This is a genomic window from Streptomyces sp. NPDC043876 (assembly GCF_056435825.1).
In genome coordinates this window covers 89,960-146,590 of sequence record NZ_JBWKDV010000009.1, presented here as the reverse complement: position 1 = coordinate 146,590, position 56,631 = coordinate 89,960, and the positions used below count along the sequence as shown (strand labels likewise).

Here is a 56,631-nt window from a genome sequence, read left to right as displayed (position 1 = left end):
GCTGCTGACCGGCCCGCTGGAGCCGACCAACGAGGCGTACGCGCTGGCCAAGATCGCGGGCATCGTCCAGGTGCAGTCGTACCGCAAGCAGTACGGGGCCTCGTACATCTCGGCGATGCCGACGAACCTCTACGGTCCGGGCGACAACTTCGACCTGGAGTCCTCGCACGTCCTGCCCGCGCTGATCCGGCGCTTCCACGAGGCGGCGGCCGCGGGCAAGGACGAGGTCGCGCTGTGGGGTTCGGGCACGCCGCGCCGGGAGTTCCTGCACGTGGACGACCTCGCGGCGGCCTGCGCCGTGCTGCTGGAGTCCTACGACGGCGACGAGCCGGTCAACATCGGCTGCGGCGAGGACCTCACCATCAAGGCCCTCGCCGAGACGGTCGCCGAGGTGACCGGCTTCCGGGGACGCCTCGCCTGGGACACCTCCAAGCCCGACGGGACCCCCCGCAAGCTGCTGGACGTGACCCGGCTGACGTCGCTGGGCTGGAAGCCGGGCATCGGGCTGCGCGAGGGCATCGCGTCCACCTACCGCTGGTGGCTGGAGTCCGGGGCGGGCAACTGATCGCATCCGGCCCTCAGTACGCTCCGCGACCGTCGACGACGGCGCGGAACGTACGGGCCACCACGTCGACGTCGCTGGTGAAGGACCAGTTGTCGACGTACTGCAGGTCGAGCTGAATCGTTTCGTCCCAGGACAGGTCGGAGCGCCCGCTGATCTGCCACAGTCCGGTCATCCCGGGGCGCACGGTGAGCCGGCGCAGTTCGACCTCGTCGTACCGGGCCACCTCCTCCGGCAGCGGCGGGCGCGGGCCGACCAGTGACATGTCCCCGATCAGCACGTTGAACAGCTGCGGGAGTTCGTCGAGCGAGGTCCGGCGCAGCAGCCGGCCGACGCGGGTCACCCGGGGATCGCGGCGCATCTTGAACATGAGGCCGTCGTTCTCGTTGGCCCCGGCGAGTTCGGCCTTCCGCGCATCGGCGTCGACCACCATCGTGCGGAACTTCCACATCACGAAGGGGACGCCGTCGCGGCCGATCCGGCGCTGGCTGTAGAAGGCCGGGCCCGGGGAGCCGAGACGGATCGCCAGGATCAGAGCGAGGAACAGCGGGGACAGCAGCAGCAGTCCGATCCCCGCCCCGGCCCGGTCGAGGACCGACTTCAGTACGGGCTGGACGCCGCGGCTGACCGGAGGCGCGATCCGCAGCACGGCCAGTCCGCCCGCGCTCAGGGTTTCCAGCCGCTTGACGGATATCTCGAAGAGTCCCGGGCAGACGGCCAGTTCGAGGCCCGCGTCGTGCAGGGTCCAGGCGATCCGGCGCAGCCGCTCCCCCGCGATCCGGGCGCCGGGCGCGACGAGCACCAGGTCGGCGTGGTGGCTGCGGACCGCGCCGAGCACGGCCCCGGCGTCGCCACCGGGCACGGCCGGGAGCTCCGCCTCCAGCCGGGCGGCGACCGGGGCGCCGCCGGCGAGCGCGCCGGGACCGACGGGCACGACGCCGACCACGACGTACGGGTGATCGGTCCGCGCGGCGAGGTGGGCGGTGACCTCATCGGCCGTGCCGGGCTCGCCGATGACCAGTACGCGGCTGACGGCCTGGGCCTCCCGCCGGGCGCCGGAGAGGTGCCGGTAGGTGAGCTTGTGGCAGGCGACGGTGATGAGGAGGGCCGGCAGCAGCGCGCCGAGCGCGGCCATCCGGGGGGTGCTCTCACCCGTCACCACACGGGCCACGGCGAGGACACCGATCAGAATCAGCCAGTCGTGAACCACAGGCAGGACGCCGCGCGATTCTCCGAGCAGCCGGGGCGCATAACGGCGGCGCAGCGCTTGCACGGCGACCCAGGCGACGGCCGCGGCGAGCGCGCAGTAGACGGGACGTGCCTGCTCAGCGGCGTCGAAGACCAGGCCGACGGGCACGGCCGCGCCGACGAGGTCCGCGGTCAGCGCGGCGGGCAGGTACCAGCGGGCTTTGTCACCGAGCCGTCGCTCGGGCGCAGCTGTCCCCTGAGCCGTTCTGGCCACTCTTTGCGCAGGAAAATAGACATGCCTCATGGGCCCCCCTGGCACGTGGACTATGACGGTGGCGCATGTCCGTGGCTTCCCCTGGCAACGGACATCGGTCGCACCGGGAAACAGTACGACAAACGCCCGCACGGTAGATGCCGTTCACATGAACGATGCGTCTCGTTGCCCGTTCGTTAGCAGGGGGTACATCCGGTTCCGGATCGACGGCCCCCGCCCTCGCACGCTTTGGTGAACAGTTCGCATTGCGGACGCGTCTCTTCGGACAACGGACCGTTTCTGGCCAACCTTTTGACGCGCCCCTGACATCCCACTCGGTAGATGGCACTCTTCGATCCGTTCTGCGCACCAGCTGTTCTGCCCGGAGGCCCACCCAGCCGTCCGGAACCCCCTTGCAGAAGGAGTCTGCGTTGAGTCCCACCCCCCACCGGCGTGCCACCGCGGCCGGCGCTCTTGTCGCGGCAGCCGCTCTGCTGGCCGTCGGCATCCAGACCGGTTCCGCCTCCGCCGACGCCACCGCGTCGCAGGCCCGCACCGCCGCTCAGCCCAACCCGGGCGCGGCCGCTTACAACCTGTCGGCTTCGGAGCGTGCGACGCTCCTCTCAGAGGCCAACTCGACCACCGCGCAGGCTGCCAAGGCCCTCGGCCTCGGCGACCAGGAGAAGCTGATCGTCCGTGACGTCGTCAAGGACGTCGACGGCACCACCCACACGACCTACGAGCGCACCTACGGCGGCCTGCCGGTGCTCGGCGGTGACCTGACCGTCCACGCCAAGGGCGGCGTCACCAAGAGCGTCACCAAGGCCACCAACGCCGAGATCAAGGTCGACACGACCGCGGCGGTCACTCCGGATGCGGCCGACAAGACGGCCTTCTCCGCCGCCTCTTCGGCGGGCGGCAAGGACGTCAAGGCCGCCAAGGGCGCCAAGAAGGTGGTCTGGGCCGCCGAAGGCGCCCCGGTCCTCGCCTACGAGACCGTCGTCGGCGGTGTCCAGCGCGACGGCACCCCGAGCGAGCTGCACGTGATCACCAACGCCAAGACCGGCGCCAAGATCACCGAGTGGCAGAAGATCGAGTCCGGCGTCGGCAACACCATGTACAGCGGCCAGGTCACCCTGGGCACCTCGCAGTCGGGCAGCAACTACACGCTGACCGACGCGGGCCGCGGCGGCCACAAGACGTACGACCTCAACGGCGGGTCGTCCGGCACCGGCACGCTCTTCACCAACACCACGGACACCTGGGGCAACGGCGCCGCCTCCAACCGCGCGACCGCCGGTGCGGACGCGGCCTACGGCGCCCAGCTGACGTGGGACTACTACAAGAACGTGCACGGCCGCAACGGCCTGCGCAACGACGGCGTGGCCCCCTACAGCCGGGTCCACTACGGCAACGCGTACGTCAACGCGTTCTGGGACGACTCCTGCTTCTGCATGACGTACGGCGACGGAACCAGCAACACGCACCCGCTGACCTCCATCGACGTCGCGGCGCACGAGATGACCCACGGTCTCACCTCGGTCACCGGCAACATGACCTACAGCGGTGAGCCCGGCGGTCTGAACGAGGCGACCTCCGACATCATGGCGGCGGCCGTCGAGTTCAACGCCAACAACGCCAACGACGTCGGCGACTACCTCGTCGGCGAGAAGATCGACATCAACGGCGACGGCACCCCGCTGCGCTACATGGACAAGCCGAGCAAGGACGGCGGGTCCAAGGACTCGTGGTACTCCGGCCTCGGCGGCCTCGACGTGCACTACTCGTCGGGCCCGGCCAACCACGTCTTCTACCTGATGTCCGAGGGCTCCGGCGCCAAGGTCATCAACGGGGTCAGCTACAACTCCCCGACCGCCGACAACCTCCCGGTCACCGCGATAGGCCGCGACGCCGCCGCGAAGATCTGGTTCCGCGCCCTGACGGTCGGCTACTTCAAGTCGAACACCAACTACGCGGCCGCCCGTACGGCGACCCTGCAGGCGGCGGCCGACCTCTACGGCTCCGGCTCGGCCACCTACAACAACGTGGCCCACGCCTGGGCGGGCATCGCCGTCGGATCGCGCCCCGCACCCAGCGGCGTCTCGGTCACCGCGATCCCCAACCAGAACACCCAGATCAACACCGCGGTGAACCTGCAGGTCCAGGCCACCAGCACCAACCCGGGCGCGCTGAGCTACGCGGCGACCGGCCTCCCGGCCGGCCTGTCGATCAACGCCTCCACCGGTCTCATCTCGGGTACGGCGACCACGGCGGGCACGTCCAACGTGACCGTCACGGTGACCGACTCCGCCGCGAAGACGGGTACGACGTCCTTCACCTGGACCGTCGGCACCTCGCAGCAGAACGTCTTCGAGAACACGGCCGACTACACGATCAACGACAACTCGACGGTCGAGTCGCCGATCACCGTGTCCCGGTCGGGCAACGCCCCGAGCACCCTCAAGGTCGACGTGAACATCGTCCACACCTACGTCGGTGACCTCAAGGTCGACCTGGTCGCCCCCGACGGCAGCGTGTACAACCTGCGCAACCGCACCGGCGGCAGCGCGGACAACATCGTCCAGTCCTTCACCGTGAACGCCTCCTCCGAGGTCGCCAACGGTGTCTGGAAGCTCCGCGTCGCCGACCTGGCGAGCGCCGACACCGGTTACATCAACAGCTGGAAGCTCACCTTCTGACCCCAGCCAGGGGCCGATGAGCACCATCTGACATGACGCGGGGCCGCCCGGGAGGAAAACCTCCCGGGCGGCCCTGTCCCATGTCCGGGCCCTTGCCCGCGGGGGCGGATCAGCCCAGGTGGTCCAGGAAGCCGTGCTCGAAGAAGCCCAGGCCGTCGTCGTGGATGATCGAGTCGTCGTCCGTGCGGCTCTGCTCGTCGCGGCCGCCCTGCTCGCGGCGGCCGTCCGCGTCGCCGTCGCGGCGCGCCCGGTGGCTGCGGTCGCCGTCGTCGTCGTAGCGGCCGTGGTGACCGTGGTGGCGGTCGTCGTCCTCGGAGGGCTTGAACAGGACCGAACGGACCCGCACGCCGTTCACCGTGTCCCCCGGGTCCAGGCTCCGCTCCGCCCGGCCGCCGCAGTCGCGGTCCTCGAACAGCAGCGCCAGCGAGCGCGTGTCGTTCTCGACGCGGGTGGCGGCCTGGTCCCAGTCGGTGCCGGTCAGCCGGTAGCAGGTGTCGTTCTCCGGCGGATGGATCTCCTCCCACCCGTCGCCGTCGATCCGGTAGCGCAGTTCACCGAGCGAGTGGTGGTACCCGTCGTCGTCGTTGGCGAACGACTGGCCCGCGGCCGGAAGGACGAGGGCGAGCGCGCCGACGAACGCGGCTGCGGCAGTGGTGCGAAGACGCATGGAGAGTCCGTTTCTCGGGGTTCCGCGGAGACCGGGTGCCGGTGGGCATCCGCGGGCAGCGTAGGAGCGGACGGGACTGCTGAAACGGTTCGCCATGCGCAGTGCGTTCGAAGGTTCACCCGACAGGACCGGCCCGTTGACCCGGACGCGCTCCGGAGCGGACCCGCGCAGGTGCGGGTCCGCTCCGGTCCGGACCCGTTCAGGGTCGTACGGGCGTACGGTCCCCCGCGGCCTGGGCCCCCACCGTCGCGGCGGGCGCCGCCGGGCCCCCGGCCTCGGCCGCGGTCCGCGCGGTGCCCCGCACCAGGACGAACACCAGCGCCGCTCCCGCCAGGCCCATCGCACCCGACACCAGGAAGGTCTCCCGCAGCCCGCTCGCGAAGGCCGCGTCCACCAGCTGCGCCAGCGCCTCGCGCGGGGCGCCCGCCGGAGCCGCGCCGAGCAGCTGCCCGGCCCCGCCCGAGGCCAGCGCGTCGGCCGTCCCGCGCGCCCCCTCGGCGCCGTCGAGGCCGGAGACCAGACCGGCGTGGAAGACCGCGCCGAGGATCGCGATGCCCAGGGCCGTGCCCAGCTGGCGCGCAGTGTTCAGCGCGCCGCCCGCCATGCCCGCCCGGGCCGGGGCCACCGCGCCCATCGCGGCCGCGGCCAGCGCCGGGGTCGCCGTGCCCACGCCGACACCGGTCACCGCGAGCCCGGGGACCAGCGCCGTCCAGCCGTCACCCGCGTCCAGCATCACGGCCTGGAGCAGCGCCCCCGCCCCGATCAGCAGCAGCCCGCCGCCGATGGTGAGCCGGGGGGACATGCCGTGCAGCAGCCGCCCGGCCACCGCAGCGACCAGGAAGGCGGCCAGGCTGAGCGGCACGAGCACCAGCCCGGCACCGACGGGGCTCATCCCCTCGGCGGACTGGAGCCACAGGGAGGTGTACATCAGGTAGGAGAAGGCCGCGCCCGACAGGAGCAGTCCGGCGGCCATGACCGCGACGAAGGCGGGGCTGCGGAAGAGCGAGAGGTCGAGCATGGGGTGGGCGGTGCGCAGTTCCACCGCGACGAAGGCCGCGAAGGAGAGGACGGCGAGGGCGAAGAGGCCGAGGGTGGTGGCCGAGGTCCAGCCGTTCTCGCCGACCCGGATCAGGGCGTAGGTCACGGTGGCGGCGCCGAGGGTGAAGGTGAGCATGCCGGGCAGGTCCATGCCCTTGGCGTGCGGGTTGCGGGACTCCTCGACGGCCTTGAGCGTGACGAGGACGGCGAGGGCGCAGACCGGCAGGTTGATGTAGAAGATCCACTGCCAGCCGAAGTGCTCGGTGAGCAGGCCGCCGATGATCGGTCCGGCCGCGGCGGCCGCGCCGTTGACCGCGCCCCACACGCCGAAGGCGACGCCGCGGTCGCGGCCCTGGTAGGCGGCGCTGAGCAGGGCCATGGTGGTGGCGAACATGGCGGCGCCGCCGATGCCCTGGACGGCCCGGAAGGCGATCAGGGTGCCGGGGCCGTCGGCGAGGCCGCAGGCGAGGGAGGCCGCGGCGAAGACGGCCAGTCCGCCGAGGTAGACCCGGCGGCGGCCGATCCGGTCGGCGAGCGAGCCGGCGCCGAGGAGCAGGGCGGCGAGGGCGAGGGCGTAGATGTCCATCACCCACTGGAGCCCGGCGAAGCCGGTGTGCATGTCGGTGGCCATGTCGGGGAGGGCGACGGTCACGATCGTGACGTCGACCAGCAGCATGAACGCGCCGAGGCAGACCGCGGTCAACGGCAGCCACTTACGCATGGGGACACTCCTTGGGGCGGTTCTGGGGTTCCGGAGGCTCCGGGTCCGGTGGGACCGGGGCCGGCTCTCCGGCGGCCGGGACTCGGGCGCCCGGTGCCCTCACGCTCCCAGCCCCTCCCCGGATCCCCCACCCAGTACGGCCCGCCTGCCGGATATCCGTCATCTGCGGCCCTGCGATGATGGAAAGCATGAAGCCCGCGGAGCTGGACCGCCTCGACCACTCACTGATCCAGGCGCTGATGATCGACGGGCGGGCCCCCTTCAGCCGGCTCGCCGAGGTGCTGGACGTCTCGGACCAGACGGTGGTGCGCCGCTACCGCCGGATGCGCACCACCGGGCTGGTCCGCGTGGTCGGGCTGCCGCTGGGCAGCCGGGTCGGGCTGCTGGAGTCCTGGCTGCGCGTGCAGTGCGCGCCGGACGCGGCGCTCGCGGTGGCGGGGGCGCTGGCGCGGCGGCCGGACATCGCGTGGGTCCAGCTCGCCTCGGGCGGCACCGAGATCCACTGCATGACCAAGGCCAGGAGCCGCCGGGAGCGGGACGGGCTGCTGCTGGACAAGCTGCCGAGCACCCGGCGGGTGACCGGGATCAGCGCCCACACGATCCTGCGGACCTTCATGGGCGGCCCGGAGGCCTGGTTCGGCCTGGACGTGCTGGGCCCGGAGCAGGTGGCCGCGCTCGCCCGGCCCGCCGGGGGGTCGGCGGCGCGGGAGCGGTACACGCTGGACGAGGCGGAGCTGGCCCTGCTGGGGGTGCTGGGCCACGACGGCCGGGCCGGTTATCCGGAGCTGGCGCGGGCCTCGGGGCTCTCGGAGTCCACCGCCCGCCGCCGCCTGGACCGGCTGCGCGAGCTGGACGCGGTCTACTTCGACGTGGAGACCGTGCCGGGCGTGCTCGGGTACGAGGCGGAGGCCACCTTGATGATCACGGTGGCGCCCGCGCGGCTGGCGGAGGCGGGCGCGGCCCTGGCCACGCATCCCGAGGTGCCGTTCGCGGCCGCGGTCACGGGGGCGGCGAACCTGCTGGCGGTGGTGGTGTGCCGGGACACGGAGGCGCTGTACGCGTATCTGACCGAGCGGATCGGAGCGGTGGCGGGCGTGCAGCAGGTGGAGGTGATCCCGACCCTGCGGAACATCAAGCGGGCCGGGATGCTGGTGGAGGGCGGGCGGCTGGTCGATCCGCCGCCCGCCCCCTGAGCCCCGAACCCGGCTCCCCCGAGCCCGGGGACCCGTGTCACCGGCCGCCGCGCGGACCGGTCGCCCGGTCCGCGCCGCCGCTCAGCGCAGCACCACTCCGCCGCCCGGGGCGGCCGCCGGGTCCACCGGTGCGGCGACCAGCCCGAGTTCCGCGGGGGTGGCCAGCAGCGGGTGGGCGGGCAGGATCCGCACGGTGTAGCCGAAGGGTCCCGTCCGGTCCAGGGCGAGCGGGCCCTCGTACAGCCAGCGGCCCTCCAGGTCCGGTCCGGAGGCGGGCTTCAGCGGGAAGACCCGCGCCCCGCCGATGACGTCCTGCGCGTCCACGCGGCCGGCGACCGCCTGCACCTCGACCTCGTCGGGGCCGAGCACGTCGAGCGCCACCTGGACCCGCAGGGTGAGGGTGGCCCCCAGTTCGGCGGCGGCGCCCACCGGACCGGCGGGCCCGTCGGCCAGGGCCTCCACGTGCAGAGCGGCGACCCGCGGCCAGGCGGCCCGTACCCGGCCCTTCCAGGCGGCGAGTTCCCGCGCCGCGTCGGGGGTGAGGGTGCGGTGGGCGAGCGCGGCCGGCGCGTACAGCCGCTCCACGTACTCGCGCACCATGCGCCCCGCGAGCACCTTGGGCCCCAGGGAGACCAGGGTGCGCCGGACCATCTCGATCCACCGCACGGGCAGCGCACCGCGTCCGGCGCGGTCGTAGAAGCGGGGCGCGACCCGGTTCTCGATCAGGTCGTAGAGGGCGTTCGCCTCGACGTCGTCGCGCCGGTCCTCGTCGGTGCCGTAGCCGTCGGCCGTCGGGATGGCCCAGCCGAAGTCCGGCTCGAACCACTCGTCCCACCAGCCGTCCAGGACCGAGAGGTTGAGGCAGCCGTTCAGGGCGGCCTTCATCCCGCTGGTGCCGCAGGCCTCCAGCGGGCGCAGCGGATTGTTCAGCCACACGTCGCAGCCGGGGTAGAGCTTCTGCGCCATGGCCATGCCGTAGTCGGGCAGGAAGACGATGCGGTGGCGCACGCGCGGGTCGTCGGCGAAGCGCACCAGTTCCTGCACGAGCCGCTTGCCGCCGTCGTCGGCCGGGTGCGCCTTGCCCGCGACGACGATCTGCACGGGCCGGTCGGGGTCCAGCAGCAGCCGCCGCAGCCGCTCCGGGTCGCGCAGCATCAGCGTGAGCCGCTTGTAGGAGGGCACCCGGCGCGCGAAGCCGATGGTGAGCACGTCGGGGTCCAGGACGGAGTCCACCCAGCCCAGTTCGGCGTCCCCGGCCCCGCGCTGGCGCCAGGAGGCGCGCAGCCGGTCGCGGACCTCCTGGACGAGCTGCTCGCGCAGCACCCGGCGCAGGTCCCAGACGTCCTGGTCGGCGATGTCGGCGACCGCGTCCCAGCGCTGCGAGCCGCCCACCGACAGGGCGTCCTCGGTGCGCCCGGCGCCGATCTGGCGGGCGCCGAGCCTGACGACCTCGGGGGCCACCCAGGTCGGCGCGTGCACGCCGTTGGTGATGGAGGCGATGGGGACGTCGGCGGGGTCGAATCCCGGCCAGAGTCCGGCGAACATGCCGCGGCTGACGGCGCCGTGCAGGGTGGAGACGCCGTTGGCGCGCTGGGCGAGGCGCAGACCCATGACGGCCATGTTGAAGACCCCGGGGTCGCCGCCCGGGTAGCTCTCGGCGCCCAGTTCGAGGATCCGGTCCACGGGTACGCCGGTCAGTTCGCCGCCGTCGGCGAAGTGGCGGGCGACCAGGCCCCGCTCGAAGCGGTCGATGCCCGCGGGGACCGGGGTGTGGGTGGTGAACACGGTGCCCGCCCGGACCGCCTCGACGGCCGCGTCGAAGGCCAGGCCCTCCCCCTCCAGTTCCCTTATGCGTTCGAGCCCGAGGAAGCCGGCGTGCCCCTCGTTGGTGTGGAACACCTCGGGGTCCGGATGGCCGGTGAGCGCGCAGTACGTCCGTACGGCGCGGACGCCGCCGATGCCGAGCAGCATCTCCTGGAGCAGCCGGTGCTCGCTGCCGCCGCCGTAGAGGCGGTCGGTCACCTCGCGCGCGGCGGTGTCGTTGTCCTCGACGTCGGAGTCGAGGAGCAGCAGCGGCACCCGGCCGACCCGGACCTGCCAGATGTGTGCGTGCAGGGAGCGGCCGCCCGGCAGGGTGAGGCTGACGCGGGCGGGGGCGTCGTCGGGGCCGCGCAGCAGGGAGACGGGCAGTTCGTTGGGGTCCAGGACCGGGTAGTGCTCCTGCTGCCAGCCGTCGCGGGAGAGGGACTGGCGGAAGTAGCCGTGGCGGTAGAGGAGACCGACGCCGATCAGCGGGACGCCGAGGTCGCTCGCGGCCTTGAGGTGGTCCCCGGCGAGGATGCCGAGGCCGCCGGAGTACTGCGGCAGCGCCGCGGTGATCCCGAACTCCGGGGAGAAGTAGGCGATGGCGGCGGGCAGCTCGGCGATGTTCTCGCGGCCCTGGTACCACCGGTCGCCGCGGACGTAGTCATCGAGGTCGGCGCAGACGGCGTGGAGCCGCCGCAGGAACCGGCGGTCCCGCGCCAGTTCCTCCAGCCGGGCGGCCGGGACGTCCCCCAGCAGCCGGACGGGATCACCCCCGGCGGCGAGCCAGCCCTCGGGGTCGACGGATTGGAAGAGTTCCCGGGTCTCCCCGTGCCACGACCAGCGCAGGTTGCGCGCGAGATCGGCGAGCGGCAGGAGGGGTTCCGGCAGGACAGGGCGCACGGTGAATCGACGGATAGCCTTCACGAGTCCACCTTCGCAGGGGCATACGCACCGGAGCGGCCGCACCACGCTGTGCATCCGCGTATCACCCCCGGAAGGCTAGCGCCGCGCCCGCCGCGGGGCCATGGCGCCTCGGTCCGGCCGGGCAAGTCCGGGCCAGGCGGGCGGCCTGACGGAGGATCGGCCGGATCCGGCCGTCCGACGGCCGCGCTCGCGCCTACGTACGAGTAGTTAACCCGGCGTGCTGCATGGGTGGGCGTTGAGTGGGCAGGGCTCCCGAGGTACGGCGTCGCGCACAACGCTCGTACAGCGCACGGCACACCCCCCGCCCCACCCTCCCGCCACCCGAGTGAACGCGGACAGGAGCGGCCATGCCCGCAGCCCAGCCGTCCACTGAGCGGCTAGAAACAGAGCGAACAGAGCGTGCACAACCAGCCGGGAGGTCATCGGCTGGCCCGTTGTCACCGAGCCCCGCGAACTGCCCCCAGGTGATCCCATCATGATCGGTCGCATTCCCGTGCTGGACGTCCGCCCCGCCGTCGACTGCGGCGCCAGACCCGCCAAGGCGGTCGTGGACGAGGTTTTCGAAGTGTCCGCCACCGTGTTCCGCGAGGGGCACGACGCGCTCGCGGCCCACGTGGTGCTGCGAGATCCGAGCGGCCGTCCGCGGCCGCCCGTGCCCCTGCGCGAACTGGCGCCCGGTACCGACCGGTGGGGCGCCCGGGTGTCCGCCGACACCGAAGGGCGGTGGACGTACGTCGTCGAGGCCTGGAGCGATCCGGTCGCGACCTGGCGCGCGCACGCCCGGATCAAGGTGCCGGCCGGGATCGACGCCGAGCTGATGCTGCTGGAGGGCGCCGAGCTGTACGAGCGGGTCGCCGCCAGGATTCCGAAGCGGGACGGGCGCGAGGCGGTGCTGGCCGCCGCCGACGCGCTGCGCGACGAGGACCGCCCGGCGCAGGCGCGGCTGGCCGTGGCCCTGGCCCCGGAGGTCGACGCGGCGCTGGCCCGCAAGCCCTTCCGGGAGCTGGTGAGCGCCTCGAAGCCGATGGCCGTGCGCGTCGAGCGCAAGCGGGCCCTCTTCGGCTCCTGGTACGAGCTGTTCCCGCGCTCGGAGGGCGCGGTGCTGGAGCCGGGCCGGGCCCCGGTCAGCGGCACCTTCGCGACCGCCGCCGAGCGGCTGCCGGCGGTCGCCGCCATGGGCTTCGACGTGGTGTACCTGCCGCCGATCCACCCGATCGGGAGCACCTACCGCAAGGGCCCCAACAACACCCTGTCCGCCGGGAGTTGGGACCCGGGCGTGCCGTGGGCCATCGGTTCGACCGAGGGCGGGCACGACGCGGTCCACCCCGAGCTCGGCGCGATCGAGGACTTCGACCGCTTCGTCGCCCGGGCCCGCGAGCTGCGCCTGGAGGTCGCCCTCGACTTCGCCCTCCAGTGCTCGCCGGACCACCCGTGGGTGGAGAAGCACCCGGAGTGGTTCCGCCACCGCGCGGACGGGACGGTGGCCTACGCCGAGAACCCGCCCAAGAAGTACCAGGACATCTACCCGATCCACTTCGACACCGACATGGGCGGGATCGTCGAGGAGACCCTGCGCATCCTGCGGTACTGGATGGACCACGGGGTGCGCATCTTCCGGGTCGACAATCCGCACACCAAACCGGTGGTCTTCTGGGAGAAGGTGATCGGCGCGGTCAACAAGAGCGACCCGGACGTGATCTTCCTGGCCGAGGCGTTCACCCGGCCCGCCATGATGCGCGCGCTCGCGTCGATCGGTTTCCAGCAGTCGTACACCTATTTCACCTGGCGCAACACGAAGCGGGAACTCACCGAATACGTCACCGAGCTCGCGGGCGATTCGGCCGCCTGCATGCGGCCCAATTTCTTCGTGAACACGCCGGACATCCTGCACGCGTACCTCCAGACCGGCGGCCGCGCCGCCTTCGAGGTCAGGGCCGTGCTGGCCGCGACCCTCTCGCCCACCTGGGGGGTCTACGCCGGATACGAGCTGTGCGAGAACACCCCCGTGAAGGAGGGCAGCGAGGAGTACCTCGATTCCGAGAAGTACGAGCTGCGTCCGCGCGACTGGGCGGCCGCCGAGCGCGAGGGCCGCAGCATCGCGCCGCTGATCACCACGCTGAACCGGATCCGCCGCCGCAATCCCGCGCTCCAGCAGTTGCGCGACATCCATTTCCACGAGACCGACAACGAACAGGTGATCGCCTACTCGAAGCACAGCGGAACCCATTCCGTACTGGTGGTCGTCAACCTCGATCCGCACCACACCCAGGAGGCGACGGTCTCGTTGGACATGCCGGTACTCGGCCTCGACTGGCACGGGTCCCTCGCGGTGCGCGACGAGCTCACCGGCGATACCTATCACTGGGGCAGGGCGAACTACGTGCGTCTGGAACCGGGCCGTACGCCCGCGCACGTGCTCACCGCTCTGCGACCGTCCCCGCTCACCGGAGGGTCACCCACCTCATGATGATCAACGACCCCGTCCACGACCTCTTCGAGGACACCCCCGCCAAGGACCGCGATCCCGACTGGTTCAAGCGCGCGGTGTTCTACGAGGTCCTCGTCCGCTCCTTCCACGACAGCAACGGCGACGGCGTGGGGGACCTCAAGGGCCTCACCGCGAAGCTGGACTACCTCCAGTGGCTCGGCGTCGACTGCCTGTGGCTGCCCCCCTTCTTCGCCTCCCCGCTGCGCGACGGCGGCTACGACGTCTCGGACTACACCTCGGTGCTGCCCGAGTTCGGCGACCTCGCCGACTTCGTGGAGTTCGTCGACGCCGCCCACCAGCGCGGCATGCGCGTGATCATCGACTTCGTGATGAACCACACGAGCGACCAGCACGAGTGGTTCCAGCAGTCACGCAAGGACCCCGACGGCCCGTACGGCGACTACTACATGTGGGCCGACAACGACAAGCAGTACCAGGACGCCCGCATCATCTTCGTCGACACCGAGTCCTCGAACTGGACCTACGACCCGGTCCGCAAGCAGTACTTCTGGCACCGCTTCTTCTCCCACCAGCCGGACCTCAACTACGAGAACCCGGCCGTCGTGGAGGAGATCGTCTCGGCCCTGCGGTTCTGGCTGGACCTCGGCATCGACGGGTTCCGGCTCGACGCGGTCCCCTACCTCTACGCCGAGGAGGGCACCAACTGCGAGAACCTCCCGCGCACCCACGCCCTGCTCAAGCGGGTCCGGGCGGAGATCGACGCGCACTACCCGGACACCGTGCTGCTCGCCGAGGCCAACCAGTGGCCGGAGGACGTCGTCGACTACTTCGGCGACTACGCCAAGGGCGGGGACGAATGCCACATGGCCTTCCACTTCCCCGTGATGCCGCGCATCTTCATGGCGGTCCGCCGGGAGTCCCGCTACCCGGTCTCCGAAATCCTCGCCAAGACCCCCGAGATCCCGGCGAGCTGCCAGTGGGGCATCTTCCTGCGCAACCACGACGAGCTGACGCTCGAAATGGTCACGGACGAAGAGCGCGACTACATGTACGCCGAGTACGCCAAGGACCCGCGGATGCGGGCCAACATCGGCATCCGGCGCCGGCTCGCGCCGCTGCTCGACAACGACCGGCACCAGATCGAGCTGTTCACGGCCCTGCTGCTGTCCCTGCCCGGCTCGCCGATCCTCTACTACGGCGACGAGATCGGCATGGGCGACAACATCTGGCTCGGTGACCGCGACGGCGTCCGCACGCCCATGCAGTGGACCCCGGACCGCAACGCCGGTTTCTCCTCGTGCGATCCGGGCAGGCTCAACCTGCCGGTCATCATGGACCCGGTCTACGGGTACCAGGTCACCAACGTCGAGGCCGCGATGTCCTCGCCCTCCTCGCTGCTGCACTGGACCCGGCGGCTGATCGAGATCCGCAAGGCGAACCCCGCCTTCGGCCTCGGCTCGTACACCGAACTCCCGTCGTCCAACCCCGCGGTGCTGGCGTTCCTCCGCGAGGCGCCCTCCACCGAGGGCGAGGCGGACGACCTGGTGCTGTGCGTGCACAACTTCTCGCGGTTCGCGCAGCCGACGGAGCTGGACCTGCGGTCCTTCAACGGACGGGTGCCGGTGGAACTCACCGGTGACGTCCGGTTCCCGCCGATCGGTGAGTGGCCGTACCTGCTGACGCTGGCGGGACACGGTTTCTACTGGTTCCGGCTGCGGGGCGAGCAGTAGCGCCGAGGCTTCGCCCCGCGCCCACCCGGGGCGGCGAATGGGTCAATCGCCGCCCTGTACGGACCATCCGACCCGACACTCACACACACCGCCGGACAGCAACTGCCGCCATCCGGGACACTCTGCGCAACTGTGACGGCCCGGGGAAAGGACGCGACGCCATGTCGGAGGCTGCATCCACCCGGAGTCAGGTCAGCCGGTCGGGCCGCACGGCGGCCGACCTCAGAGGGGCGCCGGACCGGCTCGGTCCGCTCGAACCGATGCTGCGGGCCTGGCTGCCACGGCAGCGCTGGTTCGCGGGCAAGGGGCGCGCGATCAGCGTCCTGCGACCGGTCTCGGCGGCCGAGCTGCTCCCCCCGGGCTCCTCGCCCGGGCTGCTGCACCTGCTGCTCGACGTGGACGGCGACTGCTACCAGCTGCTGCTCGGGATCCGTCCCGAGCTGCCGCCCGCACTCGCCCCCGCGCTGATCGGCCGCCCCGAGGAGGGGCCGTACGCCGGCCAGGCCGTCTACGAGGGCCTCGGCGACCCGCGGCTCGCGGCCCTGCTGCTGGAACGATTGCGCGCCCCCGGCCTGCTGGGACCGCTCCGCTTCGACCGGGATCCGGGGGTCGTCGTCCCGGCGGGGCTGACGGCCCGGCCGCTGTCCGGGGAGCAGACCAACTCCTCGCTGATCTACGGGGACGCCTACATCCTCAAGGTGTTCCGGCGGGTCGGCCCCGGGGTCAATCCCGACCTGGAGCTGCCCAGAGCCCTGGCCGCCGCCGGCTGCGCCCGGGTCCCGGCGCCGGTCGCCTGGTACGAGGCGGTCCTGCCCGGCTCCGAGCCGCTGACCCTGGGCGTCCTGCAGCCCTACCTGCGGGGCTCCGACGACGGCTGGCAGCTCGCGCTGCGCCGGCTCGGCGCGGGCGCCGACTTCACCGCCGAGGCGCACGCCCTGGGCCGGGCCACCGCCGAGGTGCACAGCGCGCTCGCCGAGGCGCTGCCGACCGTCGCGCTGGGCCCCGAGCAGACGGCCCGGCTCGCCGCCGGGATGACCGCGCGGCTGGCCGCCACCGCGCGCGAGGTGACGGCACTGCGCCCGTACGAGGCGGGGCTGCGCGGTGCCTTCGACGCGCTGGCCGCCTCGCGCGGCGCCGGAGTGTCCGCCCAGCGCATCCACGGCGACCTCCACCTGGGGCAGACCCTGCGCACCCTGGACGGCAGCTGGTCCCTGATCGACTTCGAGGGGGAACCGGCCCGGCCGCTGGCCGACCGGCGCCGCCCCGAACCGGCCGTCCGCGACATCGCCGGGATACTGCGCTCCTTCGACTACGCGGCCCGCTCCCACCGGCCGTTCGCCCCCGCCTGGGCGGACGCCTGCCGGGCCGCCTTCTGCGAGGGGTACGCCCGCACCACCGGCCGCGACCCGCGCGAGGACCCCGTCCTGCTGCGCGCCTACGAGACCGACAAGGCGGTGTACGAGGCCCGCTACGAGTTCCGGCACCGCCCCGACTGGCTGCACGTCCCGATGGCCGCCGTCCGGCGGCTGTCCGGACGCGAGCGCCCGGCCCACCGGCTGCCGCTCCCGCCGCCGGTCACCGACACCCTCCCGCTCTCCCCACCCCACCCCCGCGAGCAGCCCCCTAGGAGGCCGCACACGTGAGCGCCGCCCGACAGCCGTCGCCGACGTCCCGCCCGACCACCGCCCCCGCCGCGCCCGTGGAGGCGGCGGAGAAACCGCGCCCGCCCCGCGCCCGGCGGACCGAGCCGCCCCACGGGGTCCGGCCCGCCCCGGCACTGGGTGCGGACGACCGGTCCCGGCTGCTGGAGGGCCGCCACCACGATCCGCACGCGCTGCTGGGCGCCCGTACCCAGCAGGGCGGGGTCGCCTTCCGCGCGCTGCGCCCGTACGCCAGGGCGGTCACCGTCATCGCCAAGGGGCTGCGGGCCGAACTCCGCGACGAGGGCGACGGGTTGTTCTCCGGCCTGCTGCCGCTGACCACGGTGCCCGACTACCGGCTGCTCGTCCGCTACGACAGCGACGAGGTGGAGGTGGACGACCCCTACCGCTTCCTGCCCACGCTCGGCGAACTGGACCTGCACCTGATCGGCGAGGGCCGGCACGAGGAGCTGTGGACGGCGCTCGGCGCGGAGCCGATGGAGCACCAGGGGGTGGCGGGGACCCGGTTCACGGTGTGGGCGCCGAACGCCCAGGGCGTGCGGCTCACCGGTGACTTCTCGTACTGGGACTCGGCGGCGTACCCGATGCGCTCGCTGGGCTCGACCGGGGTGTGGGAGCTGTTCCTGCCCGGCGTGGGCGAGGGCGCGCTGTACAAGTTCGACATCACGCGCCCGGACGGCAGCCACACCGTGCGCGCCGACCCGATGGCGCGCCGGGCCGAGGTGCCGCCCGCGACCGCGTCGATCGTGACCGCCTCGCACTACGCCTGGCAGGACACGGAGTGGATGGCGACCCGCGGCCTGCGGCCCGTCCACCAGGCGCCCTTCTCGGTGTACGAGGTGCACCTGGCCTCCTGGCGGCCGGGCCTCGGCTACGCGCAGCTGGCGGAGCAGCTCCCGGCGTACGTGAAGGAGCTGGGCTTCACCCACGTCGAGCTGATGCCGGTCGCCGAGCACCCCTTCGGCGGTTCCTGGGGCTACCAGGTCACCGGCTACTACGCGCCGACGTCGCGGATGGGCACGCCCGACGAGTTCCGCGCCCTGGTCGACGCCCTGCACCGGGCCGGGATCGGGGTGATCGTCGACTGGGTGCCCGCGCACTTCCCGCGCGACGAGTGGGCCCTCGCCGAGTTCGACGGCCGGCCGCTGTACGAGCACCACGACCCGCGGCGGGCCGCGCACCCGGACTGGGGGACGCTGGAGTTCGACTACGGGCGCAAGGAGGTCCGCAACTTCCTCGTGGCGAACGCCGTCTACTGGTGCCAGGAGTTCCACATCGACGGGCTGCGCGTGGACGCGGTGGCCTCGATGCTCTACCTGGACTACTCGCGCGGCGAGGGCGAGTGGACGCCGAACGAGCACGGCGGGCGCGAGAACCACGACGCGGTCGCGCTGCTCCAGGAGATGAACGCGACGGTCTACCGGCGCTGCCCCGGCGTGGTCACGATCGCCGAGGAGTCCACCGCCTGGGAGGGCGTGACGCGGCCGACGGACGCGGGCGGGCTCGGCTTCGGGCTGAAGTGGAACATGGGCTGGATGCACGACACCCTGCGCTACATCGCGAAGGAGCCGGTGCACCGCAAGTACCACCACAACGACATGACCTTCGGGATGATCTACGCGTACAGCGAGAACTACGTGCTGCCGATCTCGCACGACGAGGTGGTGCACGGCAAGGGCTCGCTGGTGGGCAAGATGCCCGGCGACTGGTGGCAGCAGCGCGCCTGCCACCGGGCCTACCTGGGCTTCATGTGGGCCCACCCCGGCAAGCAGCTGCTCTTCATGGGGCAGGAGTTCGCGCAGGGCGCGGAGTGGTCGGAGGCGCACGGCCCGGACTGGTGGCTGCTGGACCCCTCCTACTCCGCGGCCGGCGACCACCAGGGGGTGCGCGCGCTGGTGGGCGAGCTGAACCGGACCTACGCGGCGGCGCCCGCGCTGTGGGAGCGGGACACGGTGCCGGAGGGGTTCGCCTGGGTGGAGGCGGACGCGGCGGAGGACAACGTCATCGCGTTCCTGCGCTTCGCGCTGGACGGCTCGCCGCTGCTGTGCGTCTCGAACTTCTCGCCGGTGGTCCGGCACGACTACCGGATCGGCGTGCCGGAGGAGGTGGCCGAGTGGCACGAGGTGCTGAACACGGACGCGGAGCGGTTCGGCGGCAGCGGGGTGCGCCACCCGCGGCCGCTGCGGCCGGAGCCGGTGCCCGCGCAGGGGCGGGCGGCGAGCCTGCGGATGACGCTGCCGCCGCTGTCGACGGTGTGGTTCAGGCCGGCGCCGCCGTCCGGGTCGTGAGGTTCGGGCGGTGAGGCTCGGGCGGTGAGGCTCAGGCGGTGACCGGTCGGGGCGCCGGGTCGAGGACGTCCTCCAGGTCCTGGAGCAGGCGTCGCTTGGCCCGGGCCCCGACCAGCGTCTTGACCGGTTCGCCGTCGCGCAGGACGAGCAGGGTGGGCATGGACAGCACGCCGTAGCGGACCATCGTCTCCGGGTTGGCGTCCGCGTCGATCTGCACCACCTTCAGGCGGTGCGCCTCCTCGGCGGCGACGGCGGACAGCACGGGCGCCAGCTGGCGGCACGGTCCGCACCAGTCGGCGGTGAACTCGACCAGGACGGGGCGCCCGCGCTCGGCGAGCACCTCCGCCCCGAAGGTCGCGTCGGTGACCTCGTCCACTCCGTGGGCACGGTGCATCTTCTTCTCCCCTGTGGGTTGTATCTCTGGTCTCTGGTCTCTGGGCTCAGTCGCGGACGGTGGTCTCGCAGCGCGGGGTGGCCGCCTCGCCGGCGGCCTCCTCGGCGCTCGCGAGCTGCCGCGCGACCTGGTCGCGCACGTCGGCGAGCTTGCCGATCAGGCCGTCCAGCTCGGCGAGCTTGCGGCGGTAGACGGCGAGGGAGGCGGGACAGGCGTCCCCGGCCGGGTGGCCCGCCCGCAGGCAGTCCACGAAGGGCCGGGTCTCCTCCAGCTCGAAGCCGAAGTCCTGGAGCACCCGGATCTCGCGGAGCAGCCGCAGGTCGTCCTCGTCGTACGAGCGGTATCCGTTGCCGCTCCGCCGGGCGGGCAGCAGCCCCCGGTCCTCGTAGTAGCGCAGGGCCCGGGTGGTGGTCCCCGCCCGCTCCGCCAGTTCGCCGATTCGCATGGCCCGACCGTAATCCTTGACGCCGACGTCAAGGCAAGGACTGGGCGCGCGGAGGGCGCCGGCCGGCTACCGGCCGTGCTCGTCGACGGCGTCCAGGGCCGCAGCCCACGGGTACGGGCGCTTCTCGCCCGGAGCGTTCGGCTCGAATCCGCCCGGCCCGAACAGCACCCGCACCCCGGCCTCGCGCAGCGTCTCCAGGGAGAGCGGGAACTGCGGGTGCCGGGCGTACGCCGAGTTCACGCACGGCATCGCCGTCAGCGGGATGCCCTTGCCGATGGCCTCGGCGACGAACCCGACGAGCCACGTTCCGGTGATGCCGAGCGCCCACGCATTGATGGTGTTCATCGTCGCCGGGGCCACCAGCACGGCGTCCGCCGGCGGCCACACGTCCGGCTGCCCGGGCCGCTTGTACCGCGAACGCACCGGATGCCCGGTCAGCGCGGCGAGTCCGGGCAGGCTGTCCTCCAGCCACTCGGCGGCCGTCGGCGTCAGCCCGAGGCACACGTCCCAGCCGCGCGCCTGCGCTTCCTCGACCACACCGGCGATGTCGAAAACGGGCGGGGCGGCCGAACAGAGCAGGTACAGAGTCCTCGTTGTCATGGCCCCCGAGCCTATGTAATCGCCCCCTGTCCGCGAGGAGTGGTCGGGCCGATCGGCGATCCTGCGTGTGGTGCGCGGGTACGGTCCTTGATGACGAGTCCTGGACGGAGACGTGTATGCCTCTACCCGACGATGAGCACACCGGTTCCCGGATCCGGGAGCAGCGGCGCCTCGCTCGCCTCACGCAGCGCGAGTTGGCCGATCGGATCCCGTACAGCCTCAGCCTGCTGAATCAGGTCGAGTGCGGGGCTCGCCCCGCGACGTCCGGGTTCGTGGCGGCCGTGGCCCACGCCCTTCGGGTGGACCCGTCCAAGCTGACAGGACCTCCCGCGGTGACCGCACTTCCCGCCGACCGGCTGCTCGCGTTGGTCGCCCCGATCAGGGAAGCCCTCGACCGCTTCGACCTCGGGCGCAACCCGGACCTCACCGTGATCCGGCCGGAGCCGGTGCTGGTCACCGAAGCCGACGCGCTGTGCCGGCAGGTTCGGGCGACGCATCTGCGCGCGGCGGCGAAGGCGTTGCCCGCGCTGATCGTGGAGCTGACGCACCTCGCGTGGACAGCCCCGTCCACGGGTGGGTGGAGGGCGCTCTCCTCCGCCTACCGGACTGCCCACGACGTGGCCCTCAAGCTCGACCATCCCGACCTCGCGCGCGTGGCTCTCGACCGCATGGGCTGGGCTGCCGGGCGAGCGTCGGACCCGTGCATCGAGGCGGTGCAGCGGTACAAACGGGCCACGCTGTGGCGGTGCGCCACGTCCGCGCCGCTCATCACCTCGGGCCAGGCCCTGCTGGACGGTCAGACGAGCCGCGAGGCGCTCGCCGTGACGGGTCAGCTCCACCTCGGGCTGGCCACCGTGGCGGCGAAGGCCGAGGACGCCACCGCAGTGGAGGGCCATCTCGCTGCGGCCCGGGAGCTGGCGGACCGTGTGGGCGACGAGGCCGCCGACGTGCACTGGCTGTCGTTCGGGCGGGTCAACGTACAGCTGCACGAGCTGGGCACGGCCATCGTGCTCAACGACTTCGACCGGGCACTCGGCCTGGCCCGTTCCCTCACGCTGCCCGCGTCGACGCTGACGTCCCGCCGGGCCCGCTACCTGGTCGACAGGGCGCTCGTGGAGATGGAGGCGGGGTCGGCGAAGACGTCGCTGCGGTACCTCGCGGAGGCACGGAAGGCGGCGCCGGAGCAGACGCGGCACCTGCCGGGGACGCGGGCGACGATCCGGGGCCTGGTGCACATGTCCCGCCGGGCCCCGGAGTCCCTCGGTGGAATGGCCCTCTGGGTGGGCCTGTAGCACTCACAGATCTGTGAGCGTTCGTGTGCTCCCGAACGGTCAGGGTGGTCTCACCACCCGCTGATGACCGTAGGGAGACCCGGAATGGAAGTACGCGAGAGCAAGCCGGACGAGGCGTACGGGCACCTCGACCACCCGCTCCTCCGCCAGCGGGTCCGCGACCCGCGGACCGGTCGCGAGGGCGAGTTGATGGCCGTCGTCGAGGAGTGCGTCGGCACCGTCGCAGGGGTCCCGCAGCGCGCCCGGACCGCGTACGTCCGGGGCGCCGACGGCCGGGAGTTCACCGCGGCCCCCGCCCTGCTGGAGCGGCTGTGACCGCCGCGGGCCGGATCTGCGCCGTCTGCGACCGGCCGATCCGGGCCGGCGGGACGGAGTTCATCCGGCACTCCGCGTCGGGGGCCCGTCCGTCCGACTGGGCGCACGACATCCGGGACCCGGCGTGCAAGCCGGTCCGCCCGGGCGCGCGGTGAGGCGGACCGGATCCGTCGGCACTGGAGGTGGGAGGGCCCTCGCCACCCCCGTGCACGAGGGCCCCCGAATGGTTCACGCCCCGACGGCCGGAGTGGTTCAGGTGGCGGCGGAGGGTGTGATCGGGTTCACTCGCACGGCGGGTGCGCGCTTGGCTTGAACCGGACCTCGGGAAATGGATCTTCGCATGATCCGTTTACCGGACGGTCGCACAATAACCGGACTTAATACCCGAACACCGTAGGAGGTTCCTACGAGTTGTGGGCTTGTTTGAACGGTCTGTAGTCGCCAACCCGTTTTCGCTCCTACGGTGTGGCTCGTGCACTCCAGCCCCCCTTTCAATGCCCCCGCCGCCCGCCGCCTGCGGGCGGCCCTGGGCATGGCACCCGGCCACGTCGCCTACGGCCTGCGCGCCCAGTACGGGCTCCTCGTCACCCCCGAGACCGTCATGGCCTGGGAGCGTGGCGAGATACCGCCGTCCTCGGCCGAACTGACGGCCCTCGCGGGGGTGCTCTGGTGCTCCCCCGGCGAGCTGCTGGCCGAGCCGGTCACCCTGCGGGAGCACCGGATCGCGCGCGGCGTGGCCCCGGAGGAGCTGGCCCGGCGGATCGGGCTGGAACCGTCCGCCTACCAGAAGATGGAGGACACCGGCCGCTGGAAGGGCAACGAGCGCCAGTCCGCCACGCTCACCTCGCTGCTGGGGCTGACGCCGGCCCAGTTCGTGACCGCCACCGGCAAGCACGACGAGCTGGCGGAGCTGCTGCGCAACGCCGTGACCACCCGCTGGCAGGCCTACGTCAAACCGCTGGCCAAGCTGCTCCCGGTGGCCAAGCCCGAGCTGGAGCGGGTGCTGGAGCTGCTGCACGGGGACTACCAGTCCCGGATGCTGGCCACCCTGAGCTGGGGCGGGGCGGGCGGCCGGGCGGACAGCGGGGACGCGGGGCGCGAGTTCCTCGCGGGGATCGTGGACCGGTTCTGGGAGCTGGCACGGGTGCGGTGACCGCCGGGCGGCTCCCGGGGGCACCACCCGGCCACGGCGCCCTAGAAGACCGACTCGGCCTCGTACATGCGGGCGTCCGGGACGGTCTTCAGCTCGGTGACCGCCTCGGCCAGCGGGGCCATCACGATGTCGGTGCCGCGCAGCGCGGTCATGTTGCCGAAGTCGCCGCGGTGGACGCCCTCGACGGCGTGCCAGCCGAAGCGGGTGGCGAGCACCCGGTCGTAGGCGGTCGGGGTGCCACCGCGCTGGACGTGGCCGAGGATGACCGGACGGGCCTCCTTGCCCAGGCGCCGCTCCAGTTCCACCGCGAGCCGGTTGCCGATGCCGGCGAACCGCTCGTGACCGTACGCGTCGATCGCGCCCTTCTCGTAGGGCATGGAACCCTCGGCCGGGTGCGCGCCCTCGGCGACGCACACGACCGCGAACTTCTTGCCGCGGGCGAAGCGCTCCTCCACCATCTTCACCAGGGCGTCCACTTCGAACGGCCGCTCCGGCAGGCAGATGCCGTGCGCGCCGCCCGCCATGCCGGACTCCAGGGCGATCCAGCCCGCGTGGCGTCCCATGACCTCGACGACCATGACGCGCTGGTGCGATTCGGCGGTGGTCTTCAGCCGGTCGATCGCCTCGGTGGCCACCATGACGGCGGTGTCGAAGCCGAAGGTGCGGTCGGTGGAGGAGATGTCGTTGTCGATGGTCTTGGGTACGCCGACCACCGGCATCCCCGCGTCCGAGAGCATCCGGGCCGCCGTCAGGGTGCCTTCGCCGCCGATCGGGATGAGGGCGTCGAGCGCGTACCGCTCGGCCAGCTCACCGGCGTGCTCGGCGGCTTCGTGCAGCCGGGCGCGCTCCATCCGGGCCGAGCCGAGGATCGTGCCGCCGCGCGCCAGGATGCCGCTGACCGCATTGATGTCGAGGGGGCGGTAGTGACCGTCGAGGAGGCCCTTGAAACCGTCCTCGAAGCCGATGACTTCGTCACCGTGTCCGACCACGGCGCGGTGCACGACCGACCGGATGACAGCGTTCAGGCCCGGGCAGTCGCCGCCTGCGGTGAGAACTCCGATACGCATCGTGCTGTGTCTCCTGCTCCTGGTCGTACCGAGCGGTCCGCGTGCGGGCGGGCCGCCGTACACATGAAGGTCTTGCCGGTGAGGCCTGTCCGATTGTTCCACGGGCCCCGGGGAAGCCGCGCTCCGAGCGACTGCCCCCGCAGGGCCTTCCGACCCCCCTGGACAGGCCTTTTTCCCGGCGGGCGCCTTAACCATCGGCAGAGGTATTGTCAAGAGGGCAAGCTCATACTAATTGGGTAAAACGACTCGTAAGATCCACAGGGACGGAGAGCACGCGTGACGCGCAGCGTGTACGTGACCGGCATCGACCGGGGGGACGGCCGGCAGGTCGTCGAGCTCGGACTCATGGAGCTGCTGACCCGCCAGACGGGCCGGGTGGGCGTCTACCGCCCGCTGCTGCACGACGGACCCGACCGGCTCTTCGACCTCCTGAAGGCCCGCTACCGGCTCGACCAGGACGCGTTCACCGCCTACGGCATGGAGTACCACGAGGCCTCCGTGCTGCTCGCCGAGAAGGGCGCCGACGAACTGGTCTCCCGGCTGGTCGACGGCTTCCACCGGGCCGCCCGCGACCACGAGGTCGTCCTCGTCCTCGGCACGGACTACGCCGGCACCAGCCTGCCCGACGAACTGGCGCTCAACGCCCGGCTGGCCAACGAACTGGGCGCGGTCGTCATCCCCGTGGTCGGCGGCACCAAGCAGACCGCCGAGTCGGTGCGCGCGGAGACCCGCAACGCCTACCGGGCCTACGAGAGCCTCGGCTGCGAGGTCGTGGCCGTGATCGTCAACCGGGTGGCCGCGGAGGACCGCGAGGCGCTCGCCGAACGGCTGACCGCGCGGCTCCCCGTGCCCTGCTACGTGCTCCCGGACGACAAGACGCTCTCCGCGCCCACGGTCGCCCAGATCACCCGGGCGCTGGGCGGCGAGGTGTTGCTCGGCGACGAGGCCGGGCTGGCCCGCGACGCCGTGGACTTCGTCTTCGGCGGCGCCATGCTGCCGAACTTCCTGAACGCGCTGACCCCCGGCTGCCTGGTCGTCACCCCCGGCGACCGCTCCGACCTGGTCATCGGCGCGCTGGCCGCGCACACCTCCGGCACCCCGCCGATCGCGGGCATCCTGCTGACGCTGAACGAGCGCCCCGGCAAGGACATCCTGACGCTGGCCTCGAAGCTGGCGCCGGGCACGCCGGTGGTCTCGGTCCCAGGGAACAGCTTCCCGACCGCCGCCGAACTCTTCGCGCTCCAGAGCCGGCTGAACTCCGCCACCCCGCGCAAGCTGGAGACCGCCCTCGGCCTCTTCGAGCGGCACGTGGACACGGCCGCGCTGCGGGACCGGATCTCGGTGACCCGCTCCACCCGGGTCACCCCGATGATGTTCGAGCACGAGCTGCTGGAGCGGGCCCGCGCCGAGCGGCGCCGCGTGGTGCTGCCCGAGGGCACCGAGGAGCGGGTGCTGCGCGCCGCGGACGTGGTGCTGCGCCGGGGCGTGTGCGACCTGACCCTGCTGGGCGGGGAGCAGGCGATCCTGAAGAAGGCGGCCGACCTCGGCATCGACATCAGCGCGGCGCAGCTGATCGACCCGATGACCTCGCCGCTGCGGGAACGGTTCGCCGAGTACTACGCGAAGGCCCGCGCCCACAAGGGCATGACGGTCGAGCTGGCCAACGACGTGGTCACCGACGTCAATTACTTCGGCACCCTGATGGTCCAGGTCGGCCTGGCCGACGGCATGGTGTCCGGCGCGGTGCACTCCACCGCCGCCACCATCCGGCCCGCCTTCGAGATCATCAAGACCCGGCCCGACGCGTCCATCGTCTCCTCGGTCTTCTTCATGTGCCTGGCGGACAAGGTCCTCGCCTACGGCGACTGCGCCGTGAACCCGGATCCGGACGCGGAGCAGCTCGCCGACATCGCGGTGCAGTCGGCCGCCACCGCCGCCGCGTTCGGGCTGGAGCCGCGGATCGCGATGCTCTCGTACTCGACCGGCACCTCCGGTTCGGGGGCCGACGTGGACAAGGTCCGCAAGGCCACCGAGCTGGTCCGGGCGCAGCGTCCGGACCTGCTGATCGAGGGTCCGATCCAGTACGACGCCGCGGTCGAGCCGTCCGTGGCGGCGACCAAGCTGCCGGAGTCCGAGGTGGCCGGGCGGGCGACCGTGCTGATCTTCCCGGACCTCAACACGGGCAACAACACCTACAAGGCCGTCCAGCGCTCCGCGGGCGCCGTGGCGGTCGGCCCGGTCCTGCAGGGCCTGCGCAAGCCCGTCAACGACCTCTCGCGCGGCGCACTGGTCCAGGACATCGTCACCACCGTGGCGATCACCGCGATCCAGGCCCAGTCCGGGCCCGCCCCGGTCTGATCCCCGTACGACCACCCGAGCACCCCCACACGAGAAGGTTCCGCATCCGTGACCGCATCGCGCGTACTCGTCCTCAACTCCGGCTCCTCGTCGCTCAAGTACCAGCTGCTCGACATGGCGGACCGGTCCCGCCTGGCCGTCGGGCTGGTGGAGCGCATCGGCGAGGAGAACTCCCGGCTGGTGCACGAGCGGCTCGTGGACGGGCCCCCGCCCGCGGCGGGCGACGCGAAGCGGGAGACGCTCGGGCCGATCGCGGACCACCGGGCCGCCCTGGAGGCCGTCGCCGCCGAGCTGGCCGCCGACGGCACCGGCCTGGACTCCCCCGAACTGGCGGCCATCGGGCACCGGGTGGTGCACGGCGGCACGAAGTTCACCCGGCCCACCGTGATCGACGACGAGGTGCTGGCGGAGATCCGCGCCCTGATCCCGCTCGCGCCGCTGCACAACCCGGCGAACGTGACGGGGATCGAGGTGGCCCGCGCCCTGCGCGCGGACCTCCCCCAGGTGGCGGTCTTCGACACGGCGTTCCACTCGACGATGCCGGAGCACGCGGCCCGGTACGCGATCGACGCCGCGACCGCCGAGAAGTACTCCGTCCGGCGGTACGGGTTCCACGGCACCTCGCACGCCTACGTGTCCCGGGCGGCCGCGGCCCTGCTGGGCCGGGCGCCCGAGGACGTGAACGTCATCGTGCTGCACCTGGGCAACGGCGCCTCGGCCTCCGCCGTGCGGGGCGGAGTGTGCGTAGAGACCTCGATGGGGCTGACCCCGCTGGAGGGTCTGGTCATGGGGACGCGCTCCGGGGACCTCGATCCGGCGGTCGTCTTCCACCTCGCGCGGGTGGGCGGCCTCTCGGTGGATGAGATCGATTCGCTCCTGAACAAGAAGAGCGGTCTGCTGGGCATGTGCGGGGACAACGACATGCGCGAGGTGATGCGGCGCGCGGGCGAGGGCGACGAGGCGGCGGCCGTCGCCTTCGCCGCGTACGTCCACCGCCTGAAGAAGTACATCGGCGCCTATACGGCGGTGCTCGGCCGGGTGGACGCGGTGGTGTTCACCGCCGGGGTCGGCGAGAACGCCCACCAGGTGCGGGAAGCTGCCGTCGAGGGTCTGGCCGGGCTGGGGCTCGTACTGGACCCGCAGGCCAACGCGGTGCGCTCCGCGCGGCCGCGGCTGATCTCCGCCGAGGGCGCGCGGGTGGCCGTCGCGGTGGTCCCCACCGATGAGGAACTGGAGATCGCCGCCCAGGCGTACGAGCTGGTTACCCGTTAGTCACTTTGGACTTTCCACCAGACGGAATATTCCGCTACGAAACAAACCGATAGGATCCGCTCCATGCGCCGTTCCAAAATCGTCTGCACGCTGGGCCCCGCCGTCGACTCGTATGAGCAGCTGAAAGCGCTCATCGAGGCAGGCATGAACGTGGCCCGATTCAACTTCAGCCACGGATCCCAGGCAGAACACCAGGAGCGGTACGACCGCGTCCGGAAGGTCTCCGAGGACACCGGGCGTGCCGTCGGCGTCCTCGCCGACCTCCAGGGTCCCAAGATCCGTCTGGAAACCTTCGCCGAGGGTCCCGTCGAGCTGGTGCGCGGTGACGAGTTCACCATCACCACCGAGGACGTCCCGGGCGACAAGTCCATCTGCGGCACCACCTACAAGGGTCTGCCCGGTGACGTCTCCAAGGGCGACCAGATCCTGATCAACGACGGCAACGTCGAGCTTCGGGTGACCTCGGTCGAGGGCCCGCAGGTCAAGACCATCGTCATCGAGGGCGGTGTCATCTCGGACCACAAGGGCATCAACCTGCCGGGTGCGGCCGTCAACGTCCCGGCCCTGTCCGAGAAGGACGTCGACGACCTGCGCTTCGCCCTGCGGATGGGCTGCGACATGGTCGCGCTGTCCTTCGTGCGCGACGCCGACGACGTCAAGGACGTCCACAAGGTCATGGACGAGGAGGGCCGCCGGGTCCCCGTCATCGCCAAGGTCGAGAAGCCGCAGGCCGTCGAGAACATGGCGGCCGTGGTCGACGCCTTCGACGCGGTCATGGTGGCCCGTGGCGACCTGGCCGTCGAGTACCCGCTCGAAAAGGTCCCGATGGTCCAGAAGCGGCTCATCGAGATGTGCCGCCGCAACGCCAAGCCGGTGATCGTCGCGACCCAGATGATGGAGTCGATGATCACCAACTCGCGGCCGACCCGCGCCGAGGCCTCCGACGTCGCGAACGCCATCCTCGACGGCGCCGACGCGGTCATGCTGTCGGCCGAGTCCTCGGTCGGCGCCTACCCGATCGAGACCGTCAAGACGATGTCGAAGATCGTCGTCGCGGCCGAGGAGGAGCTGCTCTCCAAGGGCCTCCAGCCCCTGGTCCCGGGCAAGAAGCCGCGCACCCAGGGCGGCTCCGTCGCCCGCGCCGCCTGCGAGATCGCCGACTTCCTCGACGGCAAGGCCCTGGTCGCCTTCACTCACTCCGGCGACACCGCCCGCCGCCTGTCGCGCTACCGCACGGTCCAGCCGATCCTCGCCTTCACGACCAGCGAGAGCACCCGCAACCAGCTGGCGCTGAGCTGGGGCGTCGAGTCGTACGTCGTGCGCCACGTGGACAACACCGACGCGATGGTCGACCTCGTGGACGACGAGCTGCTCAAGCTCGGCCGCTACAACCAGGGCGACACCATGATCATCACCGCCGGTTCGCCCCCCGGCGTCCCCGGCACGACCAACATGGTCCGCGTCCACCACCTCAACGGCGGCGCCCGCGGCTGAAGCCGCTGCCGCGGCGCACCGGCCGCGGCACCACCCGCTGACCGTCTGCCGCACAGACGCGAGGGCGGCACCCCGATCGATCGGGGTGCCGCCCTCGGTGCGTTGCGGGAGCGCCTACTCCGGCGGGCCGACGTAGTTGTGCAGGCCCGGAACGGTGAGCGTGCCGCCGAACTGGCCGGCCTGGACGACCTTGACGTTCGTGAAGAACGCGAAGGGGACGTTCAGCGGCGGCGGGGTGTTCGGGGTGAACTCGATCGGGATCAGCCCGAACAGGTTCCCCTTCAGGCTCTCGGTGTACATCGTCACCGTGCCGCCGCGGATCGTGGACGTGGAGCCCGGGCGGGACTTGAGGTGCGCGACGTTCCCGCTCTTGCCGACCGTCTGGTAGAGGTCCTTGATGTCGAGCGAGTCCGCCGTGAACTTCAGGACCTTCTTCGTGCTGCCGTTCGCGGTCTTCACCTCGACGATGCCCGCGTAGTCCAGCCCGTAGAGGGTCAGCAGGGAGCTGTCGAGGTACCACGGCTCGTCCGGCAGGACCGGGGCGCCGGGGTCCAGCTTGGCGTTGGCGAGGGCCTGGGCGTCCAGCGTGGGACAGGGGAAGGGCGTCTTGCCGTCCGCCGTCTTGCCGTCCGCGGCCTTGTCCGCGTCCTTCGCCGCGTCGTCGGCCTTCGCGTCCTCGTCGGCCTTCTTCTCCGCGTCGGACGCGCCGGTCTCGTCCTTGGCCTTCTTCGCGGTGTCCTTGACCTCCTGCGACAGCTCCGAGACGGAGACGCCGGCCTGGTCCGCCGCCTTGCGGATCGGGTCCGCGGCGGGGTCGGGGGTCTGCTTCGCGCCGGGGGCGGCGCTGGTGGCGGGCGCCGGGGCGGCCGTGCCCTTGGCGCCCTTGAGGGGCTTGCCCAGCTCGTCGAAGAAGTCCTTGACCGCGTCGCCCAGACCCAGCGGGTCCAGCGGGTTCGGCGTCCTGGCCGCGGGCGCCGAGGCGCTCGGGGACGGCGAGGCGGCGGCCGGGGCCCCCGGCTTCGCCGGCTGGGACGCCGGCGGGGAGGCGTTCCCCTGCTTGGCCGCGGGCTTGGAGGCCGACGGGGAGGCAGCGGGAGACGGCCCCACCGGAACGCCCGCCGAGGGGGTCGCGGTGGGCGACGCACTCGGGGACGGGCTCTTGGAGGCCGAGGCCGACGGGGAGGGCGATTGCGTGGGCTCGTCGGACCGCGTGACACACGGCCCGGGCGCGAACGGGATCTCCTTGTCGTCGGCCAGTGCCATCTTCGGCGCCATGCCCATCCCGACGAAGACCGCGGTCGGCATCGCCGCCAGCGCCATCGTCTTGCCGACGGGTATCTGGAGCTTGGTCAGCAGCGACTTCCTGGGCGCCGCGTGGCGCGGGCCCCTTCTCTCACGGGACTCTCCGCCCGGGGCCTGGGCCCGTTGCGTCTCGTCACCCCGCACTGTTCCTCCCGCCATCGGCGTGGGCAGTCGTCTCGGAAGCGTGGTCCGTTTCCGCCTCGCGGGGAGCGGGCAGCCCGACCGCGGGGTCGAGGGGCCTGCCGGGCGCCCACGCCAGCGCGAGACACCCGCCGATCAGCGCGCACAGGAAGCCCAGCAGGAAGCCGCCGATGTTCGACACCGGCAGGGACACGAGCCCCAGCAGGAGCGTGGCGACGCCGGCGAAGATCCTGATGCCCTGCTGGAACCAGAGGGCGAGCCCGAGCGTGACCAGCAGGACACCGATGATCAGTGACCCCGCGCCCGCCGTCGTCGCCATGGCGATCGTGATGTTGCCCAACCGGACGTCCGCGTACGGGAAGTACGCGATCGGGATACCGCCGAGCAGCGTGAACAGTCCCGCCCAGAACGGCCGGGCACCGCGCCAGGCGCGGAACCGGTACCAGAGCACCGTGAGCCAGTGGTCGTCTGCCGGGGATACGGGGGCCTCGGGGTACATGGACAACAGCTCCCTGAAAACGGTCGTACGGAGAACTAGGTGGAGCGCCCGGCCGGGCGGACGGGGCGGCGCAGGCGCCACCGCGCCCGCCCGGCCGGTTCAAGCGACCGGACGGACTACTTGATGTCCTGGTAGCAGGGCTGGTCCCCGCTGAGGAGGCGCAGCTTGAGGTCCGGCAGCGTGAAGGTGCCCGCCGTCGTCGCCCATGCCTTCTGCCGCACGTTGGTCAGCGTGGCCTTCTTCGCGCGCTGCGAGAAGAGACCGCCATCGGACACCGTGCCGGCCTGCGGCCCGGTCGGGTGGTCCTTGTCCGCCGCGTTGCCGACCGCGACACCGATGTCGAGCTGCTCGAACTTGGCGTCCGCGTCCAGCTCGGCGACATCGAGGTAGATGTTCTCCGCGACGGCGGGACGGCCCTTGTTGCCCGTCCGCAGCTGCAGGGTGATGTTGCCGAGACCGGGCACCGGGGTGACCAGGGACTGGCACATGTTGGTGATCTCGGCGTGGCTGAACCCGGAGATGGTGACCGGGTGGTACGCGTCCTTCTTGTCGTCGCCGAGGGTCTTGCCCTTGGCCACGCTGCCGTACTGGATCAGGTTGTCACCGACGAGCTCGTCGGCCGACACCTTGAAGTCCTGGCCCGAGACGCTGAAGGACGCCGCGAGAGCGCCCTGCGCCAGACCCACGCCCACCGCGGCGGTGGCCGCGATGCTCGGCACCATGACGAGAGCGAAGCGCTTCCATCTGGTCCCACCACGAACCTGGGAAATCATGTTGGTCCTCCTCATCGGACGTACATCTCCGGTCCGGGCCGTGCCCGTCCTGGGATGGGAGAAGTGCTACGTCCTCGGGAAGGAGCGCAGGCGACCGGGTCGCGGCTGTACCGCGTCAGGAACACCGGCGATCACCCCCGAGCGACAACCACTGGGCCACGCGTTCGCGCAACCTGATGAGGACAGGAACCGCCCGGGTGCGGCGGCTACCCCCCTGTCCCGCGTCCGGCACCCCTGGCGCCGGCCGGCTCGGTGGGGACCCCTCCGCGCGGTGCCGGGTGACCGGCGCTGCGGGATGGACCGAGCGTGGCCGATCGTTGTCCATTCCCGGCCGGGGCACAAGGGGGTTCGTTACTGGCGGGTAACGGCTGGATAACCTGAGTGCGACACGTCGCCGTCGGGCAGCAACACAGGGTGTCACCCATGGCCACGACAGATACGACGAAGAGCGAACCAACCGGACAGTTCACGGGGTTCGGCTTACTGGGAGTAACAGCGACCGCGATTACCAAGTTTTGGCAAAGTGCGGCCGCTGTTTATCTCCGTGTCAACAAATCACCGGCGGTCCACCGGCATGCGAGCGGGCCTGGGCGCGAACCGCCGCGCCGGCCGTGGGCGCGCCCTAGAAGAGCACCCGCGCGAGGGCGGTGCGGGCGGCCGAGACCCGGGGATCGTCCGCCCCGATGACCTCGAACAGCTCCAGCAGCCGCAGCCGTACCGCGTTGCGGTCGTCACCCGCCGTGACGCGGACGGCGTCCACCAGGCGCCCGAAGGCGTCCTGCACGTGACCGCCCGCCATGTCCAGGTCGGCCGCCGCGATCTGCGCCGCCGGATCGGCCGGCTGCGCGGCCGCCGCGGCGCGCACCGCCTGCGGGTCCATGTGCTGCACCCGCGCGAGGAGCTCCGCCTGGGCCAGGCCCAGCTTGGCCTCGCTGTTGGCCGGGTCCCCGGCCAGTACGTTCTTGTACGCCTGGACGGCTCCGCCCAGGTCGCCCGCGTCCAGCGCGACGACGGCCGCTTCGAGCAGCGCGTCGTAGGGGCCCTCCGGCTCCTCGTCCACGCCGCCCGCGGGCCCGCCGTACGCGCCCTGGGCGGCCGGGTCGACCGCGATGCCGGTGAGGCCGTAGCGCTCCTCGGCGACCTGGATGAGCTGGCCGAGCGTCTCGCGGATCTGCTGCTCGGGCACCGCGCCCTGGAACAGCGGCAGCGCCTGACCGGCGACGACCGCGAACACGGCGGGGATGCCCTGGACGCCGAACTGCTGCATCAGCAGCTGGTTGGCGTCGACATCGATCTTGGCCAGAACCAGTCGGCCGTTCGCTCCGGTGACCAGGCGCTCCAGCACCGGGCTGAGCTGCTTGCACGGCTCGCACCACTCGGCCCAGAAGTCGATGACGACCGGGACCTGGTGCGAGAGTTCGAGCACGTCGAGTTCAAAACCGGCCTCGTCGACATCGATGACGAGCGCCGACGGCGCCACGGCGCCGGGGACGGCGCCGTCGGCGCCGCCCTGCCGGGCCGCGGCCGCGCGCGCCTGCTCCGCCTTCGCCTTGGCCTCGCCGGCCGCCTTCACCGCGGCGAGGTCGACGACACCGCTCATGGACATGTTTCTGGGCTGCATGCGTACATCCTCCCCCGTGTGCGCGCGCCGACGAAAAGACCTCGTGAAAGACGTCGTAAAACAGCACTACGACCATCACCACGGCCGGCGCCGCGAACAGCACCGCCGAACCGCTTGCCGCACCACGGCCGGGCGTCGTCCGCACGGCCGTGCACCTGAACTGCGTGGCGCCGGGTCCCCACCTGGCGCCGTAGCTCGCGTGGTTGTCGCTCTTACGCTACGAGTCGTAGCGTAACTCCCCGCGGGACCTCGCGGTCCGTGATCTGAACCACACCGTGCGGGGTCCTGGCGGTTCCGCTACTGGCGGGTATGGTCACCGTCCATGCGCAACCCCGTCTCCGGTTCCGGCCGCACCGGCCGCCCCCGCAGCGCCACGGCGGACGCCGCGATCCTCGCCGCCACCAGGGACGCGCTGGTCGAGCTGGGCTGGTCGAAGCTGACCATGGGCGACGTCTCGGCCCGCGCGGGGGTCGCCAAGACCACCCTCTACCGCCGCTGGGCGGGCAAGAGCGAGCTGGTCGTGGACGCGGTCGCGGAACTCTTCGACTCCCTCGAACTCCCCGACCGGGGCTCGCTCCAGGCCGACATCGAGTACGTCGTCCTGCGGTTCGCGGAGCTGCTGCGGCGCCCGGAGGCCCGTACGGCGCTCATGGCGGTGGTCGCCGAATCCACCCGCGACGAGGCGCTGCGCGGGCGGATCCGGTCGGCGATCGTGGACCGGCAGAAACGTCTCGTCGTCCTGGGCCGCGAGCGCGCGCAGGCCCGCGGCGAACTTCCCTACGAAGCGGACGAGGACCTCGCCGGGCGCACCACGGACCTGATCTTCGACGTCATCGCGGGCACCGTGGTGCACCGCGCCCTGGTGAGCGCCGAACCGGTGGACGAGCTGTGGGTCGCCGCCTTCACCACCCTGCTGATGCACGGGCTGCTGGGCGCGGACGGGGCGGCCCCAGCCTGACGATTGGCACCCGGCGCACGCGGGGCCGGCCGCGGCACGCTCCGCGCGCGCCACGACCGGCCCTCCGCTCGCCGGATACCGTCCGGCCGGCGCCGGACGCGGGATCAGAAGCCGGGCGGCTCCGTGTAGGTGCCCCACTCGTCCCGCAGCACGCCGCAGATCTCGCCGAGCGTCGCCTCGGCCCGTACGGCGTCCAGCATGGCCGGGATCATGTTCGACCCGTCCCGCGCCGCCGCCAGCATCGCGTCCAGACCCGCGCGGACCTTCGCGTCGTCGCGGCGGGCCTTGCGCTCCTTGAGCTCGCGGACCTGGACCACCTCGACCTCGTGGCTGACGCGGAGGATCTCCAGGTCACCGGTGACGGAGCCGTGGTGCACGTTGACGCCGACGACCCGCTTGTCGCCCTTCTCCAGCGAACGCTGGTACTGGAAAGCCGACTCGGCGATCTCCCCGGTGAACCAGCCGTCCTCGATGCCGCGCAGGATGCCCGAGGTGATGGGACCGATGGGGTGCCGGCCGTCGGGGTGGGCGCGCAGCCCGCGCTCCCGGATCTGGTCGAAGATCTTCTCGGCGTCGGCCTCGATCCGGTCGGTGAGCTGCTCGACGTACCAGGAACCGCCCAGCGGGTCGGCCACGTTGGCCACGCCCGTCTCCTCCATCAGCACCTGCTGCGTGCGCAGGGCGATCTCGGCGGCCTGCTCGCTCGGCAGCGCGAGGGTCTCGTCGAGGGCGTTGGTGTGCAGGGAGTTGGTGCCGCCGAGGACCGCCGCGAGGGCTTCCACGGCCGTGCGCACGACGTTGTTGTACGGCTGCTGGGCGGTCAGCGAGACGCCGGCCGTCTGGGTGTGGAAGCGCAGCCACATGGACTTGTCGGACTGCGCTCCGTAGACCTCCTTCATCCAGCGCGCCCAGATCCGGCGGGCGGCGCGGAACTTGGCGATCTCCTCGAAGAAGTCGAGGTGCGCGTCGAAGAAGAAGGACAGCCCGGGCGCGAAGTGGTCCACGTCCATGCCGCGCGAGAGCCCGAGCTCGACGTAGCCGAAGCCGTCGGCGAGGGTGTAGGCCAGCTCCTGCGCGGCCGTCGCCCCGGCTTCGCGGATGTGGTAGCCGGAGACGGAGAGCGGCTTGTAGGCGGGGATGCCCTCGGCGCAGTACTCCATCAGGTCGCCGATGAGGCGCAGGTGCGGCTCGGGTTCGAAGAGCCACTCCTTCTGGGCGATGTACTCCTTGAAGATGTCGGTCTGCAGCGTGCCGTTGAGCAGGGCCGGATCGACGCCCTGGCGCTCGGCGGCGACGAGGTACATGCAGAAGACGGGCACGGCGGGCCCGCTGATGGTCATCGACGTGGTGACGTCGCCGAGCGGGATGTCCCGGAACAGGACCTCCATGTCGGAGGCGGAGTCGATGGCGACCCCGCAGTGGCCGACCTCGCCCAGCGCGCGCGGGTCGTCGGAGTCACGGCCCATCAGGGTGGGCATGTCGAAGGCGACCGAGAGGCCGCCGCCGCCCGCCGCGAGGATCATCTTGTAGCGCTCGTTGGTCTGCTCGGCGTTGCCGAACCCGGCGAACTGCCGGATGGTCCAGGTCCGCCCGCGGTAACCGGTGGCGTGCAGGCCGCGGGTGTACGGGTACTCGCCCGGCCAGCCGATGCGCTCGAAGCCCTCGTAGGTGTCCCCGGGGCGGGGGCCGTACACCGGCTCGACCTCGTCGCCGGAGAGCGTGGTGAAGTCGGCCTCGCGGGTGCGGGCCCTGTCGTAACGGGCCTGCCAGCGAAGGCGGCCTTGCTCGATGGCGTCAGCGTCCATGCTTCGAATTTACTAGGACGTCCTAGTAAATGTCGATGGCCCACCCCGGGAAGTCGTCCCGGGGTGGTGTGAGATCGAGCGCGCCTCCAGTGCGGAGGGCGGCGTCAGGCCTGCGCGGCCGCGGCCTGCGGGGCGCCGTTCACCAGGGGCTCGATCTCGGCGCGGACCTTGCGCTCGACGAAGAACGCCGCGAGCGGGATCGTGCCGGAGAGCATGACCCACAGCATCTTGCCGAAGGGCCACTTCGCCTTGGAGCCGAGGTCGAAGGCGAAGACGAGGTAGATCATGAAGAGCACGCCGTGGGCCTGGGAGACCACGAAGGTCAGGTCCGCGCCCTTGTCGAAGCCGTACTTGAAAATCATGCAGGTGCACAGCACCAGCAGCATCACTGCGGTGGCATAGGCCATCACCCGGTAGCGGGTCAGCACGCTCTTCTTCATGCCACTGAGCCTAACCGTCCGTTTTGCGCGATCTTGACCGGGGCCCGCTTCCCGGCCGGCGGGCTACTTCGCGTCGAAGTCGTCCGCGGCCACCCGCAGCGGCCTGAGCAGCGCGAAGATCTCCCCGCACTCCTCCGCGTCGTAGGCGCCCAGCCCGAAGTCCATCGCCATCAGGTCCCGGGTCGCCGCCTCGACGACCTCGCGGCCCTTGTCGGTGATCGAGGCGAGCGTGCCGCGGCCGTCGTTCGGGTTGGGGCGCTTGGCGACCAGGCCGGAGCGGACCAGGCGGTCGACGGTGTTCGTCACCGACGTCGGGTGCACCATGAGGCGCTCGCCGATCTTCGACATGGGCAGCTCGCCGGCCTTGGAGAAGGTCAGCAGGACGAGTGCCTCGTACCGCGCGAAGGTCAGTCCGTACGGCTTCACCACCGCGTCGACCTCGCCGAGCAGGATCTGGTGCGCGCGCATGATCGAGGTGATCGCTGCCATCGAGGGCACCGGTCCCCAGCGCTGCTGCCACAGTTCGTCGGCGCGGGCGATGGGGTCGAAGGGGAGACTGAGCGGCTTGGGCACGGACCAGACCCTACCCGCCGGTCATTTGCGGGCGGAGGCCGTCTCACTCTTCGGCCCGTGGGGTTTCCGGGGCCCGTGCGGCCCGTGCGGCGTCGGCGCGGCCGTCGCGCGGAGCTCCGCGAGCAGGAACAGCACGACCGCGGTGCCGAGCACCCCGGACCCCGCGACCACCAGGTGGACTGGCGCGAACTCCGCCGCGATCCCGGCCAGCGCCATGCCGACGCCCTGGAGGGTCATCAGCCCCGTGCTCAGCAGGGTCATGGCCCGGCCGCGCAGCTCGTCGGGGACCGCGTCGACGTACCACTGGTCCAGGCCCAGCGTGTAGGCGTGGGCCAGTCCCGCCGCAAGCAGGAGCACCAGCAGGACCGCCACGCCCGGCCGGACGGCGTACCCGAGGAGCGGCAGCGCGCCGACGGCCGCCAGCGGCGCCACGATGCGCGAGCGGGCGGCGGCGCCGAGCGCGGAGCCCGCCCACAGCTCGCCGGCGATGGTGCCGACGGGCATCGCGCACATCAGCAGGCCCAGTACGGCCGTACCCGCGCCGATGCCGTCCGCGTACGGCGCCATCAGCGCCTCCGGTACGACGACGAACAGCGGCGGCAGCCAGAACATCAGCGTGATCGCCCGCAGCCTGCGGTCGCCGAAGACCGCGCCCACGGCGGCGAACGGCGAGGTGCGCCCCGCCCCGGCGGCCCGCGCCGGACGGGCGCGGGTCCCCCAGCGCAGCAGCAGCGCGGAGCAGACGAAGGTGGCGGCGGTGATCGCGATCGCCCCGCGCGGCGAGAGCGCGGTGAGCAGGATCCCGCCGACGCCGAAGCCGATGAGCTGGGCGCTCTGGGCCACCATCCGCAGGAGCGAGCGCCCGAGGACGTAGGCGTCCCCGTCGCCGAGGATGTCGGCCAGCGAGGCGTTGCGGGTGCCCTGGAAGAGCGGCGCGACGAAGGCCATGGCGCACCGCAGCACGAACAGCAGCGCGACGGGCGTCCCCGGCAGCACCATCGCGGCGGCGCAGGCGGCACAGACCAGGTCGCAGACGACGAGCACCCGGCGGGCGGGATACCGGTCGGCGACCCCCGCGAGGAGGGTGCCGCCGAGGGCGTAGGGCAGGAACCCGAGGGCGAAGGTGAGGGCGCTGAGGAGGGGGGAGCCGGTGACCCGGAAGACGAGGACGGTGAGCGAGATCTCCGCGACGACGAGCCCGAGGACGGACATGAGGTGCGCGGCGAAGACGGGCCGGAACTCGCGGACCCGGAAGGCCGCGCGGTAGCCGGGAGGTGCGGTTGCCATGCCCGCAGCCTGCCGGGGCCCCCGGGGGCGCCCCAGTGATTCGGCCCTGCCCGAATGACCCCGGCGGGCTGGCCGGGCAGGCGCCCTTGTCGGCCGTCAGGGCGTGAGCCGCGCCAGTTCCCGCCCGATCGCCGCGCGCAGCGCGTCGTGCTGCGGGCCGAGCGCGTACCGCCCGTCGCGCCACCGCTCCGGCGGGTACAGCCACACGGGTTTGCCCACCAGCTCCCCCGGTTCCCAGTCGAACCGTGGCCAGACGTGCGCGTGCAGGAAGGGGTCGGTGTTCCCGAGGATCTCCAGGTTGACCCGCCGGAAGGCGGGGTCCAGTGCCGAGCAGGCGCGCTCGACGGCTTCGCCGAGCGCGTCCATGCCGGCCAGGAACGCCAGCCGCCCGGCGCGCGGGAGGTCCGAGAGCCGCTGCACGGCCGGATCGTCCGCCAGCAGTACCGAGTACCCGGGGAGGAACTGGACGTCGCCGATCACCGCGAAGCCACCCTCCAGCCGCCGGAGCACCGTGGGGTTCTCGCCCCGCAGCGCGCTGCCGATCCGGTCCTGCCGCCAGTCGTCATTGGTGATCATGGCGGGCGAGCCTACCGGGCCCCCGGCCGCCACCGGCCGGTTCGCGTCACCCGGACGGGCCAAGGCGGGCCGGTGGGGGCCGGATCGCCCGGTCGGGGGAATCCGGGTCGCCGCGTTGCCGGGCGTGGCCTTGAGTGGGGGTATCGACTCTGGACCGAGCACTGGAGGGACCGTGCGGCCGGAAGGCTTCGACTACGAGACCCACAGCCGTCTCGCCGGTCCGTTCGCGGAGCCGGAGCCCGGTCCCGACGGTGTCTACCGGGTGGCGTACCGGTCCCTGCTGGCGCGGGAGCCGCACCGAATACGGGCCGTCGCGCTCATGACGCTGGCTCCGGCGCTGTCCGCCGTGCTCTTCCTCTACCTCGTCTGGCCGACCCACTGGACCGTCCGCGAGGGGGCCGCCCGGTGGCTGGTCCACTGCGACACCGTGATGCTCGTGTCCATCGCGTCGATCATGCTCTTCATGTTCGTCAACGTGGTGTCCATCGCCCACGCGACGATGATGGCCCGCGATCCGGTCCCGGTGCCGCCCGAACCCGGCGTCCGGGTCGCGTTCCTGACGACGTACGTGCCCGGCAAGGAGCCGCTCGCCATGCTGCGGGCCACCCTCCAGGGGGCCGTACGGGTCCGCCACCCCGGCCCGCTCGACGTCTGGCTCCTCGACGAGGGGGACGACCCGGACGCCCGGAAGCTGTGCGCGGAACTCGGCGTACGGCACTTCACCCGCAAGGGCGTGCCCGAGTGGAACACCCGCAAGGGCGCCCACCGGGCCAGGACCAAGCACGGCAACTACAACTCCTGGCTGGTCCGGCACGGCGACGACTACGACGTCTTCGCCTCCGTCGACACCGACCACGTCCCGGCGACCAACTTCCTGGAGCGGATGCTCGGCTACTTCCGGGACCCCGACACCGCCTTCGTCGTCGGCCCGCAGGTGTACGGGAACTACACGACGGCCGTCACCAAGGCCGCCGAGTCCCAGCAGTACCTCTTCCACGCGCTGATCCAGCGCGCGGGCAACCGCTACGGCGCCCCCATGTTCGTCGGCACCAACAACGCCGTCCGGATCAGCGCGCTGCGCCAGGTCGGCGGGCTGTACGACTCGATCACCGAGGACATGGCCACCGGCTTCGAGCTGCACCGCCGCCGCAACCCCGCCACCGGGCGGCACTGGCGTTCCGTGTACACCCCGGACGTGCTCGCCGTCGGCGAGGGCCCGGCCTCCTGGACGGACTTCTTCACCCAGCAGCTGCGCTGGTCGCGCGGCACCTACGAGACCCTCTTGCGGCAGTACTGCAAGGGGTTCTTCCGCACGCCCGCCGGGCGCCGGCTCAACTACACGCTGATGCTCGTCTACTACCCCATGACCGCCGTGAACTGGTTCCTCGGCGTCCTCAGCTGCGTCCTGTTCCTCTGCCTCGGCGCCTCCGGCACCGAGGTCTCCTCCGAGGTCTGGCTGATGCTCTACACGGACGCCGCGGCCCTCCAGGTGGGCCTCTACCTGTGGAACCGCCGCCACAACGTCTCCCCGCACGAGCCCGAGGGCTCCGGCGGGCTGGCCGGCATGGCGATGTCCGCGATCTGCGCGCCGGTGTACCTGGTGTCGCTGGGCTCGGCGGTGCTGCGCACCCGGGGCCGGTTCGTCGTCACCCCCAAGGGCGGCGACGCCAGCCCGGACCGGCTGTCGACCTTCCGGATCCACCTCTGCTGGGCGTTCGTGCTGCTCGTTTCGCTGGCCGCCTCGGTCCGCTACGGCCACACGCACGCGGCCATGCGGATCTGGGCGGTCCTCGCGCTGTGCGTCACCCTGGCCCCGCTGGCCGTCTGGGGCGTGACCGGCCTGCGCGGCCGCCGCGCCGGGGTCCGCGGACCCCGCGCGGCGCGCCCGCAGGCGCCCGGCACGCACCGTACGGAGAGCGGCACCGGGACCGGGAGCGAGCCCGCAGACGGATCCGGGAGCGGGCCCGGCGAGGACCCGCGGCCCGCCCTCGCCACCACGGGAGGGAACTGAGCCATGGCCCACCGCCCCTCGAAGCGGTTCAAGAAGACGGTCCTGGGCACCGGCGCGGCCCTCGTCCTGCTCGCGCTCAACGCCCCCGCCACGCTCTCCTTCGCCGGGGACGCCTTCCACGCGTACAAGATCGGGCAGCGCAGCTACAAGGTCCAGTACGGATCGTGGGACCTGGTCGACCTGCCCGCCGAGTACCGGATCAACGCCATGCACGCCGCGCTCCTGCACACCGGCAAGGTGCTGCTCATCGCGGGCTCCGGCAACAACCAGCGCAACTTCGACCGGGGCACCTTCGAGACCGTCCTGTGGAACCCGGCCGACGACACCTTCAAGAAGATCCCGACCCCCGAGGACTTCTTCTGCTCCGGGCACGCCCAGCTCCCCGACGGGCGGCTGCTGGTGGCCGGCGGGACCGCCCGCTACGAGGTCCTCGACGGCAAGGTCACCCGGGCCGGCGGCGGCATGCGGGTCAAGAACGAGAACCCCGACAAGGCCGTCACGCTGAAGAAGGGCACCCGCTTCCGCTCCCCGTCCGGGGTGGAGTACGTGTCCCGGTTCGACGTCACCGTGCCGCCGGCCACGCGCGGGTTCGAGGCCGCCCCGGGCGACGGCGGCGCAGCGACGCCCTGGCGGGCCCGGGTGACGGCGGCCGAGGCGCGGGTCTTCGTCGAGGCGGTGCGGGAGGGCCGCGAGGGCCTGACCACGCAGGCGGCCCAGTACCGGGTCCTCGGCCTGGCGGGCAGGGACGCCGAGGACGTCTACGGGCTGGCCGAGCGGCTCAGCACCGCCAAGCAGGACTTCCAGGGCATCAAATCGGCGTACGAGTTCGACCCGCGGGCGGAGAAGTACGTCCCCGTCGACCCCATGCGGGACGCCCGCTGGTACCCGACCCTCGTCGGCCTCCAGGACGGCCGGGTGCTCGCGGTCTCCGGCCTCAACGACGTCGGCGACGTGGTCCCCGGCGACAACGAGATCTACGACCCGCGGACCCGGACGTGGAGCAAGGGGCCCTTCCACTACTTCCCCACCTACCCGGCGCTCTTCCTCACCCGGGGCGGCAGCCTCCTGTTCACCGGCTCCAACGCGGGGTACGGCCCCAAGGACAAGGGCCGCGCGCCCGGCATCTGGGACCCGGCGGCGAACCGGTTCACGCCGGTCGGCGGGCTCGCCGACGCCGACCAGCTGGAGACCTCCTCCTCCGTCCTGCTGCCGCCCGCCCAGGACCAGAAGGTGATGGTGCTCGGCGGCGGCGGGGTCGGCGAGTCCCGGCTCTCCACCCGGCGCACCGCCGTGATCGACCTGAAGGCGCCGCACCCCGCCTTCCGCTCCACCGCTCCGCTGCCCCAGGGCACCCGCTACCTCAGCAGCGTGCTGCTGCCCGACGACTCCGTCTTCACCACCGGGGGCTCCTCCGACTACCGCGGCCGGGGCGCCTCCGACATCCGCAAGGCGCAGTTCTACTACCCGCGCCGCGACACCTTCGTGGCCGCGGCCGACCCCGCCGTGGGGCGCGACTACCACTCCGAGGCGCTGCTGCTGCCCGACGGGCGGGTGGCCACCTTCGGCTCGGACCCGCTCTTCGCGGACAAGGACAACACCAAGCTGGGGAAGTTCGAGCACCGCCTGGAGGTGTACACCCCGCCGTACCTCTACCGGGACCCGGCGCTGCGGCCCGTCCTGGGCGCGGGTCCGTCCGAGGTCGCGCCGGGCGGCCGGGCCGCCTTCGCGTCCCCGCACCCGGAGCGGATCGCCCGGGCCCGGCTGATGCGGCCGAGCGCGGTCACGCACTCCACGGACGTGGAGCAGCGCTCCGTCGAGCTGGGGGTGACCCGCACGGGCGGCTCGGTCACGGTGGAGGTCCCGGGCGACCCGACGCTCGTACCGCCCGGCTGGTACATGCTGTTCGCGGCCGACGCGGACGGGACGCCGTCGGTGGCGCGGTGGATCCGGGTCACGGAGCCGGTGACCGCGACGCCCACGTCCGACGTGGGGTGGATGCCGGCGGAGTGACGCCGGGGGGCGGCCTGCCGGGGGCGGCCTGCCGGGTCGCGGCGGGGTCGGCTCCCCCGGTCGCGCCGGGGCTCAGTCCTTGGCGCGGCGGGCGAGGCCCAGCGCGTAGTCCGGCCACCAGCGCCCGGCCTCCGGGCCGCCCCGGCAGGGGCCGTCCGATTCCCCGGGCCGCTTGACCCACAGGTACGCGTCGACCAGCGGGTCGCCCGTCCGGTCGGTGGGGCGCACGCCGAGCGCCCGGCCCGGCGGATTGCACCAGGCCTGCGGGCCGCTGCCCGGCAGCGGGCCCGCGCCGTTGCGGCTGGTGTCGATGACGAAGTGCTTGCCCCCGGTGCCGCGGGAGAGCGCGGCGCCGTACGCCCGGCCGGCCTCGTCCGGCTGGAAGTTGGACACGTTCAGCGAGAATCCGTCGGCCCGCTCGATGCCCGCCTTGTACAGCGGCTCGACCAGCTTCTGCGGGTCCGGGATCCACGCGGGGTTGCCCGCGTCGAGGTAGACCTTGGTGTTCTTGTTCCGCTTCAGCCGGTCGATGGCGTCCGAGAGCAGCTGGTAGCGCTCCTCGTGGTGCTCGGCCTGGGTGCAGCCGTCCACGACGTGCGGGACGGCGTCCGGTTCCAGGACCACGAGCGCCTGCGCGTCGCCGATGTTGTCGGCGAAGGCGCCGATCCAGCTGCGGTAGGCGGTGGCGTTCCAGGCGCCGCCGGCCGAGTGCTGGCCGCAGTCGCGGTAGGGGATGTTGTACGCCGTGAGCACCACCGTCCGGTGCGCCGCGCGGGCCCCTTCGACGGCCCGGCGGATCTCCGGACCCGGATCGTCCCCCGCCCCCCACAGCGCCATCGGCTGGTCCGCGATCCGGCGCAGCACCTGGGCGTCACCGTTGCGTCCCTGCGCCTCCCAGGCCTCGACCTGGCGGGCGGCGTCGCTCTGCGGGTCCACCCAGTACGGCGAACCGGCGCCCTGCGGGTCGGCCGGCGCGGCCGCCGGGGTCCCGACGGGGGCGGCCCCCGGCCCGGAGGAGGTACAGGCGGTGGCGGCCGCCAGCGCGAGGAGGACGAGGCTGGTCAGGGTGGTGGTGCGGCGGCGGCCTGGCATCCGGCTTCCTCGGTGCGGGCGGGGCGGGCAGCGGACCGGGACATCGTGACATGACGGACACGTGACGCGGCCGCGACGCCCCGCGCGGTGCCCCGCCGGGCCGGGTCGGGACGCGGCCGGGTCAGGACGCGGCCGGGTCCGCCCCGGTGGCCAGCGCGATCCCGAGCGGCGTGCGCTCGTAGAACACCTGGTGGCGGTGGCGGCGCGGCTCCAGCAGGCCCGCCCCGCGCAGCGCGTGCAGGTGCGCGGAGACGGAGGACGGCGCGAGGCCCAGCCGGTGGGCGAGCGCGGTCGTGGAGGCCGGTTCGCGCAGCGCGCACAGGACGTCGGCCCGCGCGCGGCCCAGCAGCCGGGCCAGGGCCGCCGGGGTCTCCTCGGCGGCCTGCGACCACAGGGCGCCGATCCCGCGGGCCGGATAGACGACGGTCGGCTGCCAGGGCGGGTCGTACCCGCCGACCACGTCGGGCCAGACGAAGGCGCTCGGCATCAGCAGCACGCCCTGGCCGTCGAGACAGCGGTCGTGGTGGGTGCGGCGGTGCAGGGTGAGCGTGCCGTCGGACCAGGTGAGGTCGGGGTGCAGCCCCTCGAACAGCCCGGCCAGCCCGGAGGCGGCGAGGCGGCGCGAGTGGAAGAGGATGTCGGCCTCCAGGATGGCTCGCAGCCGGGGCCAGTGCGGGGCGATCAGCGCGTGCCAGGCCCGCTCGGTGAGGTCGGCCAGGGTGCGCACGGCGCGCTCGGGGTCGGCGAGCAGCTCGCGCCCGGTCTCGCTCTCCAGCGCGCCGGGGGTGCAGGAGAGGGAGAGCCGGATCTCCTCGTGCGCGGCGACCGGGTCCACGCCGCGGACCCGGGCCAGCTCCTCCTCGAAGGTGACGTCGGGGCCGAGCGGGGGCGGGCAGAGGAAGTCCGGATTGTGCCCGCGCACCGGCATGAGCAGCCACAGCGGCCGCAGGTCGAGCCCGGCCGCGGCGTCCCGGATGCCGTGCAGCCAGGGCAGGTGGTACCCCTGCCGCTCGGGCCGCTTCAGCGTCCGCACGGCCTCGGCGGTCTCCCAGCGCGGCGAGATCGCGAACCGGCACCGCAGCAGATCGGCCGCCCCGAACCGGTAGTGCACGGCCATGTCGCTCCCCTTCCCCGTCCTCCTCTGCCCCTGCCGTGGCCCACCGGCCGCGGGCCGACGTGGGCGGGACTACCCCAGGTAGGGCGTGGAACGGCGCTCACAGAAGTGTTCCAGGCGCAACCGCTGCGTGGGGTGCATGGGCAGGGAGGCCAGTTCGCCCGGCTCGACGAACCTCAGTTCCGTGCTCTCGTCGGAGATGGCGAGCGTGCCGCCGACGACGCGCGCCGTGAAGCAGACGTTGAACTGTCGCCGCACTTCCCCGTCGCTGTACTCGATGATGTGACGGGGGTCGGTGTACGTGCCGACGAGTCCGGTGATCTCCACGTCCAGGCCGGTCTCCTCCTTCACCTCCCGGACAGCGGTGCCGGGCAGCGAGTCGCCCAAGTCCATGCCGCCGCCGGGCAGCGCCCACAAGGCGTTGTCCCGTCGCCGTTGCAGCAGGATGCACCCCTGGTCGTCGGTGACCACCGCCGAGGCGGCGACGACCATGCTGTTCGGCTCGGGCGCCTGCGGATCGTCGTAGTACTCGGTCCGTGTCACGCGTCAGTCCTCCACGGGTCGGGCTGTCTCCCACACAGCGGTGAAGCTGTCCGCGTAGGTGTCGAACATGCCTCCGTCGCCGTGGCGACGGAGGTGCCACACGGGCGCGCCGTACGCGTTGACACCCCACACGTGGGCGTTGACGAGTGCTTGGTCATCGGCTCGGTACACGCTGTTGTAGAGGGTCGTCCCGTGCGTGCGCAGTTCGATGCCCGGCACCCCGGCCAACGGGCGGTAGTGCATGAGGGCGAGGCGGCAGCGCGAATCGATGCCGTGCCCGAACTTCTCTTCCCGCCCGCGCCGGCGGACGTTGTCACTGTCCGCGTCCCCGACGGCGATCCGGACTCCGCAGCCATCGGCGGCCCGCTCCCGCAGGAGATCGTTCAGCCGGGGGTACGCCTCGTGCAGGAACACGGCCGCGTACACCAGCAGGTCGATGCGCTCCTGCGCGGACGCGAGGAGATCGACGAAGACGGACACCGGAAGGTCCGCCCGCTGGCCGTACAGGGCGACGAGTTCCGGGCTCACGGCCCGCGCGGCACGTGCCTGCCGGAGCGCCGGCCAGAGGGCGTGGACGTCCTCGCCCAAGGCGAAGGCGGCCTTGAGCGCCGTTCCCCGCCGGGGAACGCGCCCGAGGTTCACCCACCGCTCGACGCTCTTCGGGTCCACTCCCGTGGCCGTCGCCAACGCGGCATGCGTCCAGCCGCCCGCTGCCATCACGGCTCGCAACCGCTCATTGCCCATAGGGACGTTCTACAGGGCATGGGACGTCCCGAAGTGGCAGACGTACGAGGTTCCTCCGTCCCGGTGACGGGCTGCACGATCAAGGGGACAGCAGCGCGACGAAGGGATGCGGGATGAGTGACACGGTGACGGACGCGACCACGGACGCACGGGCGTGGGAGTACGTGACCTACGCGCCGGCGGGAGCGCGTTGTTCCGCGTGCGAGCGGGTGATCAAGCCCCTTGAACCCGTCCGCCGGGGCCGGCAGGACCGTCCGTCCGGGCCTCCCGCGGTGGTCTACCGGCACACCGGTCGATGCCCCGGCCGGGGCGTGGCCGCGTGAGGGACATGCAGCAGTGGCGGGACGCTCACACCCGGGCCGATGACGCCGCCAGCTCCCTGCACGCGGCCTTCGCTGCCCTCGGGGTCCCCACCGGCACCCTCAGAGGCATGCGGCCGACCGTGACCTGCGACGGGCGCCCCGGCGTGCACCTGGGGACGCTCCCGGCCGAAGTGGTCGAGCGGATGGCGGAGGCCATGCGTGTCGGCGAGATCTCCGCCGCACCGTAGGGCCGGGCGGCAGCGTTGCCGCCGAGGCGGCCCGCGCCCCCTCAGCCCTCCGCGAGGTGCCGTTCCACCGTTGCGATCTTCGAGGTCATGCCGTCGCTGACGCCGGGGCGGATGTCGGCCTTGAGGATGAAGGAGACCCGGGGCGCCCGTGCCTCCACGGCGGCCACCGCGCGCCTGACCACGTCCATCACCTCGTCCCACTCGCCCTCGATGGTGGTGAACATCGCGTCGGTGCGGTTCGGGAGGCCCGACTCGCGCACGACGCGGACCGCGTCGGCGACGTACGCGCCGACCTCTTCGCCGACCCCCAGCGGGGTCACGGAGAACGCGACGATCATGCCCGCGCCGCCTCGCGCGCCCGCGCGGCCAGCACGCTGCTCGCCTCGTCGCGCTTGAGGATCCGGTCGCCGAAGAGGCCGCCGAAGGGCAGCAGCGCGAACAGGAAGAACAGGGCGACCTTCTTGAGCGGCCACTTCGCCTTGAGCCACACGTCCAGCAGGAAGACCGCGTAGATCACGAAGAGGATGCCGTGCAGGATGCCCAGCGGCATCATCAGGTAGTCGATGTCGGAGATCCGGCTCAGCAGCGAGCCGAAGATCAGCAGGGCCGGGAACGACAGCGCCTCGGGTACGGAAATGAGGCGCAGCCGGTGCAGGGCGGAGGCGGTCTTGATGTCCACAGGGAACCTTCGGGGTGGAGGCCGGGGGTCGTTCCCAGTGTCTCAGCAGGCCCGGCGGCCCTTCCGGCGGGTCCGGCTATGACGGATATCGGCCATGGGGCTCTGTTCGCACCGGCCCGCTGCCGTTAACGTCGTCCCGTGGCTCAGTTCCGACTCCAAGGCAGCAAGGTGCTCGCCGTCGACCTGACCGGCGACGCCGTGAAAGCGAAGAACGGCTCGATGGTCGCGTACGACGGTCAGATGGCCTTCAAGAAGATGACCGGCGGGGGCGAGGGCCTCCGCGGGATGGTCACGCGCCGTCTCACCGGCGAGCAGATGACGATGATGGAGGTACAGGGACACGGCACCTGCTTCTTCGCCGACCGCGCGAGCGAGATCAACCTGGTCTCCCTGCGGGGCGAGAAGCTGTACGTCGAGTCCAGCAACCTCCTGTGCACCGACGCCGGTCTGCGCACCGGCACCACCTTCACCGGGCTTCGCGGCGGGGCGACGGGCAACGGCCTGTTCACCACGACCGTCGAGGGCTCGGGGCAGGCGGCGATCATGTCCGACGGCCCGGCCGTCGTGCTGCGGGTCAGCGGCCAGTACCCGCTCTCCGTGGACCCGGGCGCGTACATCGCGCACACCGGCAACCTCCAGCAGCACTTCCAGTCCGGGGTGAACTTCCGCACCCTGATCGGCGAGGGCTCGGGCGAGTCCTTCCAGATCCGCTTCGAGGGCGAGGGCCTGGTCTACGTGCAGCCCAGCGAGCGCAACACCATCGGGGGCGACCTCTGATGCCGTTCCGCGAGATCAACTCGAAGATGATCGAGGCCCAGGTGGCTCCCGGGCAGAAGCTCTACAGCCAGCGCGGGGCGATGCTCGCCTACCGCGGCGAGGTCTCCTTCACCCCCGACCTGACCGGCGGGCAGGGCGGCGTCATGGGCATGATCGGGCGCCGGGTGGCGAACGAGCAGACCCCGCTGATGACGGTCGAAGGCAACGGCACCGTGATGTTCGGCCACGGCGGCCACCACATCCAGGTCATCAACCTCTCCGGCGAGACCCTCTACGTCGAGGCGGACCGGCTGCTCGCCTTCGACGGCACCCTCCAGCAGGGCACGATGTTCATGGGCTCGCAGGGTGGGGTCATGGGCATGGTGCGCGGCCAGGTCACCGGCCAGGGCCTGTTCACCACGACCCTCAAGGGCCACGGCGCGGTCGCGGTGATGGCGCACGGCGGGGTCATCGAGCTGCCGATCACCCCGCAGCGCCCGGTGCACGTGGACCCCCAGGCCTACGTCGCCCACCACGGCGAGGTGCGCAACAAGCTCTCGACCGCGCTGGGCTGGCGGGACATGGTAGGCCGCGGTTCGGGCGAGGCGTTCCAGCTGGAGCTGTCCGGCCAGGGCGCGGTGTACGTACAGGCGTCGGAGGAGAAGCTGTGAACTACGGACCGGTGCCGGGCGGACCCGGCGGGCCGACGGTCTTCGACCCGCACACGCTGCCGTCCGACGACAACGTCAACGCCTACACCTTCTGCGTGGAACTCAAAGGGAGCCAGTGGTTCCTGCAGAAGGGCAAGATGATCGCCTATTACGGGCGGATCGAGTTCAACGGGATCGGGAACGGCCGGTTCGACCGGCTGCTGCGGACGAGCTTCCACTCGCCGCTGCACGCGAGCGACTGGGTGGTGGCCGAGGGGCAGGGCAAGATGCTCCTCGCCGACCGGGCCTTCGACGTGAACTCCTACGACCTGGAGAACGGGAACCTGACGATCCGGTCGGGGAACCTGCTGGCCTACCAGCCCACCCTCGCCCTGAAGCAGTCGATCGTCCCGGGGTTCCTGACACTGATCGGAACCGGGAAGTTCGTGGCCGCGTCCAACGGTCCGGTGGTGTTCATGGAGCCGCCGCTGCGGGTCGACCCGCAGGCGCTGGTGGGCTGGGCCGACTGCCCCTCGCCGTGTCACCACTACGACCACGGGTACATGTCCGGGGTGCTGGGCGGGCTGCGCTCGCTGACCGGGATCGGCGGCACCTCGGGCGAGGAGCACCAGTTCGAGTTCGTCGGGGCGGGCACGGTGCTGCTCCAGTCGACGGAGCTGCTGATGGCGGAGCAGGCGGTCGGGGCGGTGGGGGCCGGCGCGGCCGCGGGCAACGCGCAGGGCGTTCCGGGCGCCGGTCAGGGGCCGCTGGGCCAGCTGGGCGTGCCGCGGATGCCGGGGCAGCTGGGTGATCTCCAGCGGCGGTTCGGGCTGTGACCGCCCGGCGCGTGCCCTGGGGCCCGGCGTGCGGTGTGACATGCGGTGTGACATGCAATTTTTGTACGTAATTCAACTTCTTAGGTAGAGTTCATTCATGGAGACCATGGAGACCGAGACGGCCACTCGTTGGCTCACCGACGCCGAGCAGTGCGCCTGGCGCACCCACCTGGACGTCAGCAGACTGCTGATGCACCAGCTGGAAAAGGATCTCCAGCCCTTCGGGCTCACCAACAACGACTACGAGATCCTGGTCAACCTCTCGGAGTCCGAGGGCCTGCGGATGCGGATGAGCGACCTCGCCACCTCGACGCTGCAGTCCAAGAGCCGGCTCTCGCACCAGATCACCCGCATGGAGAGCGCGGGGCTGGTCATCCGGGTCAACTGCGAGTCCGACCGCCGGGGGCTGTACGCCGTGCTGACCGAGGCGGGCATGGAGCTGATGCGCAAGGTCGCCCCGCACCACGTGGCGTCCGTCCGCAAGCACTTCATCGACCTGCTGAGCCCGCAGGGCCTCGTAAACCTGCAGGCCTCGCTGGGGCCGGTGGCCGAGCACCTGCGGGACCGGCGCGGCAAGGCCTGAGCGGGCGGCGGCGGCCCGTCCCGACGGCCCGCCGCGCCGTCCGCGCCGGAATCCCCCAGCATGGTGAGGGGGCTTTTTTTCCGGCAAGGAGGTCAGCCATGCAGCGCCATCTGCTCGTCCCGTCCGCCGTGGCCGTGGTCCTGATGGCCGGCGGCCCGGTCGCGGCCGCCGCCGCCCCGAGCGCCGCCGACGCGGCCAGAGCGGGGGCCGCGGTCACCGCCGTACCGGCCGACGCATCGGCCGAGACGGCCGCCACCACGGCCCTCAAGCGCGTCCCGGGCGTCATAGAGTCCGTCGACAAGGACGGCTCCGTCTGGCACGTCGACGTGATCGGCAAGAACGGCAGGCACACCGAGCTGGAGGTCGACGCCCGCAGCGGCCGGATCACCCAGCAGAACGCCGACGACGACAGCGACGACCACGGCAACGACGGCGACCGCAAGGCGCTGATCGCCGCCAAGGTCACCGCCGTCAAGGCCATGAAGGCCGCCGTCGCCGCCCGTCCCGGCCAGGTCTGGTCCGTCAGCTGGGACGACGACAACGACAACGGCGGCCACGCCCGCTACTGGGACGTCGAGGTCAAGACCTCCGGCGGGAAGACGCAGAACGTCCACGTCGACCCCACCAGCGGCAAGATCCTCTCGTCGCACTCCGACAGCGGAGACCGCGACAACAACGACAACGACAGCGACGGGAACGACGACGGCAACTGACCGGCGCCGGCCCCGCCCGCCCCATCAGCCCTGGGTCAGGCTCTCCAGCAGCTGGTCGGAGGCCGCGTAGGGGTCCAGCGTCCCCTCCACCACCCGCTCGGCCAGGGCGTCGAGCCGCCGGTCCCCGTGCAGGTCGCCGATCCGCGAGCGCAGCGCGGTGACCGTGATGGTCTCCACCTCACGGGCCGCGCGCGCCGTGCGGCGCTCACCGAGCACCCCGTGCTCCTCCATCCAGGCCCGGTGCTTCTCCAGGGCCTCCACGACCTCGTCGATGCCCTCCCCGCGGGCCGCCACCGTCTTGATGATGGGCGGCCGCCAGCTGCCCGGCCCCCGGGATTCCCCGAGGCCCAGCATGTGGTTCAGCTCGCGGGCCGTGGCGTCGGCGCCGTCCCGGTCCGCCTTGTTCACGACGTACACGTCGCCGATCTCCAGGATCCCCGCCTTGGCGGCCTGGATCCCGTCGCCCATGCCCGGGGCCAGCAGCACCACGGAGGTGTCCGCCTGCGAGGCGATCTCCACCTCCGACTGCCCGACGCCCACCGTCTCCACGAGGACCACGTCGCAGCCCGCCGCGTCCAGCACCCGGATCGCCTGCGGGGCGGACCACGCGAGGCCGCCCAGGTGCCCGCGGGTGGCCATGGAGCGGATGTAGACCCCCGGGTCCGAGGCGTGGTCCGACATCCGCACCCGGTCGCCGAGCAGCGCCCCGCCGGAGAACGGCGAGGAGGGGTCCACGGCCAGCACCCCCACGCGCTTGCCCGCGCGCCGGTACGCCGACACGAGCGCCGAGGTCGACGTGGACTTGCCCACGCCGGGCGAGCCCGTGAGCCCCACCACGTACGCCCCGCCGGTCAGCGGGGCCAGGGCCGCCATCACCTCGCGCAGCTGCGGGGACGCCCCCTCGACCAGCGAGATCAGCCGGGCCACGGCCCGCGGCCTGCCCTCCCGGGCCTGGGCCACGAGCGAGGGAACGTCCACCGTCGTCATGCGATCAGCACCTACGCCTTCGAGCCGGAACCGGGAGCGGGCACGCGCACGATCAGCGCGTCACCCTGACCGCCGCCGCCGCACAGGGCGGCCGCGCCGACACCGCCGCCGCGCCGGCGCAGCTCCAGCGCCAGGTGCAGCACCACGCGGGCGCCGGACATGCCGATGGGGTGGCCCAGGGCGATCGCGCCGCCGTTGACGTTCACCCGTTCCGGGTCCACGCCGAGGTCCTTCATTGACTGCACCGCGACGGCCGCGAAGGCCTCGTTGATCTCGATCAGGTCCAGGTCCGCGACCTCCAGGCCCTCCTTCTTCAGGGCGTGCAGGATCGCGTTCGAGGGCTGCGACTGGAGCGAGTTGTCGGGTCCCGCCACATTGCCGTGGGCGCCGATCTCGGCGATCCACTCCAGGCCCAGCTCCTCGGCCTTGGCCCGGCTCATCACGACCACGGCGGCGGCGCCGTCGCTGATCTGGGAGGAGGTGCCGGCGGTGATGGTGCCGTCCTTGGCGAACGCGGGGCGCAGCTTGCCGAGGGACTCGGCGGTGGTCTCCGCGCGGATGCCCTCGTCCTGCGAGAACACGACCGGCTCGCCCTTGCGCTGCGGGATCTCGACCGGGGTGATCTCGGCCTCGAAGACGCCGTTCTTCTGCGCGGCGGCGGCGCGCTGGTGGGAGGTGGCCGCGAAGGCGTCCTGCGGGGCGCGCTCGATGCCCAGGCGGGTGTTGTGCTTCTCCGTGGACTCGCCCATCGCGATGTTCTCGAAGGCGTCCGTGAGGCCGTCGTAGGCCATCGCGTCGAGCATCTCGATGGCGCCGTACTTGTAGCCCTCGCGCGACTTGGGCAGCAGGTGCGGGGCGTTGGTCATCGACTCCTGGCCGCCCGCGACCACGATGTCGAACTCCCCGGCCCGGATGAGCTGGTCCGCCAGGGCGATGGCGTCCAGGCCCGAGAGGCACACCTTGTTGATGGTGAGGGCGGGGACGTTCATGGGGATGCCGCCCTTGACCGCCGCCTGGCGGGCGGGGATCTGGCCGGCGCCGGCCTGGAGCACCTGGCCCATGATCACGTACTGCACCTGGTCGCCGGAGATCCCGGCCCGGTCCAGCGCGGACTTGATGGCGAAACCGCCGAGGTCGGCGCCAGAGAAGGACTTCAGCGAGCCGAGCAGGCGCCCCATGGGCGTGCGGGCCCCGGCGACGATCACTGACGTGGTGTTGTTCGTTCCGGACATGAGGCACAGCCCCTTGGATGAGAGGAGTGAACGAGGGTTTACCCGAATGTACTGAGCGGTACCCCCGCCGTCACCGGGCTGTGGGTGTGATCGCTGGCACGTTGCGTGACCGCCCTCCTCCAGAGTGCACTGGTCCCATGCTGACAAGAATCGACCACATCGGGATCGCCTGCTTCGACCTGGACAAGACCGTCGAGTTCTACCGTGCCACGTACGGCTTCGAGGTGTTCCACTCCGAGGTCAACGAGGAGCAGGGCGTCCGCGAGGCCATGCTGAAGATCAACGGGACCTCCGACGGCGGCGCCTCCTACATCCAGCTCCTGGAACCCACCCGCGAGGACTCCGCGGTCGGCAAGTGGCTGGCCAAGAACGGCGAGGGCGTGCACCACATCGCCTTCGGCACCGAGGACGTCGACGGGGACTCCGAAGCCATCCGCGGCAAGGGCGTCCGCGTGCTCTACGACGAGCCGCGCAGGGGCTCCATGGACTCCCGGATCACCTTCCTGCACCCCAAGGACTGCCACGGCGTCCTGACCGAACTCGTCACCGCCAACCCCGAGCACTGACCGCCCGATTCCCCGGCCGGTAGAGTGAGCGGTGGCTCGGCCGGGGTTCGGTGCGTTGGGGGTCGGGGCCTGCGGGTTCCGGCCCGCCATCTGACACCATTCCCCCGGGGGCGTCGTTCAGCGGGCGGACGATGCTCATTTGGGAGTGAGCTTGCGACCAGGGGACGGATGGGACCGCGCTGTGCGGGGCTACGAAAGCCAGGAGAGCCATCAGGCCGAGGCCGACCATCTCTCGCGGTTCGAGGCCGAGATGGAGCGGCTGAAGAAGGAACGCGGGAAGGCCGTCCAGCACGCCGAGGACCTGGGGTACCAGGTCGAGGTGCTGCGCGCCAAGCTCCATGAGGTACGCCGCAGTCTCGCGTCCCGCCCCGCCTACGACGGCGCGGACATGGGCTACCAGGCGGAGCAGCTGCTCCGCAATGCCCAGATCCAGGCCGATCAGATGCGCTCCGACGCCGAGCGCGAGCTGCGCGACGCCCGGGCCCAGACCCAGCGCATCCTCCAGGAGCACGCCGAGCACCAGGCGCGCCTGCAGGCCGAGCTCCACAGCGAGGCCGTCAACCGGCGCCAGCGCCTGGACCAGGAACTCAACGAGCGCCGCCAGACCGTCGAGGCCCACGTCAACGAGAACGTGGCCTGGGCCGAGCAGCTGCGCGCCCGCACCGAGGCCCAGGCCCGCCGGCTCATGGAAGAGTCCCGCGCCGAGGCCGAGCAGTCCCTGAACGCGGCCCGCACCGAGGCCGCCCGGCTGGCCGAGGAGGCCCGCCGCCGGCTGACCGCCGACGCGGAGTCCGCCCGTGCGGAGGCCGAAGCCACCCTGCTGCGGGCCCGCAAGGAGGCCGAGCGGCTGCTGACCGCCGCCTCCGCGCAGGCCCAGGAGGCCACCGAGCACGCCGAGCGGCTGCGCAGCAGCACCTCCGCCGAGGCCGAGCAGACCCGGCAGCAGACCCTGGACCTCGGCCGCGTCGCCGAGCAGCGGGTGCAGGAGGCCGACGGCGCGCTGCGCGAGGCCCGCTCCGAGGCGGAGCGGCTGCTGAGCGAGGCCAAGGAGAGCGCGTCCCGCCAGCTCGCGTCGGTGGAGTCCGTCAACGAGCAGCGCACCCGCACCGCCAAGGAGCAGGTCGCCCGCCTCGTCGGCGAGGCCACCAAGGAGGCCGAGGCCCTCAAGGCCGAGGCCGAGCAGCTGCTCGCGGACGCCCGCGGCGAGGTCGAGCGGGTGACCGCGGAGGCCGGCGACAAGGCCCGTGCCGCCGCCGCCGAGGACACCGCCGCCCAGCTCGCGAAGGCGGCGCGCGCTGCCGAGGACGTCCTGACCAAGGCGTCCGAGGACGCCCGCGCGACCACCCGGGCCGCCTCCGAGGAGGCGGACCGGATCCGCGGCGAGGCCGAGGCCGAGGCCGAGCGGCTGCGCGCCCAGGCGGCGGCCACCGCCGACGAGCTCAAGGGCGCCGCGAAGGACGACACCGAGGAGTACCGCGCCCGCACGGTCGAACTTCAGGCGGAGGCCCGCCGGCTGCGCGGCGAGGCCGAACAGCTGCGCGCCGAGGCCGTCGCCGAGGGCGAGCGGATCCGCGGCGAGGCGCGCCGCGAGGCCGTCCAGCAGATCGAGGAGGCGGCCCGGACCGCCGAGGAGCTGCTCGGCAAGTCCAAGGCGGACGCGGACGAGCTGCGCAGCGGTGCCACCGCGGAGAGCGAGCGGGTGCGCGGCGAGGCCGTCGAGCGCGCCACCACCCTGCGCCGCCAGGCCGAGGAGACGCTGGAGCGCACCCGCGCCGAGGCGGAGCGGCTGCGCACCGAGGCCGAGGAGCGGGCCGAGGCGCTGCGCGCCGAGGCAGAGGCGGCCGTGGCCGCGCGCCGCGAGGAGACCGAGCGGGCCCTGGCGGCGAAGCGCGCCGAGGCCGACGCCGAGCTGGTCCGGCTGCACGAGGACGCCGAGGCACGCCTCGCGGGCGCCGAGCAGGCGCTGCGCGACGCCCGTACGGCGGCGGAGAACATCCGCCGGGAGACCAGCGAGGAGAACG

At 72.3% G+C, this 56,631-nt stretch carries 50 protein-coding genes (2 of these 50 only partly in view); 25 read left to right on the top strand and 25 right to left on the bottom strand.

Features of this window, described 5'->3' with window-relative positions; all coding sequences use genetic code 11:
* Positions 1–565, top strand: the 3' portion of a protein-coding gene (locus AC0693_RS26715; RefSeq protein WP_468464572.1) for a GDP-L-fucose synthase family protein. 389 nt of this gene lie to the left of the window's left edge; only the last 565 of its 954 coding nucleotides appear in the window; its start codon lies off the left edge, out of view; it ends in the stop codon at positions 563–565.
* Positions 566–578: 13 nt separating this feature from the next.
* Here AC0693_RS26715 and AC0693_RS26710 read toward each other — a convergent pair whose 3' ends face one another.
* Positions 579–2,054, bottom strand: a complete 1,476-nt coding sequence (locus tag AC0693_RS26710) for a sugar transferase (protein ID WP_478803094.1) — start codon at positions 2,052–2,054, stop codon at positions 579–581.
* Positions 2,055–2,434: 380 nt separating this feature from the next.
* Between AC0693_RS26710 and AC0693_RS26705 the strand changes: the two genes are divergently transcribed.
* Positions 2,435–4,702 (top strand): M4 family metallopeptidase, encoded by a 2,268-nt coding sequence (locus AC0693_RS26705; RefSeq protein WP_469317915.1) that lies wholly within the window; start codon positions 2,435–2,437, stop codon positions 4,700–4,702.
* 109 nt (positions 4,703–4,811) lie between these two features.
* Here AC0693_RS26705 and AC0693_RS26700 read toward each other — a convergent pair whose 3' ends face one another.
* Positions 4,812–5,369: a hypothetical protein gene (locus tag AC0693_RS26700; RefSeq protein ID WP_469317914.1), complete on the bottom strand. Its 558-nt coding sequence runs from the start codon at positions 5,367–5,369 to the stop codon at positions 4,812–4,814.
* Positions 5,370–5,568: 199 nt separating this feature from the next.
* Positions 5,569–7,128 carry a DHA2 family efflux MFS transporter permease subunit gene (locus AC0693_RS26695; RefSeq protein ID WP_469317913.1) on the bottom strand — a complete coding sequence of 520 codons (1,560 nt, stop codon included), beginning with the start codon at positions 7,126–7,128 and terminating at the stop codon, positions 5,569–5,571.
* 188 nt (positions 7,129–7,316) lie between these two features.
* Here AC0693_RS26695 and AC0693_RS26690 point away from each other — a divergent pair, with 188 nt between their 5' ends.
* Positions 7,317–8,321 (top strand): Lrp/AsnC family transcriptional regulator, encoded by a 1,005-nt coding sequence (locus AC0693_RS26690; RefSeq protein WP_469317912.1) that lies wholly within the window; start codon positions 7,317–7,319, stop codon positions 8,319–8,321.
* A gap of 81 nt (positions 8,322–8,402) precedes the next feature.
* Here the strand turns inward: AC0693_RS26690 and glgP are convergent, their stop codons facing one another.
* Positions 8,403–11,051, bottom strand: a complete 2,649-nt coding sequence (gene glgP / locus AC0693_RS26685; RefSeq protein WP_356408063.1) for an alpha-glucan family phosphorylase — start codon at positions 11,049–11,051, stop codon at positions 8,403–8,405.
* Between the two features lie 475 nt (positions 11,052–11,526).
* Here glgP and AC0693_RS26680 point away from each other — a divergent pair, with 475 nt between their 5' ends.
* The 4 genes from AC0693_RS26680 to glgB all read left to right on the top strand — a co-directional run bounded on the left by AC0693_RS26680 (position 11,527) and on the right by glgB (position 19,179).
* Positions 11,527–13,518 carry an alpha-1,4-glucan--maltose-1-phosphate maltosyltransferase gene (locus tag AC0693_RS26680; RefSeq protein WP_478803093.1) on the top strand — a complete coding sequence of 664 codons (1,992 nt, stop codon included), beginning with the start codon at positions 11,527–11,529 and terminating at the stop codon, positions 13,516–13,518.
* Positions 13,515–15,230 carry a maltose alpha-D-glucosyltransferase gene (treS, locus tag AC0693_RS26675; RefSeq protein WP_356408069.1) on the top strand — a complete coding sequence of 572 codons (1,716 nt, stop codon included), beginning with the start codon at positions 13,515–13,517 and terminating at the stop codon, positions 15,228–15,230. The genes AC0693_RS26680 and treS overlap by 4 nt, the downstream gene beginning before the upstream one ends.
* Before the next feature lie 161 nt (positions 15,231–15,391).
* A complete protein-coding gene (locus AC0693_RS26670) occupies positions 15,392–16,873 on the top strand; it encodes a maltokinase N-terminal cap-like domain-containing protein (RefSeq protein WP_478803092.1) in 1,482 nt (493 codons plus the stop codon).
* Complete coding sequence (gene glgB / locus AC0693_RS26665; protein ID WP_478803091.1) at positions 16,870–19,179, top strand: 1,4-alpha-glucan branching enzyme; 2,310 nt, start codon at positions 16,870–16,872, stop codon at positions 19,177–19,179. Before AC0693_RS26670 ends, glgB begins: the two co-directional genes overlap by 4 nt.
* Positions 19,180–19,210: 31 nt before the next feature.
* Here the strand turns inward: glgB and AC0693_RS26660 are convergent, their stop codons facing one another.
* The 3 genes from AC0693_RS26660 to AC0693_RS26650 form a co-directional block, all read right to left on the bottom strand.
* Positions 19,211–19,573: a thioredoxin family protein gene (locus AC0693_RS26660; RefSeq protein ID WP_468464587.1), complete on the bottom strand. Its 363-nt coding sequence runs from the start codon at positions 19,571–19,573 to the stop codon at positions 19,211–19,213.
* A gap of 46 nt (positions 19,574–19,619) precedes the next feature.
* Positions 19,620–20,018, bottom strand: a complete 399-nt coding sequence (locus AC0693_RS26655) for a MerR family transcriptional regulator (protein ID WP_478803090.1) — start codon at positions 20,016–20,018, stop codon at positions 19,620–19,622.
* A 66-nt stretch (positions 20,019–20,084) separates the two neighbouring features.
* Positions 20,085–20,618, bottom strand: a complete 534-nt coding sequence (locus tag AC0693_RS26650; RefSeq protein WP_478803089.1) for a flavoprotein — start codon at positions 20,616–20,618, stop codon at positions 20,085–20,087.
* A 116-nt stretch (positions 20,619–20,734) separates the two neighbouring features.
* Here AC0693_RS26650 and AC0693_RS26645 point away from each other — a divergent pair, with 116 nt between their 5' ends.
* The 4 genes from AC0693_RS26645 (at position 20,735) to AC0693_RS26630 (ending at position 23,378) form a co-directional block, all read left to right on the top strand.
* Positions 20,735–21,910 (top strand): helix-turn-helix domain-containing protein, encoded by a 1,176-nt coding sequence (locus tag AC0693_RS26645; protein WP_478803088.1) that lies wholly within the window; start codon positions 20,735–20,737, stop codon positions 21,908–21,910.
* An 84-nt stretch (positions 21,911–21,994) separates the two neighbouring features.
* Positions 21,995–22,225 carry a hypothetical protein gene (locus AC0693_RS26640; RefSeq protein ID WP_469332486.1) on the top strand — a complete coding sequence of 77 codons (231 nt, stop codon included), beginning with the start codon at positions 21,995–21,997 and terminating at the stop codon, positions 22,223–22,225.
* Positions 22,222–22,380, top strand: coding sequence for a hypothetical protein (locus AC0693_RS26635; protein ID WP_356408090.1), 159 nt, complete (start codon positions 22,222–22,224; stop codon positions 22,378–22,380). The genes AC0693_RS26640 and AC0693_RS26635 overlap by 4 nt, the downstream gene beginning before the upstream one ends.
* 377 nt (positions 22,381–22,757) lie before the next feature.
* Positions 22,758–23,378 (top strand): XRE family transcriptional regulator, encoded by a 621-nt coding sequence (locus tag AC0693_RS26630; RefSeq protein WP_469317954.1) that lies wholly within the window; start codon positions 22,758–22,760, stop codon positions 23,376–23,378.
* A 41-nt stretch (positions 23,379–23,419) separates the two neighbouring features.
* On the opposite strand, the gene AC0693_RS26625 is transcribed toward AC0693_RS26630, so the two are convergent.
* Positions 23,420–24,445, bottom strand: coding sequence for an ATP-dependent 6-phosphofructokinase (locus AC0693_RS26625; protein ID WP_356408096.1), 1,026 nt, complete (start codon positions 24,443–24,445; stop codon positions 23,420–23,422).
* A 276-nt stretch (positions 24,446–24,721) separates the two neighbouring features.
* Here AC0693_RS26625 and pta point away from each other — a divergent pair, with 276 nt between their 5' ends.
* The 3 genes from pta (at position 24,722) to pyk (ending at position 29,569) form a co-directional block, all read left to right on the top strand.
* Complete coding sequence (pta, locus tag AC0693_RS26620) at positions 24,722–26,803, top strand: phosphate acetyltransferase (protein ID WP_478803087.1); 2,082 nt, start codon at positions 24,722–24,724, stop codon at positions 26,801–26,803.
* 48 nt (positions 26,804–26,851) lie between these two features.
* The gene (locus tag AC0693_RS26615; protein WP_469317903.1) at positions 26,852–28,075 is read left to right on the top strand and encodes an acetate kinase; all 1,224 of its coding nucleotides are present in this window, start codon (positions 26,852–26,854) and stop codon (positions 28,073–28,075) included.
* A gap of 63 nt (positions 28,076–28,138) precedes the next feature.
* Positions 28,139–29,569 carry a pyruvate kinase gene (gene pyk, locus AC0693_RS26610; protein WP_469317902.1) on the top strand — a complete coding sequence of 477 codons (1,431 nt, stop codon included), beginning with the start codon at positions 28,139–28,141 and terminating at the stop codon, positions 29,567–29,569.
* Between the two features lie 114 nt (positions 29,570–29,683).
* Here pyk and AC0693_RS26605 read toward each other — a convergent pair whose 3' ends face one another.
* The 4 genes from AC0693_RS26605 to AC0693_RS26590 form a co-directional block, all read right to left on the bottom strand.
* Entirely contained in the window at positions 29,684–31,015 is a 1,332-nt protein-coding gene (locus tag AC0693_RS26605; protein ID WP_478803086.1) for a hypothetical protein, read from the bottom strand.
* Entirely contained in the window at positions 31,005–31,511 is a 507-nt protein-coding gene (locus AC0693_RS26600; protein ID WP_356408111.1) for a DUF6114 domain-containing protein, read from the bottom strand. Before AC0693_RS26600 ends, AC0693_RS26605 begins: the two co-directional genes overlap by 11 nt.
* 116 nt (positions 31,512–31,627) lie before the next feature.
* Positions 31,628–32,284 (bottom strand): DUF6230 family protein, encoded by a 657-nt coding sequence (locus tag AC0693_RS26595; protein ID WP_469317899.1) that lies wholly within the window; start codon positions 32,282–32,284, stop codon positions 31,628–31,630.
* A 622-nt stretch (positions 32,285–32,906) separates the two neighbouring features.
* On the bottom strand, positions 32,907–33,905 hold the full coding sequence (locus AC0693_RS26590; RefSeq protein ID WP_468464601.1) for a tetratricopeptide repeat protein: 999 nt from the start codon (positions 33,903–33,905) through the stop codon (positions 32,907–32,909).
* A 322-nt stretch (positions 33,906–34,227) separates the two neighbouring features.
* Here AC0693_RS26590 and AC0693_RS26585 point away from each other — a divergent pair, with 322 nt between their 5' ends.
* Positions 34,228–34,863 carry a TetR/AcrR family transcriptional regulator gene (locus AC0693_RS26585; protein WP_468464603.1) on the top strand — a complete coding sequence of 212 codons (636 nt, stop codon included), beginning with the start codon at positions 34,228–34,230 and terminating at the stop codon, positions 34,861–34,863.
* 104 nt (positions 34,864–34,967) lie between these two features.
* On the opposite strand, the gene AC0693_RS26580 is transcribed toward AC0693_RS26585, so the two are convergent.
* The 5 genes from AC0693_RS26580 to AC0693_RS26560 form a co-directional block, all read right to left on the bottom strand.
* Complete coding sequence (locus tag AC0693_RS26580; RefSeq protein ID WP_469332474.1) at positions 34,968–36,668, bottom strand: coenzyme B12-dependent isobutyryl-CoA mutase large subunit; 1,701 nt, start codon at positions 36,666–36,668, stop codon at positions 34,968–34,970.
* Between the two features lie 104 nt (positions 36,669–36,772).
* Positions 36,773–37,108, bottom strand: a complete 336-nt coding sequence (locus AC0693_RS26575; RefSeq protein ID WP_356408126.1) for a DUF3817 domain-containing protein — start codon at positions 37,106–37,108, stop codon at positions 36,773–36,775.
* A gap of 63 nt (positions 37,109–37,171) precedes the next feature.
* Positions 37,172–37,681, bottom strand: a complete 510-nt coding sequence (locus tag AC0693_RS26570; protein WP_356408129.1) for a MarR family winged helix-turn-helix transcriptional regulator — start codon at positions 37,679–37,681, stop codon at positions 37,172–37,174.
* Positions 37,682–37,702: 21 nt separating this feature from the next.
* Positions 37,703–38,968 carry an MFS transporter gene (locus AC0693_RS26565; protein WP_478803085.1) on the bottom strand — a complete coding sequence of 422 codons (1,266 nt, stop codon included), beginning with the start codon at positions 38,966–38,968 and terminating at the stop codon, positions 37,703–37,705.
* A gap of 96 nt (positions 38,969–39,064) precedes the next feature.
* Positions 39,065–39,544, bottom strand: coding sequence for an HIT family protein (locus AC0693_RS26560; RefSeq protein ID WP_478803084.1), 480 nt, complete (start codon positions 39,542–39,544; stop codon positions 39,065–39,067).
* Positions 39,545–39,716: 172 nt separating this feature from the next.
* Here AC0693_RS26560 and AC0693_RS26555 point away from each other — a divergent pair, with 172 nt between their 5' ends.
* A complete protein-coding gene (locus AC0693_RS26555) occupies positions 39,717–41,555 on the top strand; it encodes a glycosyltransferase family 2 protein (RefSeq protein ID WP_478803083.1) in 1,839 nt (612 codons plus the stop codon).
* Between the two features lie 3 nt (positions 41,556–41,558).
* Positions 41,559–43,565 (top strand): radical copper oxidase GlxA, encoded by a 2,007-nt coding sequence (gene glxA / locus AC0693_RS26550; RefSeq protein ID WP_469332466.1) that lies wholly within the window; start codon positions 41,559–41,561, stop codon positions 43,563–43,565.
* Between the two features lie 72 nt (positions 43,566–43,637).
* Here the strand turns inward: glxA and AC0693_RS26545 are convergent, their stop codons facing one another.
* The 4 genes from AC0693_RS26545 to AC0693_RS26530 all read right to left on the bottom strand — a co-directional run bounded on the left by AC0693_RS26545 (position 43,638) and on the right by AC0693_RS26530 (position 47,058).
* Positions 43,638–44,657, bottom strand: coding sequence for a glycoside hydrolase family 6 protein (locus AC0693_RS26545; RefSeq protein WP_469332463.1), 1,020 nt, complete (start codon positions 44,655–44,657; stop codon positions 43,638–43,640).
* A 121-nt stretch (positions 44,658–44,778) separates the two neighbouring features.
* On the bottom strand, positions 44,779–45,774 hold the full coding sequence (locus AC0693_RS26540) for an ArsR/SmtB family transcription factor (RefSeq protein WP_478803082.1): 996 nt from the start codon (positions 45,772–45,774) through the stop codon (positions 44,779–44,781).
* Between the two features lie 69 nt (positions 45,775–45,843).
* Positions 45,844–46,314, bottom strand: a complete 471-nt coding sequence (locus AC0693_RS26535; protein ID WP_478803081.1) for an NUDIX domain-containing protein — start codon at positions 46,312–46,314, stop codon at positions 45,844–45,846.
* Positions 46,315–46,317: 3 nt separating this feature from the next.
* Positions 46,318–47,058 carry an XRE family transcriptional regulator gene (locus AC0693_RS26530; RefSeq protein ID WP_478803080.1) on the bottom strand — a complete coding sequence of 247 codons (741 nt, stop codon included), beginning with the start codon at positions 47,056–47,058 and terminating at the stop codon, positions 46,318–46,320.
* A gap of 319 nt (positions 47,059–47,377) precedes the next feature.
* Between AC0693_RS26530 and AC0693_RS26525 the strand changes: the two genes are divergently transcribed.
* Entirely contained in the window at positions 47,378–47,608 is a 231-nt protein-coding gene (locus tag AC0693_RS26525) for a hypothetical protein (protein ID WP_478803079.1), read from the top strand.
* 41 nt (positions 47,609–47,649) lie between these two features.
* Here the strand turns inward: AC0693_RS26525 and AC0693_RS26520 are convergent, their stop codons facing one another.
* Complete coding sequence (locus AC0693_RS26520) at positions 47,650–47,946, bottom strand: MTH1187 family thiamine-binding protein (RefSeq protein ID WP_478803078.1); 297 nt, start codon at positions 47,944–47,946, stop codon at positions 47,650–47,652.
* Positions 47,943–48,287 carry a DUF3817 domain-containing protein gene (locus AC0693_RS26515; RefSeq protein WP_356408158.1) on the bottom strand — a complete coding sequence of 115 codons (345 nt, stop codon included), beginning with the start codon at positions 48,285–48,287 and terminating at the stop codon, positions 47,943–47,945. The genes AC0693_RS26520 and AC0693_RS26515 overlap by 4 nt, the downstream gene beginning before the upstream one ends.
* 138 nt (positions 48,288–48,425) lie before the next feature.
* Here AC0693_RS26515 and AC0693_RS26510 point away from each other — a divergent pair, with 138 nt between their 5' ends.
* The 5 genes from AC0693_RS26510 to AC0693_RS26490 all read left to right on the top strand — a co-directional run bounded on the left by AC0693_RS26510 (position 48,426) and on the right by AC0693_RS26490 (position 51,825).
* Positions 48,426–49,064 (top strand): AIM24 family protein, encoded by a 639-nt coding sequence (locus AC0693_RS26510; RefSeq protein ID WP_356408161.1) that lies wholly within the window; start codon positions 48,426–48,428, stop codon positions 49,062–49,064.
* Complete coding sequence (locus tag AC0693_RS26505) at positions 49,064–49,714, top strand: AIM24 family protein (RefSeq protein WP_469332457.1); 651 nt, start codon at positions 49,064–49,066, stop codon at positions 49,712–49,714. The genes AC0693_RS26510 and AC0693_RS26505 overlap by 1 nt, the downstream gene beginning before the upstream one ends.
* Positions 49,711–50,529, top strand: a complete 819-nt coding sequence (locus AC0693_RS26500; RefSeq protein WP_468464623.1) for an AIM24 family protein — start codon at positions 49,711–49,713, stop codon at positions 50,527–50,529. The genes AC0693_RS26505 and AC0693_RS26500 overlap by 4 nt, the downstream gene beginning before the upstream one ends.
* A gap of 106 nt (positions 50,530–50,635) precedes the next feature.
* Positions 50,636–51,112 carry a MarR family winged helix-turn-helix transcriptional regulator gene (locus AC0693_RS26495; protein ID WP_478803185.1) on the top strand — a complete coding sequence of 159 codons (477 nt, stop codon included), beginning with the start codon at positions 50,636–50,638 and terminating at the stop codon, positions 51,110–51,112.
* A 98-nt stretch (positions 51,113–51,210) separates the two neighbouring features.
* Positions 51,211–51,825 (top strand): PepSY domain-containing protein, encoded by a 615-nt coding sequence (locus AC0693_RS26490; RefSeq protein WP_478803077.1) that lies wholly within the window; start codon positions 51,211–51,213, stop codon positions 51,823–51,825.
* Between the two features lie 24 nt (positions 51,826–51,849).
* On the opposite strand, the gene meaB is transcribed toward AC0693_RS26490, so the two are convergent.
* Complete coding sequence (gene meaB / locus AC0693_RS26485) at positions 51,850–52,812, bottom strand: methylmalonyl Co-A mutase-associated GTPase MeaB (RefSeq protein WP_356408169.1); 963 nt, start codon at positions 52,810–52,812, stop codon at positions 51,850–51,852.
* Positions 52,813–52,823: 11 nt separating this feature from the next.
* Positions 52,824–54,044 (bottom strand): acetyl-CoA C-acetyltransferase, encoded by a 1,221-nt coding sequence (locus AC0693_RS26480; RefSeq protein WP_469317887.1) that lies wholly within the window; start codon positions 54,042–54,044, stop codon positions 52,824–52,826.
* A gap of 137 nt (positions 54,045–54,181) precedes the next feature.
* Between AC0693_RS26480 and mce the strand changes: the two genes are divergently transcribed.
* On the top strand, positions 54,182–54,610 hold the full coding sequence (gene mce, locus AC0693_RS26475) for a methylmalonyl-CoA epimerase (RefSeq protein ID WP_354379916.1): 429 nt from the start codon (positions 54,182–54,184) through the stop codon (positions 54,608–54,610).
* 181 nt (positions 54,611–54,791) lie between these two features.
* Positions 54,792–56,631 carry the 5' portion of a polarized growth protein Scy gene (gene scy, locus AC0693_RS26470; RefSeq protein ID WP_478803076.1) on the top strand. 2,693 nt of this gene lie beyond the right edge of the window, so only the first 1,840 of its 4,533 coding nucleotides appear in the window; its start codon is at positions 54,792–54,794; the stop codon falls past the right edge of the window.

Excerpts from the sequence above, each read along its gene's own strand:
- AC0693_RS26710 (WP_478803094.1), bottom strand. The coding sequence starts at position 2,054 with ATGAGGCATGTCTATTTTCCTGCGCAAAGAGTGGCCAGAACGGCTCAG.
- AC0693_RS26700 (WP_469317914.1), bottom strand. The coding sequence starts at position 5,369 with ATGCGTCTTCGCACCACTGCCGCAGCCGCGTTCGTCGGCGCGCTCGCC.
- AC0693_RS26695 (WP_469317913.1), bottom strand. The coding sequence starts at position 7,128 with ATGCGTAAGTGGCTGCCGTTGACCGCGGTCTGCCTCGGCGCGTTCATG.
- AC0693_RS26690 (WP_469317912.1), top strand. The coding sequence starts at position 7,317 with ATGAAGCCCGCGGAGCTGGACCGCCTCGACCACTCACTGATCCAGGCG.
- AC0693_RS26680 (WP_478803093.1), top strand. The coding sequence starts at position 11,527 with ATGATCGGTCGCATTCCCGTGCTGGACGTCCGCCCCGCCGTCGACTGC.
- treS (WP_356408069.1), top strand. The coding sequence starts at position 13,515 with ATGATGATCAACGACCCCGTCCACGACCTCTTCGAGGACACCCCCGCC.
- AC0693_RS26670 (WP_478803092.1), top strand. The coding sequence starts at position 15,392 with ATGTCGGAGGCTGCATCCACCCGGAGTCAGGTCAGCCGGTCGGGCCGC.
- AC0693_RS26660 (WP_468464587.1), bottom strand. The coding sequence starts at position 19,573 with ATGCACCGTGCCCACGGAGTGGACGAGGTCACCGACGCGACCTTCGGG.
- AC0693_RS26655 (WP_478803090.1), bottom strand. The coding sequence starts at position 20,018 with ATGCGAATCGGCGAACTGGCGGAGCGGGCGGGGACCACCACCCGGGCC.
- AC0693_RS26650 (WP_478803089.1), bottom strand. The coding sequence starts at position 20,618 with ATGACAACGAGGACTCTGTACCTGCTCTGTTCGGCCGCCCCGCCCGTT.
- AC0693_RS26645 (WP_478803088.1), top strand. The coding sequence starts at position 20,735 with ATGCCTCTACCCGACGATGAGCACACCGGTTCCCGGATCCGGGAGCAG.
- AC0693_RS26640 (WP_469332486.1), top strand. The coding sequence starts at position 21,995 with ATGGAAGTACGCGAGAGCAAGCCGGACGAGGCGTACGGGCACCTCGAC.
- AC0693_RS26630 (WP_469317954.1), top strand. The coding sequence starts at position 22,758 with ATGGCACCCGGCCACGTCGCCTACGGCCTGCGCGCCCAGTACGGGCTC.
- AC0693_RS26625 (WP_356408096.1), bottom strand. The coding sequence starts at position 24,445 with ATGCGTATCGGAGTTCTCACCGCAGGCGGCGACTGCCCGGGCCTGAAC.
- pyk (WP_469317902.1), top strand. The coding sequence starts at position 28,139 with ATGCGCCGTTCCAAAATCGTCTGCACGCTGGGCCCCGCCGTCGACTCG.
- AC0693_RS26600 (WP_356408111.1), bottom strand. The coding sequence starts at position 31,511 with ATGTACCCCGAGGCCCCCGTATCCCCGGCAGACGACCACTGGCTCACG.
- AC0693_RS26595 (WP_469317899.1), bottom strand. The coding sequence starts at position 32,284 with ATGATTTCCCAGGTTCGTGGTGGGACCAGATGGAAGCGCTTCGCTCTC.
- AC0693_RS26590 (WP_468464601.1), bottom strand. The coding sequence starts at position 33,905 with ATGCAGCCCAGAAACATGTCCATGAGCGGTGTCGTCGACCTCGCCGCG.
- AC0693_RS26585 (WP_468464603.1), top strand. The coding sequence starts at position 34,228 with ATGCGCAACCCCGTCTCCGGTTCCGGCCGCACCGGCCGCCCCCGCAGC.
- AC0693_RS26580 (WP_469332474.1), bottom strand. The coding sequence starts at position 36,668 with ATGGACGCTGACGCCATCGAGCAAGGCCGCCTTCGCTGGCAGGCCCGT.
- AC0693_RS26575 (WP_356408126.1), bottom strand. The coding sequence starts at position 37,108 with ATGAAGAAGAGCGTGCTGACCCGCTACCGGGTGATGGCCTATGCCACC.
- AC0693_RS26565 (WP_478803085.1), bottom strand. The coding sequence starts at position 38,968 with ATGGCAACCGCACCTCCCGGCTACCGCGCGGCCTTCCGGGTCCGCGAG.
- AC0693_RS26560 (WP_478803084.1), bottom strand. The coding sequence starts at position 39,544 with ATGATCACCAATGACGACTGGCGGCAGGACCGGATCGGCAGCGCGCTG.
- glxA (WP_469332466.1), top strand. The coding sequence starts at position 41,559 with ATGGCCCACCGCCCCTCGAAGCGGTTCAAGAAGACGGTCCTGGGCACC.
- AC0693_RS26545 (WP_469332463.1), bottom strand. The coding sequence starts at position 44,657 with ATGCCAGGCCGCCGCCGCACCACCACCCTGACCAGCCTCGTCCTCCTC.
- AC0693_RS26540 (WP_478803082.1), bottom strand. The coding sequence starts at position 45,774 with ATGGCCGTGCACTACCGGTTCGGGGCGGCCGATCTGCTGCGGTGCCGG.
- AC0693_RS26530 (WP_478803080.1), bottom strand. The coding sequence starts at position 47,058 with ATGGGCAATGAGCGGTTGCGAGCCGTGATGGCAGCGGGCGGCTGGACG.
- AC0693_RS26520 (WP_478803078.1), bottom strand. The coding sequence starts at position 47,946 with ATGATCGTCGCGTTCTCCGTGACCCCGCTGGGGGTCGGCGAAGAGGTC.
- AC0693_RS26505 (WP_469332457.1), top strand. The coding sequence starts at position 49,064 with ATGCCGTTCCGCGAGATCAACTCGAAGATGATCGAGGCCCAGGTGGCT.
- AC0693_RS26495 (WP_478803185.1), top strand. The coding sequence starts at position 50,636 with ATGGAGACCGAGACGGCCACTCGTTGGCTCACCGACGCCGAGCAGTGC.
- AC0693_RS26490 (WP_478803077.1), top strand. The coding sequence starts at position 51,211 with ATGCAGCGCCATCTGCTCGTCCCGTCCGCCGTGGCCGTGGTCCTGATG.
- meaB (WP_356408169.1), bottom strand. The coding sequence starts at position 52,812 with ATGACGACGGTGGACGTTCCCTCGCTCGTGGCCCAGGCCCGGGAGGGC.
- AC0693_RS26480 (WP_469317887.1), bottom strand. The coding sequence starts at position 54,044 with ATGTCCGGAACGAACAACACCACGTCAGTGATCGTCGCCGGGGCCCGC.
- mce (WP_354379916.1), top strand. The coding sequence starts at position 54,182 with ATGCTGACAAGAATCGACCACATCGGGATCGCCTGCTTCGACCTGGAC.